Below are 56,680 nucleotides of genomic sequence, written 5' to 3'. Positions count from 1 at the left end.
CGGCACGTAGGTGTGGTAGTCGTGTTCAAAGCGCTCGAAGCGTGCGCCGGCGAGCACTTTAAGGCGCTCGGTCAGGGCCACCTGATCCTGCACGAAGGCCGCGTAGGTCTTGAGGTTTTCCTTGTCGTGGGTCGGCGTGCGCGTGAGGTTCGGGCGCGCCTGGCCGTAGACCGGGTTGAAGATGTCGATTGAATAAGCACCCACTGCGCCGCTGGAGCGCTGGATGATCGACTTGTAGTCGTAGTCTTCGAATTCGACGCCGGTGAGCAAGGTGTGGTCGAAACCACCGGTGGAGAAATGCCCGGTGAGGTTGAGCTGGGTGTCCTTGTCGGTCCACTCCAGTTTGCGATAGTTGAAGTTGCGGCCCAGGGTGCGACCGTCGGCGGCCAGGCCGTTGGCTTCAATGGCATTGCCTTGCAAGGTGCCGTCCAGCCATTGGAAACCACCGCCCAGGGTCCAGCTGTCATTGAGCAGGTGCTCGAAACGCAGCTGGGCCATGCTGTTGTCGTTGTGCAGTTTGCCGACGTCTTTTTCACCCCAGAAGGTGTCGCGCGAGGCAGTGCCTTTTTGATTGGGGTAGCGCGTCAGGCCACGGTCCAGCGGGTGGTTGTTGCGCATGAAGTCGCCTTCGAAGATCACCTTGGTGTCATCGCTGGCCTGCCAGGTGATCACCGGGGTCACGCCGTAGCGTTCGGTCTCGACGTGATCACGGAACGTGTCACCGCCCTCGCCCACCACGTTCAGGCGATAGGCCAGGCGACCTTGTTCGTCCAGCGGGCCGGAAGCGTCGAGGGTGGCGCGCTGCATGCCCTGGTCATCCAGTTGGCTGCCGAGGGTCACGGTCGGCTCGGCCAGCGGTTGCTTGGACACCACGTTGAAGGTGCCGCCGGGATCGCCACGGCCATACAGCATGGTCGCCGGGCCGCGCAGCACTTCGAGGCGTTCGATGGTGTTGGCGTCCGGCATGTTCGGGTAACCGCGGTTGATCGGGAAACCGTTGCGGTAGAACTCGCCGGTGGTGAAGCCACGTACGGTGAAGGTGGTGAGCCCCTGGCCGCCGAAGTTATTGGCGCGGCCGACGCCACCGGCGTAGTCCAGGGCGTCCTGCAAACGGGTGGCGCCGATGTCTTCGACCACATCCTTGGACACGACGCTGATGGACTGCGGGGTTTCATGAATCGAGGTGTCAGTGCGCGTCGCACTCGCCGAACGTGTGGCGTGGTAGCCCTTGACCGGCCCTTGAGCCGTCTCGTAGTCCGCCTCGCCGGTGACATTGGTGGCTTGCAGCTCAAGACTGGCCTTGTCGGCAGGGACAACCTCGGCCCAGGTAAACGGGGAAAACGCCTGAAGCACGCAGAGGGAAATCAGGGTACGACGCATGGATGTTGAACCTAGTGAATGAGCCAGATGGGGCGGCAAACCTGCCAAAAATTCGCGCGAATGGTATACCAATCCATTCGCGTTTGACATCTGTTCTCATTCGCTATTTTTCAGGTAACCCCTTGGTATCGACATGCAGGAAGTTTGATGCGAACCCAATGTGGGAGGGGGCTTGCTCCGATAGCGGTGGATCAGCTGAAAATAAGCTGGCTGTTCCACCGCTATCGGGAGCAAGCCCCCTCCCACATTTGGATTTCTATATGTCGTCAGGATCCGATCAGCGATACCGCTCCAACCAATGGGCGTAAGGCGCCGGCAAGGTCCAGGACGACTTCTCAACCCCCAGTTCCTTGGCCGCAAAGTACGCCCAATGCGGGTCAGCCAGGTGCGCACGACCGACCGAGACCAGGTCCAGGTGCCCAGCCTGCAACGCACCTTCCGCCAGTTGCGGCGTGCCAAAGCCCCAGGCCGAGGTCACCGGGATGCCCGCTTCGCGGCGCACGCGCTCGGCGATCGGGCCCATAAAGGCCGGGCCCCACGGGATATTCGTGTCGGGGATGGTGAAACCGACGCTGACGCTCAGCAGGTCCAGGCCGCCGGCCTTGAAGTTACGGGCCAGTTCGATGGATTCGGTCAGGGTCTGTTCGTCCCGGCCGTCGTATTCGATCACGCCAAAACGCGCGGTCAGCGGCAGGTTTTCCGGCCAGACCTCGCGCACGGCAGCCAGGGTTTCCAGGAGGAAACGGCTGCGGTTGTCGAAGCTGCCACCGTAGGCGTCGGTGCGCTGGTTGGAATGCTCGGAGAAGAAGCTCTGGCCCAGGTAGCCATGGGCGAAGTGCAGTTCGATCCACTCGAAACCGGCGTCACGGGCACGGCGGGCGGCGTCGACGAAGTCCTGCTTGACCCGAGCGATGTCGTCCAGGGTCATGGCGCGTGGCACTTGCGGCAGGTTGGCACCAAAGGCGATGGCCGACGGCGCGATGGTTTCCCAGCTGCGCGCATCGGAGGCAGGTATGTGGTCGTCCCCTTCCCACGGGCGGTTGGCGCTGGCTTTGCGACCGGCGTGGCCGATCTGGATGCCGGGCACCGAACCGGCGGCCTTGATGGCCTTGACCATGGGCACGAACGCTTCGGCGTGGGCGTCGCTCCAGAGACCGGCGCAGCCTGGGGTGATACGCCCCTCGGGCGCTACAGCGGTGGCCTCGACCACCAGCAAACCGGCGCCGCCCCGAGCCATACTGGCCAGGTGTACGAGGTGCCAGTCGTTGACGATGCCGTCATCGGCCATGTATTGGCACATTGGCGGGATGGCGATGCGATTGCGCAGGGTGACGTCTTTGAGTTTGAACGGTTCGAACAAAGCGGACATTGAGAACTCCGGGAGCGAGTGGATGATTCGATAGTTCGATGGTAATCGAACTATGGTATTCGATGATAGCCCCCTGTTATGATTCGTTTCATGCGAGCCTTTAAACACCCCACCCCGGAAGACCTGACCCTCGAGCGCCTGCTATACGCGCTGAGTGATCCGGTGCGCCTGGAGATTGTCCGCTGCCTGGCCGGCGTGCCCGAGGCCAGTTGCGGCGAACTGGACGGCGGGCGCCCCAAGTCCAGCATGTCCCACCACTTCCGGGTCCTGCGCGATGCCGGCCTGGTACACACCCGCAGCGTGGGCACTACCCACATGAATTCATTGCGCGGCGAGGTGCTTGAGGAACGGTTTCCGGGATTGTTGCAGAGCATCCTGACGCAACGATAAAAGCCGGATCAGTCCAGCAGCGCGATCAGCTGCGACTCGATCGTCATTTCCCGCACGTCCAGCACCGCCAACGTCACCGGCAACTTGAAGCGCCGCCGCCCTGCACTGCCGGGGTTTACGTACAGTGTTGCGCCCCGCCATTCGATCAGGGGCTTGTGCGAATGGCCGGTGATCACCAGCCGAGTAGACGTGTCGAGTAAGGCGGGTACGTCGGCGATATCATGCACCACCAACGTCCGCCATCCGTCCACCTCCAGCATCAGATGATCGGGCACCTGCTCCGCCCACGCCGCGTCCTGGTCATTGTTGCCACGCACCACGTGCAGGGGCGCGATCTGTGCCAATTGCTGAAGAATCTCAGGGCTGCCGATATCACCGGCATGGATGATCTGCTCGCATCCCTGCAAGGCAGCGACAGCCTCAGGGCGCAACAGGCCGTGGGTGTCGGAAATCACGCCAACTCTGGACATCGTGGTCCTATTTTTCGGATGAAGGCGCAGCGAGCGACTGCGCTCTGTAGGTTGTGTAAATCTTTTGAACCTCAGGATTATCAAGGCTTTCGTAGGTAATCCTTTCCTTATCAAGCCCATCCAGACCTTTTAGGCCACCTATCATTCCTGGCCATTCGTCACGATGTGCAATATCGACCACGAAGGGTTGCAGGTAATCATTCAGATGCCCTTTAAACGGCTCTTTGATTTCCGCACTGAGTGCCCGGAGGTAATCATCCTTGTTGGTTTTTGACCATTCAATGGCGAACTTGGCTCGATAACAAAGTTCCATGAAAACCAGCAGAATCGTGCGCCCATTGCCATCGAGAAAAGGATGCGCGAATGCCAACTGGCCCATGACGTCACCAGGGCGATCCCTGAAGCGCTTCTTGTTCGACGCCAGCTCAAATGCATAGTCGACGGAGAGTCTGATCGATGCCGGATGCTCAAACGGGGTATGGTGTGGATCGTCTTGAGAACCTTTGAAAACGGCAAGATGTGGAACAAGCTCAGTTCGATCCTTACCCGCCCAGTGATAAAAATCAGAGAACAGGAGCTCGTGTACTTTGAGTACGGACGAGTAATCGATACTTTTTTTTTGGGCCAAGTATCGAAGCGCGTCTTCCATGCTCAGTTCGAACGATAGATGCTCTGACTCTTTTACTTCGATGGGATCTTTAAGCTGTAGAGCATTTTGAAGGTACCCAGCGGTCTCAAAATCGCCGAAGGCGATCAAAATTCATGCGCTTAGCTTCTTCTTGGAGCGTCGCTTCTCTTGGAGGTAACTGCCCTGAAGCGCCAGGGTTTCCGATTTACTCAGAACGCCCTTCCTCTTGAGATTGACCAACAACTGCTCCACACCATCCAACTCGACCACATCGCCAGCCAGGCTAGTAATCGCAGCAGCCATCCGGCTTATGCCATCACGCTCAGCGGTAACATGATGAGCCCTGGCCAGGTGACGCACGTGGCTGGCAATACTGATATCCGCTGTTTTAGTCATTTGAAATCCCCCAATTAGCCTCCAGAGCATAGCATGGTGCCCTCCTTCCAACTCAACCGAAGCGCACGTAACTTAAACGTTTCTGGTTCAGGGCGAACCTTCCCCGCAAGCCGGCGTTCGAGCTAAGTCGCTCCGTGGCAGACTAGCGCGCCATCCAGATACACGCGGTCCTTGCCATTGCCCTTGGAGGCGTAGAGATTGCGGTCGGCACGCTTGAGGACCGCCGACATATCGGCCCCGGCCGTAAAGCGTGTCATGCCCGCACTGCAGGTGTAGTGATGGGGCGGCGCGACACTGCACCGAATCCCCTGCAGCAGGCGCAGCGCGTAGTCGGTGGCGACATCAGGGTCATCGCCCACCAGCAGCACGCCGAATTCTTCACCGCCAATCCTGCCGAAACTGTGGCTGCCGGGGGTGGCTTTCAGGCACGCGGCCATCGCACAGAGAATCCTGTCGCCGACGTCATGGCCGAACTGGTCATTCTTCAATTTGAAACTGTCGATATCCAACATCATGAAGTAGCCCGTATCACCGGCCGCAATCAGTTTGGCGAAGCTCTCCATAAAGGCGCGCCGGTTCAGGATGGAGGTCAAGTAATCCGTCTCGGCCAATTCCCGAAACTCACTCTCGACCAGTAACACGGAGCGCAGGTTTTTCAGGTAGTAGACATTCAAGACAGAACCGATCGCCACCGACGCGGCGCAAAAGATAAACACGTAGGTGTCGACGCCTGCGTAAAGGCTCAACTGAATGTGGGGCCACGTCAGTAACCAGACCAACGCGGCGCAGAACAGAAAATCCTGAACCACGATAAACAGGATTGCGCTGCTCATTACCAGGGTCACGGCCAGCGGCAAGGCAAACACCTGCAACGCAGGCCGGGTGTGAACCACATAGGCAAAACCTGCGGACAGCAGCGCCATGTAGGCCACGCCCAGCGCCCGCCACAGCACATACTGAGTCACCACCCGGTGGACCCCATACACCGCGCACAGACCCATCGTGACCAGCACGACCGGCCAGCCGAACATCCTCCCGCGATCAACCAGCAACACCGCCAGCCAGGCGAAAATCCCGATCAGTTCGGCCTGGGCAATGGCGGGCGACAGCAGCCTTTGCATCCGTGGCCTGAGCTTTACATTAGCCGGCATCCCGTCACTCCCTGTGCATGAGTGGCCGCTTTATTATCGACATGACTCAGTTGAAGACTGTGCAGGCAGGTCGCAAACGAATACGCCATGAACCGCCTTACCAACACGATAAAAGGTGGCAGGACTTCAAGCAGTGTCTTGGAATGAATCTTGAAATAGCCCCGGTCGGCCCCCTCTTGCACCAGACGAATAACGTGGGTCTTGGACACCGAGAGTTGCTCAGCGATGGAAAGGTAGGACGAAGACCTGAAACTTGCCCCTTGATTATCCAGCGCACACGCATCGTTATAGATCGCCAGCATCAACATATGTCCGGCATCGCGTTTTACCAGCCAATAACAATCAGGCATCAACAGGTCAATCGTCACGTTCTGGCGCAGAAGCACCGAAAAACCTTTGAAATAACGGGCCAGATAGGCGCGATCATCCAACCCGGCCATTGACCCGCACACCTCGGTTTCCGGGCACATCACGCCCAGCGGCTCGACCACGGACGTAAGCATCAGCCTGATCTCCTCGCAGGCTTGGGATGACGGACTGAATACCCGCAAACGACTGTCATCCGCATGCCTCGACACCGTCATGAACCCCAGGACCCTGAACAGCAGGAAGATCGACTCCAGGCTGTTTCTCGAACAGAACCCGCGCGCCACACAAAACTCTTTCACCTCGGACAGTAAGGGAACTGGCTTGGAGAAATACGTGCTCAATAACGTAAAGGACACCATCAAGCGACTGAACTTCAGTGCGGTCTTGTAGAAAAACGGTCTTTTTGAATAGGACTCCAGCAAAATCGAATAATGGGTACGAATACTCGCTTCAAACTCCACATGGCGCTCAAACGCCCGCGCCGACTGTTCCATCGCCAACTTCAACGAACCACTGCACATGAGAAAGAGCCCTGATCAAACAACTTGGATCCACTGATCTCAATTGCAGCACCGATAATGGCGTTTTGCCTTGGGCGCAATCTAGCGTGATTAGCTCTGAGGACACCGTCGCTACCAAAATTGTTCCAGAAAACTCAGGCGGCTTAACCGTTTCAGGCGCCGCAGCGAACCTTCCCCGCCAGCCGACGTCCGAGCTAAGGCACTGTTGCCTACTGCTCGCCGCGAGGTTGTCGTTTGAAAGCCGCCATCATCAAAAAGTACCGCCTGATCATCAAGACCATGGGCTATGTGGGCTGGTCGCTGTTCTGGCTGTTGTTGTGGGACGTCGCCGTCACCGTGGACTTCATGCTGTTCCTCACCGCCAAGATCAACTTGCCGCTGATGCCCCTCACCCTGCTGGGCTCGGCACTGATCGTGCTCATCAGCTTTCGCAACAGCAGCGCCTATAACCGCTGGTGGGAAGCGCGCACGCTGTGGGGTGCGATGGTCAACAATTCGCGCAGTTTTGCCCGTCAGGTTTTGACCTTGCTGGACGATCCTGACGGCGAAGTGAACCCGATCAAGTCCACCCTGCTGCGCCGCCACGTGGCCTACGTAAATTGCCTGGCCGCGCACCTCAGGGGCGAACCGTGCCCTGATGAAGTACGCGCCTTTATCCCCACCGAGGAATTCGCCCGCAACGGCGCCACCAACAACTTTGCCAATGACATCCTCACCGGCTCGGCGGCGTTGCTGGCCCGCGAATACAAGGCCGGGCACCTGGACAGCATTCGCCTGGCGCGGCTGGAGTCGACCCTGGTGGATCTGTCCAATGCCCAGGGCGGCATGGAACGGATCGCCAACACACCACTGCCCTACCCTTACGTGTATTTCCCACGCCTGTTTATCTCGCTGTTCTGCCTGATCGTGCCCGTGGGCCTGGTGGAATCCCTGGGCTGGTTCACCCCGCTGGCGTCCACCGTGGTGGGTTTTATGCTGCTGGCCATCGAACGCATCGGCACCGACCTGCAAAGCCCGTTCCGCTCCAGCGAACACCAGATCCAGATGGAAGCCATCTGCGAAACCATCGAGAAGAACCTGCAATCGATGCGCCGCGACGCCCTGGCCGACCACTCAATCGGCTGATCACGCCCCGCGCCCTAAAGTGCGTGCCCCTTCGGTCGATAAACCGGAGGTACGCATGGGCCTTACCCCCTTCATAACAACACATGCGGCATTCAGCACTAGCGTTTCCCCTTGCCAAAACTATAAATACCCGCAGGTGAAGTCATGAATATCAAGCAGAAGCTGACCTGGGCGTTCGCGGCTATCGCGTGCCTCCCGGTCATCCTGGTGGCCGTGTTGGTAGTGCTGAATCTGCGCGAGGGGGCCCTGGCCAATTTCCTCGACAGCAGCGGTCGCGAGATCCGTCAGATCGACAACGGCATGAAGCAGTTCTTCGATGGCATCAGCCAGAACGTCGACTTCGTGGCCAAGGACCCGCGCGTTGTCGCGGCCAAGGATCTCAAGAGCTACGCCGGCGCCGACGCCGCGCAAATCCCCCTGACCCAGACCAACAAAGACCTGCTGGCGATTTTCGACCAGTTCGCCAAGAGCCACCCGAGCACCGCCTACTTGTCTTTGGGCCTCGCCGACGGCGGTTATGCCAGCTGGCCTGATGACACCAAACTGAACAACTACGACCCACGCGTACGCCCCTGGTACAAAGCCGCCATCGCCGCGCCAGGCGCCACCGTGCGCACCGGCGCCTATTACTGGGCACCGGACGACGTGGTCCTGATCGGCACCGTGCACACCGTCGCCGACGCCACCGGCAACATACTCGGCGTGGTCGGCCTGGACGTGTCGCTCAAGCAGCTCACCGAGCTGGTGCGCAACATCAAGCTGGGCGACAGCGGCTACCTGATGCTGGTGGAAGCCAACGGCAACGTGCTGGTGGACCCCAGCGACGCCAAGCACAACTTCAAGCCGATGGCCGACCTGGGCCCCAACTACGCCGAACTGGCCAAGCGCGGCGACGGCGTGACCCAGATCGACATCGACGGCGTGGCCTACATGGCCAACGTGGTCAGTTCCAAGGATCTGGGCTGGCGCTTTATCGGCCTGATCAAACGCGATGAAGTCATGGCCGGCGCCACCAGCCTCACGTGGTTGATCGCCGCGATTGCCGCCGCCCTGGCCGTGGTGTTCGCGATTGTCGGCGCCAGTTTTGCGAGCATGATCGTGCGCCCGATTCGCGGGGTGGCCGACGGCCTGCAGGAGATTGCCGAAGGCGAAGGCGACCTGACGCGCCAACTCAAGGTGCAAGGCAAAGACGAAACCGCCAGCCTGGCGGGCTGGTTCAACCAGTTCCTGAGCATGATCGCCCAACTGGTGCAGCGCATCGGCAACGCCTCTTCCGACCTGCAAACCGCCGCCGCCGACACCAGCGAAGTCGCCAACAACATGAACCAGGCCGCCGGGCGCCAACGTGAAGCCGTGGAGCTGGTAAGCACCGCGTTCAACGAAATGGTAGCCACCGCCAACGAAGTCGCGCGCTCCTGCAGCGCCGCCGCCGCGAGTGCCGACGAGGGTTACCGCGACGTGCACAATGGCCAGCAGCACATCGGCGAAGCCACCGGCAGCGTGCTCAAGCTCAGCGAAGACCTGCAAAAGTCGACCCAGACCATGCAGTTGCTGGAGCAGGACAGCCAGAACATCAACACCATCCTCGACACCATCCGCTCGATCGCCGAACAGACCAACCTGCTGGCACTCAACGCCGCGATTGAAGCCGCGCGCGCCGGTGACCAGGGCCGCGGTTTTGCCGTGGTCGCCGACGAAGTCCGCGCCCTGGCGCGCCGCACTGCCGACTCCACCGGTGAAATCGACAGCCTGCTGGGCAACCTCGCCCGCCGCACCCAGGAAGTCACCCAGCAGATGCAGGGCAGCCTGCTGGTGTCCCACACCAGCGTGGAACGCATCCAGCAGGCCCGCGACAGCTTCGACAAGATCCAAGGCTCGGTGGACTCGATCCGCGACCAGAACACCCAGATCGCCACCGCGGCCGAAGAACAGCACCAAGTGGCCGAAGAGATCAACCGGCACATCGCGCAGATCCATGCCGATGCGCAACTGGTCGAAGGCTTTGCCCACTCGGCGCAGACCGGATCAGGGCGGTTGACGGATATTTCCGGTCAGCTCAAGGGGTTGGTGGGGCGGTTCAAGTTCTGACCGCTGTCACACCGGGGTCGCCGGCGGGGGCGTGTATTGGCTACTATAGCCACGCACTCCCCGCCTCTTACCCAACCACTGCGGAGCCTTAATGCCCAACCCGAAGGACACGGCCACCGACAGCAGCACCCCGATGATTCCCGAGCAGCGTCGCGAACAGATCCTGCGGCAGTTGCGCAAGCATCAGGTGATGAGCGTGCACCAGTTGATGGAGATGTTCGACTGCTCGCACATGACCGTGCGCCGCGATATCGCCCTGCTGGAGCAGGAAGGCCGGGCGTACTCCGTCACCGGTGGGGTCCGGATCGCCAGCCAGTTGCACAGCGAACCCAGCCATCAATCCAAAGCCGTGGTGGAGTTGCCGCAAAAGCAGGCGATGGCGCGACTGGCCGCACGGTTGCTGCACGCGGACATGACGGTGTACCTGGATGCCGGCACCAGCACCCTGGAGATCGTCCCGTATATCAAGGCGCTGTCGGGGATGACCGTGGTCACCAATGACTTCGGGATCGTGCAGGCCCTGATGGATGCGACGCAGGTCACGGTGATCCACACCGGCGGCCAACTGGACCATGACAACCATTCTTCCGTCGGCGGGCTGGCCGTGGCAACCCTGCGCCAGGTGGTGACGGACATCGCCTTTGTGTCCACCAGCTCCTGGGATTTGCACCGAGGTATCACCACCCCCTCGGCGCTGAAAGTCGAGGTCAAGCAAGTGGCGATGCAATCGGCGTCCCAGGTGGTGCTGGTGGCGAGCAGTTCCAAATACGGCACCTTCAGCATGTACCGCATCGCCGGGCTGGAACCGTTCGACGTGATCATCAGCGACGACGCCCTGGCCCCGGCAGCGGCAGATGGCATCCGCAAGCGCGGGATTGAATTGATGCTGCCGGGTGATCCGTTGCCGGCGTGATGCCCTCCCTTTGTAGGAGAGGTCGAGCTTTAGCTAGGCTTCGATGGCGGTGGCAGGGTTGGTAGAGGTGTTGGCTGACATACCGCTATCGGGGGCAAGTCGAATCGTCGCACCGCCCCTCCCACATTTGAACCGAACCGACACAGAGGCTCGTCGACTACCGAGCCGCTTTCCAGTCCCGCAACCATTGCAGGCCCGCCGAGGTGTCGCCCTTTGGCCGGTATTCGCAGCCGACCCAGCCGTCGTAGCCCAACTGGTCCATCAGTTCGAACAGGAACCCATAGTTCAGCTCGCCCAGGTCAGGCTCGTGACGGTCCGGTACCCCGGCAATCTGGATATGGCCAATGCCGTCGAAATCGCGACGCAGCTTGGTGGCCAAGTCGCCTTCGACGATCTGGCAGTGGTAGCAGTCGAACTGCACCTTGAGGTTGCGCGCGCCGACCTCCCGGCAGATGGCGTGGGCCTGGTCCTGGCGATTGAGGAAAAACCCCGGCATGTCGCGGGTGTTGATCGGTTCCAGCAACACGGTGACGCCAACCTCAGCCGCAGCGGCGCTGGCGTAGGCGAGGTTTTCCAGGTACACGGCCTGATGGCGCTGGCGCAGGCTTTCCGAGGGCAGCAAGCCGGCCATGACGTGCACGCGGTCGTTGCCGAGCACGGCGGCGTATTCCAGGGCCCGGTCGAAGCCACTGCGAAACTCGGCCTCACGCCCCGGCAGCGAGGCGATACCGCGCTCCCCCGCCGCCCAATCGCCCGGTGGTGCATTGAACAGGGCCTGGACCAGGCCGTTGTCACTCAGGCGTTGCTTGAGTGCCTCGGCGCTGTAGTCATAGGGGAACAGGTATTCCACCGCGTCAAAACCATCGGCCTTCGCGGCACTAAAGCGCTCGAGAAAGTCATGTTGCGGGTAAAGCATGCTCAGGTTGGCGGCAAAACGAGGCATAGAAACTCCTGGAAATCAGACAAAAGGCCAGATCAACAATGTAATCACGAAACCCAAGGTACCGAGCAAGGTGGTGATCACCGTCCACGTGCGCAGACCGTCGGCCACGTTGAGCCCGGCGAGCTTGGTGAAGATCCAGTAGCCGGCGTCGTTGATATGCGACATCGCCAGCCCGCCACCGCCCATGGCCAGGCACAGCAGCGCCAGGTGGTTGGGCGTGAGGTTGAGGGTCACGATCAGCGGGCTGATGATCCCTGCCGTGGTCACCAGGGCCACGGTGGTCGACCCCTGCACCGCGCGCAGCAACATGGTCAGTAAAAAGCCCAGGGCCAGCACCGGCAGGCCGGTGGTGCGCAGCATGTCGGAGACTACCGCGCCGATGCCGGTGTCCACCAGCACCTTGCCGAACACGCCACCGGCGCCGGCGATCAGGATCACCATGGCCACGCCCGGCAAGGCCGAGCCGATCACATCCGACACCTGGCTGCGGCTCCAACCCCGGCGCGAACCCAGCAACCAGGCGCACAGCAAGGTGTCGATCAGCAGCGCCACCAACGGCGCGCCCAACACGGTCATCACCCCACGCAACGCCGATTCGATCGGCAGCAGCGAGGTGGCCAGGGTGCCCAGCAAAATCAGCACAATCGGCAGCAGGATCAGGCTCACAATCAGGCCAAAACCGGGTGCAGGCGCCGCCGGCAGCTTGGCGGCAATGGCGCTGGTGGACTCTTCCAATCCCATATGGGACTCGGCCACGGCGCTCTGTCGTACCGCCTGGTGATTGCCGTTGGCCCAGGCCCGCAGGTCTTCATTGGTCACGTGAGGGCCATAGACTTCTGCACGGATATCGTCGGTCATCGGATAGAAGCGCCGGGTCATGCGTCCCGCCACGCGGTAGCCGATGTAGCACAACAATGCGGTGATCGGCAGGCCGAACATCAGTACCCGGCCCAGGTCAGCGCCCAGTTGGCTGGCGGCGGCTACGGCGCCCGGATGGGGCGGCAGGAAGGCATGCACGGTGAGCAGCGCCGCACACATCGGCAAGGCGAACACCAGCAGCGGCTTGCGCGCCCGGCGTGCCACGCCATAGGCCAACGGCATCAGGATGATCACCCCGACTTCAAAGAACACCGGCACGCCGATGATGAACCCGGCGATGGTCAGCGCCAGCGGCGTACGGCTGTTGCCGAAGCGCTCGATCAACGACTTGGCCAGGGCCTCGGCACCGCCGGACAGCTCGATGATCCGCCCGATCATCGCGCCCAGGGCAATGATGATCGCGATATGGCCAAGGGTCTTGCCCATGCCGCCCTCGATCGTCGCCACCAGGTCAGCCGGTTTCACCCCGGCCACCAGCGCCACCACGATACTCACCAGCATCAACGCGACAAACGGCTGGAATTTGTACCTGAGGACCAGAAACAGCAGCAGCGCGATACCCGCGCCAGCGGTCAACATCAAAATCAGTGGGCTCATTCGAGAATGTCCTGTTGTTATTGTTTTTTCAGGCAAGCCGGGTCCGTCGAGCGTCAAACCAGACGCTCGGGCAGCACTTGCCGTGTCGTCTTGCGGGTTACCAGTGCGCGCCGAACGTCTCGCGCAATTCATCCAGTGCAGCCTGATTCAACGGCGCCGGCCGGGGGTTGCTCATCAACCACAACCGTGCGGTTTCTTCCAACTCTTCCAGGGCGTAGCTGGCCTTGGCCACCGAACTCTCCCAGACCACCGGCCCCAGGCGTTCGAGCATCACCCCTCGCACGCTGTTGGCCAGTTGCGCGACCTGCTCGGCGACCTTGGGCGAACCCGGACGCTGATAGCCGATCAAGGGAATGTGACCGACCTTCATCACCTGGTAAGGCGTGAGCGGCGGCAAGATATCCTCCGCGCTCCACACACCTGCCAGGGTCAGCGCAACCAGGTGGGTGGAGTGGGTGTGCACCACACCGCCCACCGAGGGGTTGCGGTCATACACCTGGCGATGCAGGGCCAGGGTCTTGGACGGTTTGTCCCCGGACACCCACTCGCCCTTCAGGTTGACCTTGGCAATAGCGCCTGGCACGAGGCGCCCGAGGCAGACATCGGTGGGGGTGATCAGCCAGCCATCGTCGAGGCGCGCACTGATATTGCCGGCGCTGCCGACGGTGTAGCCACGCTGGTACAGGCTGTGGCCGACATCGCAGATTTCTTCGCGCAGGGCCTGTTCGTCGATGCCAGTCACTGGGCACCTCCGGCCAGGTGCGCGAGGGCTTTGGCGAAGAACTCACGGCCACCGAAGTTGCCGGATTTGAGCGCCAGCGCCAGCGGCTCGGCGGAACTGCTGACGGTGGCCGGCACGCCAGGGTCGATCTGCGCACCAATCTGCAATAGGTTGACGCCGAGGGCCTTGACCACCGCGCCGGAGGTTTCCCCGCCGGCGATCACGAAACGCCGCACGCCTTGCTCGCGCAAGCCCGCGGCGATCTCGCCCAAGGCGTTCTCCACCAGGGCCCCGGCGCGCTCGACGCCGAGCCGCTCTTGCACGGCCTTGACCTCGGCCGGGGTGCTGGTGGCGTAGATCAATACGGTGTGTGCGCTGTCGCGGGCAAACGCCAGCGCCTGCGCCACCACCGGCTCACCGGCAGCCAGGGCGATGGGATCAATGCGCAATGCCGGGCGACCCGCCTCGCACCAGGCCGCGACCTGGCCGAGGGTCGCTACCGAGGCACTGCCGGCGAGCACCACCTCGCCACCGCTGATAGTCGGCAGCGTCGCCGCATCGAAGTCGCGCAGCTTACCGGCACGGCGGAAATTGCCTGGCAAACCCAAGGCCAGGCCCGAGCCGCCCGTGAGCAAAGGCAAGTCGGCGCAGGCGCTGCCGAGGGTGTAGAGGTCTTGATCGGACAGCGCATCGGCGATGGCAATGCCCACGCCTTGCTCGCGCAGTTCGGCGATTTTTTTACGGGTCGCCTCGACGCCCGCGGCGATGCTGTCGTACCGCAGCAGCCCGACCGGCAGTTGCGTCTGGCTCTGCAGCACGCGCACCAGATTCGCGTCGCCCATGGGCGTCAGCGGGTGATGTTGCATGCCCGACTCATTGAGCAGCTGGTCCTGCACAAACAGGTGGCCACGGAAAATCGTCCGGCCGTTTTCCGGGAACGCCGGGCAGGCCAGGGTGAAATCACTGCCCAGCGCCTTGAGCAAGGCCTCGCTGACCTGGCCGATATTGCCGGCGGCAGTGGAGTCAAAGGTCGAGCAATACTTGAAGAAAATCTGTTCGCAGCCCTGCTCGCGCAGCCAGTCCAGCGCGGCCAGGGATTCCTCCACAGCCTCTGCGACCGGCATGGTACGCGACTTGAGGGCGATGACGATGGCGTCCGCATCCAGCCCGTCCGCGACTTCGCGGCTGGGGATGCCAATGCTCTGCACCGTGCGCATACCGCCGCGCACCAGCATGTTGGCCAGGTCGGTGGCGCCGGTGAAATCGTCGGCGATGCAGCCCAGCAACGGGCGCGTGGTGTGGTTAGTCATAAAGCGTTCCTTACACCGGCTCGGGCTTGGCAGTCGGCAGGTCGATGCCGGGGAAAATCTTGATCACCGCCGAGTCGTCCTCGCGGCCAAAACCGGCGCTGGAAGCCTGCATGAACATCTGGTGCGCAGTGGCCGACAACGGCAGCGGGAATTTGCTCGCACGCGCGGTATCCAGCACCAGGCCGAGGTCCTTGACGAAAATATCCACCGCCGACAGTGGCGTGTAGTCGGCCTTGAGAATGTGCGGCACGCGGTTTTCGAACATCCAGGAATTGCCGGCGCTGTGGGTGATCACCTCGTACAAGGCATCGGCGTCCACGCCTTCGCGCAGGCCCAGGGCCATGGCTTCGGCGGAGGCGGCGATGTGCACGCCGGCGAGCAACTGGTTGATGATCTTGACCTTGGAGCCCAAACCATGGACGTCGCCCAGGCGATACACCTTGCCGGCCATGCCCGCCAGCACTGCATCGGCCTTGGCATAAGCGGCCTGCGGGCCGGAGGTCATCATGGTCATCTCACCGGCGGCGGCCTTGGCCGCACCGCCGGAAATCGGCGCATCCAGGTACAGCAGGCCGTGTTCGCCCAAGCGCTGGCCGAGGTCCACGGCGTAGGTCGGGGCCACGGTGGCACAGCCGATCACCAGGCTGGCGGGACGCAGCGCCGCCACGGCACCGCCCTCACCAAACAGCACGGTCTCGGTCTGCTCGGCGTTGACCACCACGGTGATGAGCACATCACAGGCCTCGGCCATCTGCGCCGGCGACGCGCACGCCACCCCGCCTTCGCCGGCGAACTGCCGGGTAACCGCCTCGCGTACATCACAGGCATGCACATTGAAACCTGCGCGCAACAGCGAGCGGGCAATGCCCAGCCCCATCGCGCCCAGACCGATCACACCGACATTCTTATTATTCATGGGGTACTCCAGGGGAAAACGGCGGCTGACACCACACCGGCGAGCCGCGTTGGAATTGGGATCGATCATCCACCAATGAACGGATTATGTGAAGTATTTTTTCGATCTAACATTTTTTAACATCGCCACAAGAAGAATTTCACACCCCCTTTATCGCCTTACCCACGCAAACTCATTTGCGACGCTTGTGCTTTACGTATTATGGTATACCATCATACGCAATCCACTCCCCCACACCTGATGGAGCCGCTCATGAGTTTCGAAATTCGCAAGATCGTCAGCTACGTTGAAGAAACCTTTATCGAAGGCGGCAAGGCCTCGGATACCCCGGTGAAGATGGTCGGCCTCGCCGTGGTGCTGAAGAATCCATGGCTGGGTCGTGGCTTCGTCGAAGACCTCAAGCCGGAAATCCGGGCCAATTGCTCCGACCTCGGCGCGCTGATGGTCGAGCGCCTGGTGGGCATCATTGGCGGCGCCGAAAACATCGAGGCGTATGGCAAGGCTGCTGTGGTCGGGGCCGATGGCGAGATCGAACACGCCAGCGCGATCATCCATACCCTGCGCTTCGGCAATCACTACCGCGAAGCGGTCAAGGCCAAGAGCTACCTGAGCTTCACCAACAAGCGCGGCGGCCCGGGCACCTCGATCCAGATCCCGATGATGCACAAGGACGACGAAGGCCTGCGTTCGCACTACATCACCCTGGAAATGCACATCGAGGATTCGCCGCGTGCCGATGAAATCGTCGTGGTATTGGGCTGCGCCGATGGCGGCCGCCTGCACCCTCGTATCGGCAACCGCTATATCGACCTGGAAGAGCTGGCCGCTGAAAAAGCCCAGTAAGCAAGACCGGCCAAAACAAAAAGCATGCAGGAGCGCTCCATGATTCGGCTCACCGCTGAACGCACCCCGGCTGGCACCAGTTATCTGGCGACCGGCCAAGGCCAGCCTGTGGTTTTGATCCACGGCGTGGGCCTGAATAAAGAAATGTGGGGCGGGCAAGTCGTTGGCCTGGCCACGAATTACCGCGTGATCACCTATGACATGCTCGGCCATGGCGCCAGCCCGCGCCCGGCCGCCGGCACGCCGCTGCTGGGGTATGCCGATCAGTTGCTGGAGCTGCTCGACCACCTGCAATTGCCCCAGGCCACGGTGATCGGTTTTTCCATGGGCGGCCTGGTCGCCCGGGCGTTTGCCCTGCACTACCCCGAGCGCCTCACATCCCTGGTAGTGCTCAACAGTGTGTTCAACCGCAGCCCCGAACAGCGTGCCGGCGTGATCGCACGCACCGCCCAGGCCGCCGAACACGGCCCGGATGCGAATGCCGAAGCTGCGCTGTCGCGCTGGTTCAGCCGTGAATACCAGGCGGCCAACCCGGCGCAGATCGCCGCCCTGCGTGAAACCCTGGCGGGCAACGACCCCCAGGGCTACCTGACTACCTACGAACTGTTTGCGACCCAGGACATGTACCGCGCCGACGACCTCAAGGGCTTGCGCGTACCGACCCTGGTCGCCACCGGCGAACTCGACCCCGGTTCAACCCCGGAAATGGCCCGGCAACTGGCCGATCGTATTCCCGGCGCCACCGTTGCGGTGCTGGCCGAGCAACGGCATATGATGCCGGTAGAATCGCCACGCCTGGTCAACCAGCTGCTGCTGGGCTTCCTCGACACGGTGTACGCCCAAAACAATCCAATCAAGGGGATCGTTGCATGACACTCGCACGCTTCCAGATGTGCATCGGCGGTGAATGGGTCGATGCCCTGTCCGGCAAGACTTTCGACAGCCTCAACCCGGCCCTGGCCGAACCCTGGGCGCAACTGCCCGACGCCGATGAGGCCGATGTGGAGCGCGCCGTGCAGGCCGCCCAAAGCGCCTTCGACAGCCCGGCCTGGCGTGGCCTCACCGCCACCGCACGGGGCAAATTGCTGCGCCGCCTGGGTGACCTGATCGCCGACAACAAGGAGCAACTGGCCCAGCTCGAAAGCCGCGACAACGGCAAGTTGATCCGCGAAACCCGTGGCCAGGTCAGCTACCTGCCGGAGTTTTTCCACTACACCGCCGGCCTGGCCGACAAGCTCGAAGGCGGCACCCTGCCGCTGGACAAGCCGGACCTGTTCGCCTACACCGTGCACGAAGCCATGGGCGTGGTCGCCGCGATCATTCCGTGGAACAGCCCGCTGTACCTGACCGCGATCAAACTCGCGCCGGCCCTGGCGGCGGGCAATACCATCGTGATCAAACCGTCGGAACACGCCTCGGCGACCATCCTCGAACTCGCGCGCCTGGCCCTCGAAGCCGGGATCCCAGCGGGCGTGGTCAACGTGGTCACCGGCTACGGCCCCAGCACCGGCGCCGCCCTCACCCGGCACCCACTGGTACGCAAGATCGCCTTCACCGGCGGCGCGGCCACGGCCCGCCACGTGGTGCGCAGCAGCGCGGAGAACTTCGCCAGGCTGTCCCTGGAACTGGGCGGCAAATCGCCGAATATCATCTTTGCCGACGCCGACCTCGACAGCGCCATCAACGGTGCAATTGCCGGTATCTACGCGGCGTCCGGGCAGAGCTGCGTGTCCGGTTCGCGCCTGCTGGTGCAGGATGAGATCTACGACGAATTCGTCGAGCGCCTGGTGGCGCGTGCCGAGCGCATCCGCATCGGCAACCCCCAGGACGACGCCAGCGAAATGGGGCCCATGGCCACCGCGCAGCAACTGGCCGTGGTCGAGGGCTTGGTCGCCGATGCCATCGCTGAAGGCGCGCGCCTGCGCACCGGTGGCAAACGCCCGCAGAACCTCGGTGAAGGCTGGTTCTATGAGCCAACCTTGTTCGAGTGCGACAGCAACTCGATGAAGATCATGCAGGAAGAAGTGTTCGGCCCGGTGGCCTCGGTCATCCGTTTCAAGGACGAAGCCGAAGCGCTGGCCATCGCCAACGACTCGCAATTCGGCCTCGCCGCCGGCATCTGGACCCGCGACCTCGGCCGCGCCCACCGCCTGGCGCGGGACGTGCGCTCGGGGATCATCTGGGTCAACACCTACCGTGCCGTGTCGGCAATGGCGCCTATCGGCGGCTTCAAGAACAGCGGCTACGGCCGTGAAAGCGGCATTGATTCGGTGCTCGCCTACACCGAGCTGAAGACGGTGTGGATCAACCTCTCCCAGGCGCCCATGCCTGATCCTTTCGTGATGCGCTAAGAGACCCCGACCATGATCGAACCCGGCATTTACAAAGACGTCATGAGCTCATTCCCCTCCGGGGTCACGGTGGTCACCACCCTCGACCCGGACGGCGGTATCGTCGGCATTACCGCCAGTGCGTTCAGCGCGCTGTCGATCGACCCGGCGCTGGTGCTGTTCTGCCCTAACTATGGGTCGGACACCTACCCGATCCTGCGCGACAGCAAGCGCTTCGCGATCCACTTGCTGTCCGCCGACCAGACCGCCGAGGCCTATGCTTTCGCCAGCAAAGGCAAGGAAAAGGCCAAGGGCATCGAGTGGCACCTGAGCGAGTTGGGCAACCCGCTGCTGGCCAAGGCCACGGCGATCATTGAGTGCGAACTGTGGCGCGAATACGACGGCGGCGATCACGCGATCATCGTCGGCGCGGTAAAGAACCTGATCCTGCCCAAGGAGCCGGTCACGCCGATGATCTACCACAAGGGCAAGCTGGGCCCGCTGCCGGCCCTGGCCTGAGGCGCGCGGGGGCCGTGAGGGTTTGTCGCTTAAGGAACGCAGCATGATAAACTTGGGCACGATTTTCGGCCCTCAATCGGCCCCGGCCGGCCGAGGCCTCCAGTTAACCGCTAAATTCAGAGCAGACCCCATGAAACGCGCGCCCCTCGACGACAGCTTCAAGGTCAATCACAACCCGGTCACCCTGCGCGAAATCGTGCTGGAAAAACTGCGCAGCGCCATCATGAACTTCCAACTGCTGCCCGGTGACCGCCTGGTGGAGCGCGACCTGTGCGACCGCCTCGGCGTCAGCCGCACCTCGGTACGCGAAGCCTTGCGTCACCTGGAGTCCGAAGGCCTGGTGGAATTCGCCGATGCCAAGGGCCCGCAGGTGGCGATCATCACCCTGGCCGACGCCGTCGACATCTATGAACTGCGCTGCGTGCTCGAAGGCTTGATCGTGCAGCTGTTTACCCTGCGCGCCAAGGCCAAGGACATCAAGGCCCTGGAAAAAGCCCTGGAAGAAAACCGCAAGGCCCTCAAGGACGGTGAGCTGCAACAGGTCATCGACTCGGTCCAGGGCTTCTACGACGTGCTGCTCGAAGGTTCGGGCAACCATGTGGCGGCCACCCAGTTGCGCCAGTTGCAAGCGCGCATCAGCTACCTGCGCGCCACCTCGGTGTCCCAGGAAAACCGTCGCGGCACCAGTAACCAGGAAATGGAACGCATGGTCCAGGCGATCAAGAGCGGCGACCCGCTGGCGGCCCACCAGGCCTGCGTCGATCACGTGCGCGCCGCCGCCGCTGTGGCCCTGGACTACCTCAAGCGCAAACAGGAAGAAACCGGCAAGATTCCGGAAATCACCCTGCCCATCGCGCTGAAAGAACCGCGCATAGGTCACTGACCTTGGCCAGCCCCAGTTTTTGCCCGACATGCGGCGGCAGTGACCTCGGTCACCAGCTGCCACCGGGCGATACCCATGAGCGCCTGATGTGCCGGGGCTGCGGCTATATCCACTACATCAACCCCAAGATCATCGCCGGCTGCATCATCGAGCAGGACGGCAAATACCTGCTGTGCCAACGGGCGATCCCGCCCCGCCCGGGCACCTGGACCTTGCCTGCCGGCTTTATGGAAGGTGGCGAAACCACTGAGCAGGCGGCGTTGCGTGAAGTCTGGGAAGAAAGCGGCGTACGCGCCGAGATCCTCTCGCCCTACTCGATCTTCAGCGTGCCCAGGATCAGCGAGGTGTACATCATCTTCCGCGCCATCGCGCTGGAGATCACCGGCCAGTTCGGCCCGGAAACCCTCGACTACAAGTTCTTCGCGCCCGAGGAGATTCCCTGGGAGAGCATCTACTACCCGGCGATCCGGCAGATTCTCGAACGGTATATCGAGGAACGCCAGGCTGGGGTGTATGGCATCTATATCGGTAATGACGACAGCGGCAAGATCCACTTTATCCGCTGATCTCACGGCTAAACACGGATCAAAATGTGGGAGGGGGCTTGCTCCCGATAGCACTATGTCAGTCAATACATGAAGTGACTGAACTACCGCCATCGGGAGCAAGCCCCCTCCCACCTCTGAATCGGTTTATACCTGAAAAAATCAGGGCGCCAACCCTTCCACAATGATGATCTGCGCCACCCCCACCCCTTCACGGTGCGCCTTCGCCTCCTGATATTCGGCAGATTCGTAGCACGCCACCGCCTGCTCATAGCTCTCAAACTCAATCACCACATTACGCTGCCGTGCCGGCCCGCCTTCCATTGCCTCGCTGCGCCCGCCCCTGGCCAGGAACCGCCCGCCAAACTTCGCAAACGCCGCCGGCGCGCGCTGGGTGTACTGCGTGTATTGCTCGGCATCGGACACATCCACATGGGCAATCCAGTAGGCCTTCATCGTGACATCCTCTTGTTGAGTTTTTGTGGTATACCATAATACATACAACCAACAAATCGAGCACTCTCCATGTCCTTCAACAGCATCGCAGACATCATCGAAGACTACCGCCAAGGCAAGATGGTGCTCCTGGTGGACGACGAAGACCGGGAAAACGAAGGCGACCTGTTGCTGCCTGCGGCCTGCTGTACCGCCGAGACTATCAGTTTCATGGCTCGCGAAGCCCGTGGCCTGATCTGCCTGACCCTCACCGACGAACACTGCCAGCGCCTGGGCCTGGAACAGATGGTGCCGAGCAATGGCAGCGTGTTCAGCACCGCGTTTACCGTGTCCATCGAAGCCGCCAGCGGCGTGACTACCGGCATCTCCGCCGCCGACCGCGCACGCACCGTGGCAGCGGCCGTAGATGTCAATGCCGGGCCGGCCGACATCGTGCAGCCGGGGCATATCTTCCCGTTGCGCGCCAAGGATGGCGGCGTGTTGACGCGCGCCGGCCACACCGAAGCCGGCTGCGACTTGGCGCGCCTGGCCGGGCACACCCCGGCGTCGGTGATCGTCGAAGTGATGAACGACGACGGCACCATGGCCCGCCGCCCCGACCTGGAAATCTTCGCGCGCAAGCACGGCATCAAGATCGGCACCATCGCCGACCTGATCCACTATCGCCTCAGCACCGAACGCACCGTGGTGCGCATCGGTGAACGCGACCTGCCCACGGTGCACGGCACATTCCGCCTGATCACCTTTGAAGACCGCATCGACGGCGGCGTGCACATGGCCATGGTGATGGGCCAGTTGCGCCGCGATACCCCGGCGCTGGTGCGCGTGCATGTGATCGACCCGCTGCGCGACCTGGTCGGTGCCGACTACAGCGGCCCGTCCAACTGGACGCTGTGGGCGGCCTTGCAACGTGTCGCCGCTGAAGGCACTGGCGTAGTGGTGGTGCTAGCCAACCATGAGTCGTCCCAGGCGCTGCTGGAACGCGTGCCGCAACTGACCCAGGCGCCGCGCCAGTTCAACCGTTCGCAGTCGCGCATCTATTCTGAAGTGGGCACCGGGGCGCAGATCTTGCAGGACCTCGGCGTCGGCAAGCTGCGTCACCTCGGCCCGCCCCTCAAATACGCCGGGCTGACCGGCTACGACCTGGAGGTGGTCGAGAGCATTCCCTTCACCGAATGACGGATAACCGGTAAGGCAAAATGCTTGCACAAAGTTTGGAATACCATAATATGATATTCCATAGACCGAACGCTTCCGCCAAGTGCGCCCGCCAGGGAGAGCACCAATAACAGCCCTTGGCACGGTCGCCTTTTGGGGCCTCGATTAGAGGCCCCGGATGGACCTACTGCTCCCGATAGGCGGGCATTACCAAGCCCGCTCAATAACAAAACAAATGAGGGCGTGAAAATGGTGTTGAACAAACGTGCAACCGCAGTGCTGTTCGCGGGTTTATTGGCCACAGCCACTCACGCGGCCATGGCGGCCGAAAGCGTCAATTTCGTGAGCTGGGGCGGTAGCACCCAGGATGCGCAGAAGCAGGCCTGGGCCGACCCGTTCAGCAAGGCCAGCGGCATTACCGTGGTCCAGGATGGGCCCACCGACTACGGCAAACTCAAGGCTATGGTCGAAAGCGGCAACGTGCAGTGGGACGTGGTGGATGTCGAGGCCGACTTTGCCTTGCGCGCCGCCGCCGAAGGCCTGCTCGAACCCCTCGACTTCTCGGTGATCCAGCGCGACAAGATCGACCCGCGCTTCGTCTCCGACCATGGCGTGGGCTCGTTCTTCTTCTCCTTCGTGCTCGGCTACAACGAAGGCAAGCTCGGCGCCGGCAAGCCCCAGGACTGGACCGCGCTGTTCGACACCAAGACCTACCCCGGCAAGCGCGCCCTCTACAAATGGCCAAGCCCCGGCGTGCTCGAACTGGCGCTGCTGGCCGACGGCGTCCCGGCCGACAAGCTCTACCCCCTGGACCTGGACCGCGCCTTCAAGAAACTCGACACCATCAAGAAAGACATCGTCTGGTGGGGCGGCGGTGCGCAGTCGCAACAGTTGTTGGCCTCCGGCGAAGTCAGCATGGGCCAGTTCTGGAACGGTCGCATCCACGCCCTGCAGGAAGACGGCGCGCCCGTGGGCGTGAGCTGGAAGCAGAACCTGGTCATGGCCGACATCCTCGTCGTGCCTAAAGGATCGAAAAACAAAGCGGCGGCGATGAAGTTCCTGGCCAACGCCAGCAGCGCCAAGGGCCAGGCAGATTTCTCCAACCTGACCGCCTACGCACCGGTGAACATCGACAGCGTGCAGCGCCTGGATTCGGTGCTCGCGCCGAACCTGCCGACTGCCTACGTCAAGGACCAGATCACCCTCGATTTCGCCTACTGGGCCAAGAACGGTCCGGCCATTGCGACACGGTGGAATGAATGGCTAGTCAAATGAAAATGACGGCAACCACACCGACCGGGAGCGCCCTCGGCGCTGCCGGCGCGGTTTCGCCCAAGGCCGGGGCGCCGTCCCTGGCACAGCGCTGGCGGGGCTCGAGCAACCTGATCCCGGCCCTGCTGTTCCTCGGCCTGTTCTTCCTGGCGCCGCTGATCGGCCTGCTGCTGCGCGGTGTGCTGGAGCCGGTGCCGGGCCTGGGCAACTATGAACAGCTGTTCGCCAACTCGGCCTATGCACGGGTGCTGCTCAACACCTTTTCGGTGGCGGGCCTGGTGACCCTGTTCAGCCTGCTGCTGGGCTTTCCGCTGGCCTGGGCGATCACCCTGGTGCCGCGCGGCTGGGGACGCTGGATCCTGAATATTGTGCTGCTGTCGATGTGGACCAGCCTGCTCGCCCGCACTTACTCCTGGCTGGTCTTGCTGCAAGCCTCCGGGGTGATCAACAAGGCGCTGATGGCCATGGGCATCATCGATGTGCCCCTGGAGATGGTGCATAACCTCACCGGCGTGGTGATCGGCATGAGCTACATCATGATCCCGTTCATCGTGCTGCCATTGCAGGCGACCATGCAGGCCATCGACCCGATGATCCTGCAGGCCGGCTCGATCTGCGGCGCGAGCCCGTGGACCAACTTCTTCCGCGTGTTCCTGCCGCTGTGCCGGCCGGGGTTGTTCTCCGGCGGCCTGATGGTGTTCGTGATGTCCCTCGGTTACTACGTCACCCCGGCACTGCTCGGCGGTGCGCAGAACATGATGCTGCCCGAGTTCATCATCCAGCAGGTGCAATCGTTCCTCAATTGGGGCCTGGCCAGTGCCGGCGCCGCGTTGCTGATCTTCATCACTCTGGTGCTGTTCTACTTCTACCTGAAGCTTCAGCCGGAATCCCCGGTTGGCGCCAGCAACGCGAGGTAAGCCGTCATGCTCCTGACCCCCAATGCCATGAGCCGCAGGATGCGCTTGGGCCTCTACACCACCACCGGGTTGATCGGCCTGTTCCTGCTGCTGCCGATCGTGTTCATCGTGCTGCTGTCGTTCGGCTCGTCGCAATGGCTGGTGTTCCCGCCGCCGGGCTGGACGCTGAAATGGTACGGCCAGTTCTTCTCCAACGCCGACTGGATGAACGCAGCCATGGCCAGCCTCAAGGTGGCCGTGCTGACCACCGTATTCGCCGTCGCCCTCGGCCTGCCCACCGCCTTTGCCCTGGTGCGCGGGCGCTTCCCCGGCCGTGAATTGCTCTACGGCCTGTTCACCCTGCCGATGATCGTGCCGCTGGTGATCATCGCCGTGGCGGTGTACGCGCTGTTCCTGAAGCTTGGCTACACCGGCACGATGTTCGCCTTTGTGGTCAGCCATGTGATCGTGGCGCTGCCGTTCACCATCATCTCGATCATCAACTCGCTGAAACTGTTCGACCAGTCGATCGAAGACGCGGCGGTGATCTGCGGCGCCTCGCGGTTGCAGGCGGTGTTCAAGGTGACCTTTCCGGCGATTCGTCCGGGGATGGTCGCCGGTGCGCTGTTCGCCTTCCTGGTCTCGTGGGACGAAGTGGTGCTCAGCGTGATGATGGCCAGCCCGACCCTGCAAACCCTTCCCGTAAAAATGTGGACCACCCTGCGCCAGGACCTGACGCCTGTGATCGCCGTCGCGTCGACGCTGCTGATCGGCCTCTCGGTGCTGGTCATGGTGATTGCCGCCGCCGTTCGCCGGCGTACCGAAACCCGCGCTTGAGCGCCGAGGAGAAGAACATGAGTGCAGTGATCAACGATGTCGCGCAGAGCCATGGCCAACCCCTGGTCAGCCTGCGCAACCTGAACAAGCACTACGGCGAATTCGCTGCCGTGGACAATATCTCGCTGGACATCCAGGACGGCGAATTCCTCACCTTCCTCGGCTCCAGCGGCTCGGGCAAAAGCACCACGCTGTCGATGCTTGCCGGCTTCGAAACGCCAAGCAGCGGCGAGATCCTGGTCAGTGGCCAATCGCTGGTCAACGTACCGCCGCACAAGCGCGACATCGGCATGGTGTTCCAGCGCTACTCGCTGTTCCCGCATTTGTCGGTGCGCGACAATATCGCCTTCCCCCTGGCGATTCGCAAACTGGCCAGCGCCGAACGCGAAAAGCGCGTCGACGCCATGCTCAAGCTGGTGCAGCTTGAGCAATTTGCGCATCGCCGCCCTTCGCAATTGTCCGGCGGCCAACAGCAACGGGTCGCCATCGCCCGCGCGCTGGTGTACGAACCCCGCATCCTGCTGATGGACGAACCCCTCGGCGCCCTCGACAAGAAGTTGCGCGAAGACCTGCAGGACGAACTGCGCCAACTGCACCGGCGCCTGGGCATCACCATCGTCTACGTGACCCACGACCAGGAAGAAGCCATGCGCCTGTCCCAGCGCATCGCGATTTTCAGCCACGGCAAGATCGTCGGCCTGGGCAGCGGCTTCGACCTGTACCAGAACCCGCCGAACGCGTTCGTGGCGTCGTTCCTCGGCAACTCCAACTTCCTCAAGCTCAAGGCCCAGGGCAACGCGGCGGCGGCGTTCGAAGGCCGATCCGTGTCGATTCGCCTGACCAGCGGGCTGCACACCGAGCAGGATGTGCTGCTGATGGTACGCCCGGAAAAAGCCCTGGCGCTGAGTGTCGAACAGGCCGCTGAGCAACCGCTGGCGGCGGGCTGGAATGAAGTGTCGGCGATTGTGGGTGAGGTGCTGTTCCTCGGCGAAAGCCAGACCTGCACAGTGAAAACCCTCGGCGGCACATCGATGACGGTCAAGGCGCTGTCCGCCGCGGGCATGCCCCTCAAGGCCGGCGACCCGGTGCGTGTGCGCTGGGCGACGGCGGATGCGTGTGTGTATACGCAGTGGGCGGAGAGCGATCTGAACAAGGCCGCAGGCGCGCATTGAATCCCATGTGGGAGGGGGCTTGCCCGATAGCGTTGTGTCAGTTAAAGATGCATTCACTGACACTCCCTCATCGGGGCATGGGTATCTACACAACTTCCAGTGAATACGAAATCTATGGCAATTAGGCTTCTGTGGTGAGCGGGCTTGCCCCGCGCTGGGTTGCGAAGCAGCCCCAAAACCTTCACCTCGATTGATTCTGGCACTCTTCGGTGACCTTATTGGGGCCGCTTCGCAGCCCAGCGCGGGGCAAGCCCGCTCACCACAGAGTTATGTGTCAGCCTTTAAGAGTTGTGTAGATACCTATGCTCATCGGGGGCAAGTCGAATCGTCGCACCGCCCCTCCCACATTTGAGGTGCGTTTATCCGTCAACTCTTGCGCTCGAAAATCGCCCCCTCGATCCCCAACACCTCACGGGTATCCGCATAAATCCCCACGCCCTTCTCCCACACATGCTTGATCGAGCGGTCGGCGCAGCGAATCCGGTAATTGAGCTCGAACGGCTCCTGCCGTGACAACGCATATTGCACCTCGCGCCATACGTAGTCAGCGTCCTGCGCCAGGATCAGGCTGTTGTAGGTGAACTCATGGTTGTCCACCAGGCGTTCGGCAGGGTAGCCGGTGAGTTGCAGGCAGCCGGCGCTGACGAATTCCATGGTCCAGTCGCGGTTGTTGCGGCCGCGATAGATCAGGCCCGGCATGCTGTCGAGCAAGCTCATGCTGCTGCGCTGGCTGGCCTGCCAGGCGATTTCGCGGCGCTTGTGGGCAGTAACGTCCCCGGCCACCAAATAGAAGCCTTGGGGGCCGCGCTTGAGGCTGATCTCGAACCAGCGCAGTTCGCCACTGGGGTGCACAAAGCGCAGGCGCTGGTTGAATGAGGTGTCGGGGCGGCGGCGCAGTTCATTCAAGGCCTGGCGCCATAGCGGGCGGTCTTCCTGGTGCACGTAGTCCATCAGGTTGCGCTCCGCGCCCGGCGGGCCCATCAACTCGGCCCAGGCCAGGTTGAAGTGGGCGATCTGGCCGTTGTCGCGCAGTTGCAATAAGGCGGCGGGAAAGCAATCCATCAGGTCAATCGGCGGGGGCGCAAACGCTTCGGGGCTGTCCCTCATCTAGTGGCGCTCCTCGTGTTTCATCAAGGCGCCGCTGTGCACCCAGGCCGCCAGCTCCAGGCGCGAATGCAGGCCGAGCTTCTGCAACAGGCTGCGCACGTAGATTTTCACCGTGCCGTCGCTGATCCCCAGCTCCCGGCCGATCTGTTTGTTGCTCATGCCGGCGGCGATCAGCGCCAGGGTCTGGCCTTCGCGCTCGGTAAGGTTTTCGCTGCCCGCAGCCTCACACGCTTGCGTGGGCTCCGCCTGGTCGGCGAGCAAGGCAATCAGGCTCGAATCCAGCACGATCGCGCCCTTGTGGCAGTTGCGCATATACGCCAGCAACGCATCCGGCTCGGTTTCCTTGAGCACATAACCGCTGGCGCCCAGGCGCAAGGCCGTGAGCAACTCGGCGCGGTCCATGGAGGCGGTGAGCACCACCACCTGGCAATCCAGGCGCAACTGGCGCAGCTCATCCAGCACCTGTAATCCGCTGAGGCCAGGCATGTGCAAATCCAGCAGCACCTGTTGCGGCGTCAGGCTCACGGCCAGGTTGATGCCCTCGCGGCCGCTGGCCGCCTGCCCCACCACTTCGAAGTCGCCGCTGGCATCGAACAACTGCGCCAGGCCCTTGCGAAACAACGGGTGATCATCGATCAGTAATAAGGTCGTGCAGTCCATCGAGACTCCCCTGTGGCAGATCGTGGTGGCGGCGCAGGCCAAGGTGCACGCGCACCCCGTGCGGGCGGATCGCTTCTATGCTCAGCCGTGCGCCGATGCTGGCGGCGCGCTCGCGGATAATCGCCAGGCCGAAATGGTTGTGCTCGTCGCAGGCCGGGATCAAGCCGATGCCATCGTCTTCCACCGACACCGAGGCGTCGCCGTCCTGGGTCTGGCGCAGTTCGATGCGCACGTGGCGCGCGTGGGAATGCCGCACCGCATTGGCCAGGGCCTCGCGAATGATCTGCAGGATCTGCAATTCGGTTTCCGGGCTCAGGGCGTCGTCGGCCAGGCGGTTGTCGAGTTCGAAGACAATGATGCAGCGCCGCGAGAACTCCGCGACCGAATCGGCCAGGGCCTGGCGCAGCGAGCGCCCGTCCATGGTCAGACGCGCACTGGTGATCAGCTCGCGCACCTGGCGTTGCAGTTGGCTCAGGCCGGTGCACAAGTCCTGCAGTGCCGGCTCGCCCAGCTGCGACTGCAAGCCATGGGCCTGGAACGACAGGTAGCCCAACTGCTGCGCCACCGAATCGTGCAGCTCACGGGCCAGGGCGCCGTGGCGGGAGGTCGCCTGTTTGCGCTGCTGCTCACGGTTGTGGCTGCGCAGGCGTACGCTCACGCCTACCGCCTGCGCCGCCTCTTCCAGTAACTGGCGCCAACTGGCACCGGCGCGCCGGGGGGTGTCGAGCAGCAATGCGCCCTTTTCACCCTCGGGCAAGGCGCACACCAGACGGTGCACGCCCCGTTGCCGGCAAGGTCCGCAGGCTTGGGGAGCGTCCGTCACGCTGGCGTCGCGCCAGGGGCAACGCGCGACCGCCTGGCAGCCGTCGACCCACCCTCGCCGCGTCGGGCCCAGGTCTTCGCCGCCGAGGATCAGGTTAAGCCGGGCAGGCGGCAGCAGTGCGTCGAAACGGTCCAGGAAACCCGACAAGGCACCGTCAGCGTGCAGGGGCAACCCGGCCAACAACCTGCGCACGCTGCGCGCCTGTTCGGCGCGTACAGGCCCCAACCAGAGCGGCCAGCCTTTTGGTCGTGTCAGCACTCTTTGATAACTCCCCGTCCGGTTGCTCTGTGTGGTCGAAAGGCCCAGCAACTTCCATGCCCCGAATGGCCGGCGCGCAAGGCTTATCTCCAAAGGCATAGCCCTTTTTCCAGATTGAGAAGATTTTCCCCATAGGAAAGTATCTCTCCCAACAGGAAACAAACACACACCGTGGAGAGCCCGCATGACGCCTACCCGCAGCCGCCCCATCGTGGTGATGCAATCAGCCGCCGCCAGCGCAGCGTTCATCAGCGAACTGCACATGCCCGTGCTGTTGAACGGCGAACACCCCGAGTTTGCGCGACGCCTGCAACAGGCGCTGGCCAGCGCCACCGTGGGCTGCCGGCTCTACCTGCTGGGCGACGAAGCCTTTATCTGGCGTGTGCACGGCGAGGCCCGCGTCGCTGGCCTGGAACACGACGAGATCGACATGACCTGCATCCCCGGCCTGCGCCAGGTGTATTGCGCACACTGCGGCCTGACCCAGGCGGCCGGGCCGGAGCCGCTGTTGAACTGCATCGGCTGCCACGTCGGGCTGGAGGTCCGCACGCATTTTTCCCGGCGCCTGGGGGCGTATCTCGGCGTGTGCATCAACCCCGACCAACCCTACGCGGGGTTCCAGCCATGAGCGCGGCCCTCAACGTCCAGGTCAGCGCCGCACGCATGCTCACGCCGGTGGTGCGCGAATTCACCCTGACGCCCGCCACGGGCAGCCTGCCCGGCTTCTCGCCCGGCAGCCACGTGCAGGTGCACCTGCCGCTGGGCGAGGGCACGGTGCGCAACGCCTATTCACTCACCAGCGACCCGGCGCACACCCAGCACTACCGCATCGCCGTGCGCCTGCAAGATGCCTCGCGCGGTGGCTCGCAGTACCTGCACAGGCAGGTGCAGGTCGGCGACACCCTGCAGATTTCACCACCGGCCAATCTGTTCGCGCCCCATGGCACCGCGCACCTGCATATCCTCATCGCCGCCGGGATCGGGATCACGCCGTTCATGGCCTATATCGCCGCGATGGAACAACAGCAGGCCAACTTCGAGCTGCATTACCTGTTCCGCCGGGGCCTCAGCGACGCCTATCTCGACGAGCTGCAACAGCGTCTCGGCCCGCGCCTGCACACCTACGACCGGCGCCCGGACCTTAACCCAATCCTCGGCAACCGGCCGCTGGGCAGCCACGTCTACACCTGTGGCCCGCAGCCCTTGCTCGAGGCGGTTGAGCAACACGCCACACGCCTCGGTTGGCCGAGCAGGCGTGTGCATTCGGAAGCCTTCAAGGGCGCACAACCCGGCCAGCCATTCGACCTGCAGCTGCTGCGCAGCGGCCGACGCCTGCGGGTCGAGGCCGAGCAAAGCCTGCTCGAAGCCCTGGAACACGCCGGACTACAGGTGCCCAACCTGTGCCGTGGCGGAGTCTGCGGCCAGTGCATCACGCGCCACCAGGGCGGCGCCATCGAACACCGCGACAGCTTCCTCAGCCCGGCCGAGCAGGCCGACTTTCTGATGCCCTGCGTCTCGCGCGGCAGCGGCCCCTGCGTTTCGCTGGACCTATAGGAGTGAGTGCCATGCCCCTGCAAACGAGCCCCGTGCTGAGCTATCGCGACGATTTCAGCTTTCGCAACAGCCCGGCAGCGATCCGGCGTTTCCCCTTTCCCTTTATCGAGGACAGCTACCTGTACTCGGTAAACATCGAACCGGCCATCTCCCGCGACCCCGGCTCGATCTATGAGCACGCCTTCGACATCGACGAGCACTACCGCTCGGAAATGGCCGAGCGCGCCCTGGTGCTGGACAAGGACCCACGCCGCTACCTGGTGATGCCCCACATGCAAGTGGCGGCCTGGGATGCGCTGCAGATGATCATGGAACACCTGGCCGCCGACTACCCGCAGTCGTTCAGCCTGACGCAAAACGGCGAGCGCTGGCAGTGGCGCAACCACCTGTTGGACATCGACCAGGCCTTCATCTTCGGCGATGCCAGCAGCCTGCCCTGTGCGCCGCTGGAGTACATCGGCCGCCAGGTGCAGGGGGATTTCGCCCTGCTCGACCAGCGCGACGGCGACCTGTACATGGACGCCGGCCTGGTCACCAGCCCGGCCGACTGGTCGCTGGCGTTCGACGCCGGCATGAGTTTCAAGCAATGGCACGCACCGGTGCCCATGGCCCATCAGATGGGCGTGTTCGAACGGGCGCTGAAGTACCTGCTCAACCTGCAGGTCGGCCAGCCGGTACGGCGCTTGAACTGGACCCTGACCATCAACCCGCGCCTGGATTCGTCGCCGGAAACCTTCCATGAATGGGGCGCCGATCGCGGCCGGATCACCGCGCAGAACGTCGGCCAGCAGGTGCACCTGCGGGTCGAGCTGCAAGTGATGGCGCGCCTGCCGCGCAGCCACGCGGTGATGTTCAGCATCCGCACCTACCTGATCAGCCTGGACGAACTGGTCACGCAACCCGGCTGGGGCTGTCGCCTGCACCGTGTGCTGCGCGACCTGCCCGACCCCATCGCCGACTACAAGGGCATGACCCGCTACCGCCACACGCTGGTCGAGTGGCTGAGCCAGTTCGACCCACAGGCCTGATGCCCCTTCTTCTACGACAAGGAACCTCACATGACCCACTCATGGCGTATTTCTGCATTGGCCGACCGGCACCGCGCCCTCGGCTCCCACCTCGAAGACTGGAACGGCATGGGCACTGCCTGGACCTACAGCAGTGACCTCGCCGACCACCACCAGGCGATCCGCACCCGCGCCGGCCTGATGGACGTGTCCGGCCTGAAAAAAGTCCATTACGTGGGGCCCCACGCCGAGAGCCTGTTGCAGTGGGCTACCACCCGCGACATCGCCAAGCTCTACCCGGGCAAATCGGTGTATGCCTCGATGCTCGACGAGGACGGCAAGTTCGTCGATGACTGCATCGTCTACCGCACCGGCCCCAACGCGTTCATGGTGGTGCATGGCGCCGGCACCGGGCATGAAATGCTCGTGCGCTCGGCCCAGGGCCGGCAAGTGGCGGTGCTGTTCGATGACGACCTGCACGACCTGTCGCTGCAAGGTCCGCTGGCGGTGGATTTCCTCGCCGAACACGTGCCGGGCATCCGCCAACTGGCGTACTTCCACCACCTGCAAACCCGCCTGTTCGACCGCCCGGTGATGATCTCGCGCACCGGCTACACCGGCGAACGTGGCTATGAGATTTTCTGCAAGGCCGCCGATGCGCCGTTCCTGTGGGACAGCATCCTCGAACAAGGCGCGAGCCTGGGGATCATCCCCTGCGCCTTCACCGCCCTGGACTGGCTGCGGGTGGAAAGCTCGCTGATGTTTTTCCCCTACGACAACTCGCAGATGTACCCCTTCGCCGACCAGAAGGCCGGCGACACCCTCTGGGAAATGGGCCTGGATTTCACTGTTTCACCTGGCAAGAACGCCTTCCGTGGCGCCGAAGAACACCTGCGCCTGCGCGGCCAGGAGCGCTTCAAAATCACCGGCGTGCTGCTTGAGGGCGTCCGCGCCGCCGAGGCCGGCGACACTGTGTGGCAAGGCAACCAACAAGTCGGCGTGATCACCTGCGGCATGTATTCACGCCTGAGCAAACGCTCGATGGCCATCGCGCGCATGAGCGTCGCCTGTTCCGAACCCGGTATTGCCTTGCAGGTTCGCGGCAGCCTTGAGGCCAGCGCCAGCACCCACGCCCTGCCCTTCGACGACCCGCAGAAAACCAAGCGCACGGCCAAGGGCTGAGCCTTCCTTCACTGAACTCAGGAGCTTTCGATGGACGCCTCCCGCGAACATTACATTCTCAAGATCACCTGCCCGGCGGCGTCCGGGATCGTCGCCGCGATCAGCGCGTGCCTGGCCCAACAGCAGTGCTACATCAGCGAGCTGGCGCAGTTCGACGATGAGTTCACCGGGCAGTTTTTCATGCGCGCGGTGTTCCGTTTCAACACCGGCGTGAGCGGCGACATCGGCGCCCTGCGCAAAGGCCTCGGCGACCTGGCCGGTGGCTTCGACATGCACTGGCAGTTGTTCAGCTCGCGCCAACCGACCCGCGTGCTGCTGATGGTCAGCAAGTTCGACCACTGCCTCACCGACCTGCTCTACCGCCACCGCAAGGGCGAGATGGACATGCACATCACCGCCGTGGTCTCCAACCACCTGGACCTGCGGGCGATGGCCGAACGCGAAGGCATCCGCTTCATCTACCTGCCGATCACCCAGGACACCAAGGCCGGCCAGGAAGCCGAGCTGATGCGCATCGTCGAAGACACCCAGACCGACCTGGTGGTGCTCGCGCGCTACATGCAGATCCTGTCCGACGGCCTGTGCCAGCAACTGTCGGGCCGGGCGATCAATATCCACCACTCGTTCCTCCCAGGATTCAAGGGCGCCAAGCCGTATCACCAAGCCTATGACCGTGGCGTCAAGCTGATCGGCGCCACCGCCCACTACGTCACCAGCGACCTGGATGAAGGCCCGATCATCGAGCAGGAAATCCAGCGCGTCGACCATACCCACCTGCCCGACTCGCTGGTCGCCATCGGCCGCGACACCGAAACCGTGGCCCTTTCCAAAGCCCTGAAATACCACCTGGAACACCGGGTGTTCATCAACCAGGACAAGACAGTGATCTTTCGCTGAAACCTTCAGGAGGCACGCTCATGACCCTACGTGTTGCAATCATCGGTGCCGGCCCATGCGGCCTGGCGCAACTTCGCGCGTTCCAGTCGGCCCGCGACAAAGGCGCCGCCATCCCTGAGCTGGTGTGCTTTGAAAAACAGCAGGACTGGGGTGGCATGTGGAACTACACCTGGCGCACCGGCCTCGACGAGAACGGCGAGCCGGTGCACGGCAGCATGTACCGCTACCTGTGGTCCAACGGCCCCAAGGAATGCCTGGAGTTCGCCGACTACACCTTCGAAGAGCATTTCGGCCGGCCCATCGGTTCCTACCCGCCGCGTGAAGTGCTGTGGGACTACATCAAGGGCCGCGTGGAAAAGGCCGGCGTGCGCGACTACATCCGCTTCAACAATGTGGTGCGCCAAGTCACCTTCGACGAACAGAGCCAGCGCTTCACCCTCTACGCCCACGACTACACCAGCGACACCTTGACCTGTGAAGCATTCGACTACGTGATCAACGCCTGCGGCCACTTCTCCACGCCCAAGGTGCCGTACTTCGAAGGCTTCGAACAGTTCGCCGGGCGCATCCTGCATGCCCACGATTTTCGCGAGGCGCTGGAGTTCAAGGACAAGGACCTGCTGATCGTCGGCAGCAGCTATTCGGCCGAGGACATCGGCTCGCAATGCTACAAATACGGCGCGCGCAGCATCACCAGTTGCTACCGCAGCGCGCCCATGGGCTATGCCTGGCCGGATAACTGGGAAGAAAAACCGCTGCTCCAGCGCCTGGAAAACAACCGCGCGTACTTTGTCGATGGCAGCAGCAAGCACATCGACGCGGTGATCCTGTGCACCGGCTACAAGCACCACTTCCCGTTCCTGCCCGATGCACTGAGCCTCAAGACCGACAACCGCCTGTGGCCGATGAATCTCTACAAGGGCGTGTTCTGGGAACCCAATCCCCGCCTGATCTACCTCGGCATGCAGGACCAGTGGTACTCCTTCAACATGTTCGACGCCCAGGCCTGGTATGCCCGCGATGTGATCCTCGGGCGCATTCAACTGCCCGGCCACGCCGACATGGTCGCCGACAGCCAAGCGTGGCACGCACGGGAACAGGCCCTGGAAACCAACCAGCAGATGTTCGAGTACCAGGGCGCCTATATCCAGCAACTGGTGGACGCCACCGACTACCCGAATTTCGACATCGCCGCCGTCAACGAAACCTTCCTGCACTGGAAGCACGACAAGGCGGAAAACATCATGGGCTATCGCGACAAGTCCTATCGCTCGCTGATGACCGGCACCCAGTCGCCGCCGCACCACACGCCGTGGTTGCAGGCCCTGGATGACTCGATGGCGGCGTACCTGGGCGAGCCCACGATCCCCATCAAGTCGGTCGGCTGATGATGAATGCACCGCGTGTTTCCCATCCCCGCGAACCCGGGCTGTTTGCCCGCGCGCCGAACCTGGAACGCTACCGCGTGGCCGCCGGCGGCGTGACTCTGGTCGACTTGCAGCCCGGCGACGGCCTGCAAGTGATCGACGTCGAAGGCCGGCAAACCTGCGCACTGCTGGCCCTCGACGCCGGCGGCCGCAGCGCCCTGGCGAGCTGGGGCCTGAGCGGGTCAACGGCGTGCAGCGTGCCTGGGCGTATCGGCCAGGCGCTCCAGCGGCGCGGCATCGATGCACAGGCCTTGCCGCTGGCGGCCTGGCTATGGGACGCCGACAGCCCGCCCGGCCACAGCTGGCAGTTTGTCGCCGAGGACGCGCTGCTGGTGATCGTCGTCGCCCCCGCCGAGGCCACCGCCGTCGACCGGCAATACCGGCCCAGCGAGCTGCGTCTGATAGTGACGCGGGCCAATCCATCGCCGCTGCTGCTGCCGGCCCTGCCCGAGCCGTTGGGCGATGTACTCGACGAATTCACCCTGCGGGCGGGCACGGCCCACGACTACACCGTCGCCAAAGGGCAGTACATCCAGGTGCTGGACGTCGCGGGCCGCCAGTGTTCGGACTTCGTCGCCCTCGACCGGCGCGCCCTGGATCGCGGCGTCGAGCTGGACCTGGACCAGACCGTCACGCGCACCCTGAACGGCAGCGCCTACCCGGCACCGGGGCTGTTTTCGAAGTTTTTCGACCGCCATATGCAACCGATGCTGGAGGTGGTGCAAGACACGGTCGGGCGCCACGATTCATTCGCCCTGGCCTGCGCGGCGCGCTACTACGAAACCCATGGCTATTTCGGGCACGACAACTGCAGCGACAACCTCAGCCGCGTCCTCGCCCCCCATGGCGTGCAGGCGCGCAACGGCTGGCCGGCGATCAATTTCTTCTTCAACACCGGTATCGATGCGCACCAGCAGATGACCCTGGATGAACCCTGGTCACGGCCCGGCGATTATGTGCTGCTGCGGGCCATGACCGACCTGCTGTGTGGCAGTACCTCGTGCCCGGATGACATTGACCCGGCCAATGGCTGGAACCCGACCGATATCCATGTCCGCATCTACAGCGAGAAGGAGCGTTTTTCCATCGCCATGAGCACTCGAACCACGGCGGATGCCGACCCGATCCTCACCCGTGAGTCCGCGTTTCACTCACGTACCCGCGCCCTCACCGGCAGCTTCACCGACTACCGCAATTGGTGGCTGCCGCTGCGCTACGACGGTTACGGCGTCACCGAGGAATACCTCGGTTGCCGCGAACGGGTGGCGGTGATGGACCTGACCGCCCTGCGCAAATTCGAAATCATCGGCCCCGACGCCGAAGCCCTGTTGCAGTACTGCCTGACCCGCGACATACGGCGCCTGGCGGTGGGCCAGGTGGTGTATTCGGCGATGTGCCACGCCCACGGCGGCATGCTCGACGACGGTACCCTGCTGCGCCTGGGCCCGGACAACTTCCGCTGGATCTGCGGCGAAGACTACGCCGGCGTGTGGTTGCGCGAGCAGGCACAGAAACTGGGCATGAAGGTGTGGGTCAAGTCCGCCAGCGAGCAGATTCACAACCTGGCGGTGCAGGGGCCGCTGAGTCGCGAGCTGCTCAAGCAGATGGTCTGGACCCCGCCCACGCAACCGAGTGTGGAAACCCTCGGCTGGTTTCGCTTCCTGGTCGGTCGATTGGACGGTTTCGACGGCTGCCCGTTGATGATTTCGCGCACCGGCTACACCGGCGAACTGGGCTTTGAGGTGTGGTGCCAGCCCGAAGACGCCGAACGGGTCTGGGACCGCATCTGGCAACTCGGCCAACCCTTGGGGCTGGTGCCCCTGGGCCTGGAAGCCCTGGACCTGCTGCGCATCGAAGCCGGGCTGATTTTCGCCGGCTACGAGTTCAGCGACCAGACCGATCCGTTCGAGGCCGGTATCGGTTTCAGCGTGCCGCTCAAGAGCAAGACCGATGACTTTATCGGTCGCGACGCCCTGCTGCGGCGCAGCGCACACCCCAGCCACAAGCTGGTCGGCCTGCACCTGAGCGGCAACGAGACCGCCCACCATGGCGACCCGGTGTACCAGGGCCGAGCCCAGGTCGGGGTGATCACCAGTGCCTGCCGCTCACCGCTGCTGGCCAGCAATATCGCGTTGTGCCGGGTCGACGTGAGCTGCGCCGAGCCCGGCACTGAACTTGAGATTGGCAAAGTCGATGGCCTGCAGAAGCGCATCAGCGCCACGGTCAGCGCAGCGATTTTCTACGACCCGGACAAAAGCCGGGTGCGCAGCTGATCGTCCCGAAACGTGTGTGCCAACCCATTTTGACTGCCCCAACCTAACCGCTATTCAGACATGGGAATACGAAGATGGAAGCGACGACGTTCGAGGCTGTACCGCAGGCTGCCGGCTCGGTGGGCAGCCTGCACCGCAAGATCGACTGGCGCGGGGCCTTCTGGGTCGCCAGTGGCGTGCCCGCGCTGGTGTTGTTCTCCATCGGTGCGATCGCCGCCACGGTGGGCAAACCGGCATGGATCGTGTGGATCGTGTCGATCCTGTTCGGGTTTATACAGGCCTTCACCTACGCCGAGATCGCCGGGCTGTTCCCGCACAAATCCGGCGGCGCCTCGGTGTACGGCGCGGTGGCGTGGGTGCGCTACAGCAAGCTGATCGCACCGGTGTCAGTGTGGTGCAACTGGCTGGCCTGGTCGCCGGTGCTGTCCATCGGTTCGGGGCTGGCGGCGGGGTATATCCTCACGGCGCTGTTTCCCGCCGATGCGTTGATCAACACCTGGCAACTGACCCTGCTGGACCTGGGCTGGGTCAAGAGCGGCCTGTCGTTGCGCATCAACGCGACGTTCGCCATTGGTTTGTTGATTTTGCTCACGGTGTTTGCCGTGCAGCACGGCGGCATCCTGCGGTCGGCGCGCCTGACCCTGGTGCTCGGCGTCACCTCGTTGATTCCGCTGCTGCTGGTGGGCGTGGTGCCGTTGTTCACCGGGGATGCGACCCAGGCCAACTTCCTGCCGCTGTACCCCCTGGCCCATGATGCGGCCGGGCAAGTCATCGATGGGCCGTGGGATATGTCCGGCTGGTCACTGATGGCCGGTGGGCTGTTCATGGCGGCGTGGTCCACCTACGGCTTTGAAACGGCGGTGTGCTACACCCGCGAATTCAAGGACCCCAAGCGCGACACCTTCAAGGCGATCTTCTACGCCGGCCTGCTGTGCATCCTGGTGTTCACCCTGGTGCCGCTGGCGTTCCAAGGCAGCCTCGGGCTGGGCCAACTGGTAACGCCGGCGGTGCTCGACGCCAGTGGCGCAATCGTGACGCCCGCGGTGTACAGCGGCCTGCTCTCGCCCGCGATCTACAGCGGCATGGGCGTTGGCCAGGTGATGGCCGACAGCATCGGCGGCGGCAAGGTGGTGGCCAATGTCGTGCTGATCATGCTGGTGCTGGCGACGTTGCTGGCGATCATGACCTCGATGTCCGGTTCGTCGCGCACCCTGTACCAGGCCTCGGTGGATGGCTGGCTGCCCAAGTACTTGGGGCGCACCAACGAACATGGTGCGCCAACCGCGGCGATGTGGACCGACCTGTCGTTCAACCTGCTGCTGTTGCTGATGTCGGACTACGTATTCGTGCTTGCGGCGTCCAACGTCAGCTACATCATCTTCAACTTCCTCAACCTCAATGCCGGCTGGATCCACCGCCTGGACCGCCCCGACTGGGTGCGCCCGTACAAAGCCCCCACCGTGCTGCTGGCGGCCGGCGGCGTGCTGAGTTTCGTCAACCTGGCCTGCATGGGCCTGGGCGCGGACATTTGGGGCGCAGGCACGCTGGTCACCGGCTTGCTGTTGGCGCTGCTGATCCTGCCGGTGTTCTGCTACCGCCACTATGTACAGGACAAGGGCCGCTTCCCTGCCGCCATGCTCACCGACCTGTATATCCAGGCCGATGACGGCCAGCGCCGCGCCGGCTGGCTGCCCTATGCCACGCTGGTCGCCGGTGTGCTGGTGGTGTATGCCTGCCATCAACTGGTAGCCTGAGCCTTCCGGCCTGCCTATGGCTGAGGGAGTCTTATCCCTCAGCGCCTTATTTCCCCAGACAACGGTGACGCTTTTGACCAGCTCTCTCCCCACGCTTGCCCGCGATATCGACGGCAAGGCCATCTCTGCCCAGGTGCTCGACGAGGTTCGCGAAGAGGTCCTGCTGCTCGCCTCGCAGCAAATCTACCCGGCCCTGGCGGTATTGCTGGTGGGCGATGACCCGGCCAGCCACGTCTACGTGCGCAATAAGCTGCTGCGGGCCAAGGAAGTCGGGATTCGCTCCCTGGAATACCGGCTGCCGGAGGATGCCAGCCAGACGCAGGTGCTCGACCTGCTTGCCCAGTTGAACGCCGACACGACGGTCAACGGCATCCTGGTGCAGTTACCGCTGCCGGCGCATATCGACGAAGCGGCAGTGATCCACGCGATCGACCCGATCAAGGATGTGGATGGCTTCCACCGCGAAAACGTCGGTGGCCTGGTGCAAGGCATCGAGGTGCTCACGCCCTGCACGCCCAGCGGCTGCATGCGCCTGCTGCACGAAACCTGTGGCGACTTGAGCGGCTTGCACGCGGTGGTGATCGGTCGTTCGAACATTGTCGGCAAACCCATGGCAACCCTGCTGCTGCAGGCCAACTGCTCGGTCAGCGTGGTGCACTCGCGCAGCGTCGATGCACCGGCGCTGTGCCGTTTGGCCGACATCGTCGTCGCCGCCGTAGGCCGGCCGCAGTTGATCGATGCCAGTTGGCTCAAGCCCGGCGCATTGGTCATTGATGTGGGGATCAACCGCATCACCACCGAGACCGGCACACGGTTGGTGGGGGATGTGGATTACGCCAGCGCACGCACCGTGGCCAGCGCAATCACACCGGTGCCCGGCGGTGTGGGGCCAATGACGATTGCCTACCTGCTGAAGAACACCCTGGTGGCGAGCCAGCTGCAACGCAGCAAGGCAAATGCGGGAGGGAACTTGCCCCCGATGGCCGTGGCTCAGCTACAACCAAGCTGACTGGCAGACCGCTGTAGGCGCCTAGGTATCCACAACGCTAACCACGATGCGAAGCGAGCCGCTCTTGATCTTGCTTTAGATCTTGATCTTGATCTCAGGCGCCCCGTTAACCACGCTGGCCGAGCGCAGGCTTGAATCCGTGGGTAACCCGGCAGGACGCCGGGTTAGCCGTCCTGGGCCAGGGATGGCCCATGACGGCGGCCCACGGATTCAAGCCTGCGTTCGGGCATACCGAGCCTAGGCGAGGTACCGAGTGGTGGGGCAAGACCTTTTGGTTACTTTTGGGGCGTTTGCCAAAAGTGACCCGCCGTAAGGGCGGAACCCATAGCGGCCGTGACCGCAGCAACGGATATGTACTCGAACTGATCCAACATCCTGGTCGGCTGTCAGGCCGCCATCGGGAGCAAGCCCCCTCCCACATTTAGGTAGCGGGGCATCAGTTAGATAGTCGTCGGCTCCTGAGCCATCACGGAAGCAAGCTCCCCTCCTACATTTTGAGCTGCGTTTACTCAGGGAAAATGATCAGTGGTTGTAGGCCCGCTCATTATGCTCGGCCAGGTCCAACCCCATCTCCTCCACCGACTCATGGGCACGCAAGCCAACCAGGGCATTGACCCCCTTGAGGATGATCCAACTGATCACAAAACAGTACACCGTAGTCAGCAGCACCCCCTTGAGCTGGGCAACCACCTGCCCGCCCATGGTCACACCTTCCACCAAGCCCCCATGGACGGTACACAGAACACGCCAGTCAACACCGCGCCAATCATCCCGCCAATGCCGTGCAGGCCGAACACGTCGAGGCTGTCGTCGTAGCCGAAACGGCGCTTCAACACCGTCACGCTCAAGTAGCAGAACACCCCGCACAACAAGCCGATGGCCAACGCACCGCCGACGCCCACGTAGGCACACGCCGGGGTGATCCCCACCAGGCCGGCCAACGCGCCGCTGGCCAGGCCGAGGGCACTGGGCTTGCCGACCTTGAACCACTCGGTGAACATCCAGCCGAGAATCCCCGCGCAGGCGCCCAACTGAGTGTTGAGCATGACGATGCCCGAGGTGCCGCTGAGGCCGCCACCGGAGCCGATATTGAAGCCGAACCAGCCGACCCAGAGCATCGCCGCGCCGGCCATGGTCAGGCTGAGGTTATGCGCCGGCATCGGCGTGTTCTGGTAGCCCTTGCGCTTGCCGAGGATCAGGCACGCAGCGAGCGCAGCCACACCGGCATTGATGTGCACGGCGGTGCCGCCGGCAAAGTCGAGCACGCCCCAGTTATGCATCAAGGCCCCCGAACCGCCCCAGACCATATGCGCCACCGGGGCATAGACCAGGGTGAACCAGATGGCCATGAACAGCAGCGCCGCCGAGAACTTCATGCGTTCGGCAAAGGCGCCGGCGATCAGGGCCGGGGTGATGATGGCGAAGGTCATCTGGAAGGTCACGAACACCCCTTCCGGAATATCCCCCACCAGGCTCTCCGGGGTCATGCCCGCCAGGAAGGCGCGGCTCAGGCCGCCGACAAAACTGTTGAAGGTCACCTGCCCTTCGACCATGCCGGTGGTGTCGACCACCATGCTGTAGCCGTAGATCACCCACAGCACGCCCACCAAGCCGGCAATGCCGAAGCACTGGGTGAACAGCGAAAGCATGTTTTTCGCACGGACCAGGCCACCGTAGAACAACGCGAGCCCCGGCAAGCACATGAACAGCACCAGCACGGCGGCGGTGACCATCCAGGCGGTGCTGCCGGTGTTCAAGGTGGGGGCGTCGGCGGCCTGGGCGAGGGGCACAAGTGCACCGGTCGCCAATAAGCCAATAAGGGATTTGCCGAGAAGACGATTGATCATGTTCAAAGCTCCTGCAACAGAAGTGTGTAGGAGCGAGCTTGCTCGCGAAAAACGTCCAGGCAACGCGTTCATCCAGGGTGCCAGCGTTATCGTTGACGATCTTCGCGAGCAAGCTCGCTCCTACAGGGGGGGTAAACTCAGTAACCGGAACCCGGCACCCAACTGGTCCCCGCCAGCGGCACCCGCGCCATGGCGGCCGATTCCACTGTCAGCGCCACCAGGTCCTCGGGGTCGAGGTTGTGCAGGTGCGACTTGCCGCACGCACGGGCCATGGTCTGCGCCTCCAGCACCATCACCCGCAGGTAGTTGGCCAACCGCCGCCCGCCTTCCACCGGGTCGAGGCGCTTGGACAGCTCCGGGTCCTGGGTGGTGATGCCGGCCGGGTCGCGGCCGTTTTGCCAGTCGTCATAGAAGCCGGCGGCCGAGCCGATCTTTTTCAGTTCCGCGTCCAGCCGTGGGTGGTTGTCACCCAGGGCAATCAGCGCCGCCGTGCCGATGGCGACCGCATCCGCGCCCATCGCCATGGCCTTGGCCACATCGGCACCGTTGCGGATCCCGCCCGACACGATCAACTGGACCTTGCGGTGCATGCCCATCTCTTGCAAAGCCTGTACCGCTTGCGGGATGGCCGATAAAATCGGGATGCCCACATGCTCGATAAACACTTCCTGGGTCGCGGCGGTGCCGCCTTGCATGCCGTCGAGCACGATCACATCGGCACCGGCCTTGACCGCCAGCTTCACGTCGTAATACGGCCGGCTCGCGCCGATTTTCACGTAGATCGGTTTTTCCCAATCGGTGATTTCGCGCAGCTCGGCAATCTTGATCGCCAGGTCGTCGGGGCCGGTCCAGTCCGGGTGGCGGCAGGCGCTGCGCTGGTCCACGCCGATCGGCAAGGTGCGCATGCCGGCCACACGCTCGGTGACTTTCATGCCGAGCAACATGCCGCCACCGCCGGGCTTGGCGCCCTGGCCGAGGACGATCTCGATGGCGTCGGCCTTGCGCAAATCATCCGGGTTCATGCCGTAGCGTGATGGCAGGTACTGATACACCAGGTGCTGGGACTGGCCGCGCTCTTCCGGGGTCATGCCGCCGTCACCGGTGGTGGTGCTGGTGCCGGCGATGGTCGCGCCACGGCCCAGGGCTTCCTTGGCGTTGGCCGACAATGCACCGAAACTCATACCGGCGATGGTCACCGGGATCTTCAGGTGGATCGGCTTCTTGGCGAAGCGGTTGCCGAGGATCACATCGGTGCCGCACTTCTCGCGATAGCCTTCCAGCGGGTAGCGCGACACGCTGGCGCCGAGCAGCAGCAAGTCATCGAAGTGCGGCAGCTTGCGCTTGGTGCCGCCACCGCGAATGTCGTAGATGCCGGTTTCGGCGGCACGCTGGATTTCCTGGATGGTCAGGCGGTCGAAGGTGGCCGACTCGCGCAGGACCGGAGGGGTTTGTTCAGTCATGGTGGAGCTCCTGATCAGTACGCGGAGGCGTTATCGACTTTGAAGTTGTAGAGTTGACGGGCCGAGCCGTAGCGCTTGAAATCCGCCGCCTGGTGGGCGAAACCGGCGCGGTCGAGCAGTTCCTGCAACTCTTGCAGGTGCTCGCTGCGCATCTCTTTTTCGACGCAGTCCGAGCCCAGGGACTCCACCGTGCCTTTCACGTAGATATGGGTTTCGTAGAGCGAATCTCCCAGCGCATCGCCGGCGTCGCCGCACACCACCAGGCGCCCGGCCTGGCCCATGAAGCAGCTCATATGGCCAATGCTGCCGCCGACGACGATGTCGATGCCCTTCATGGAGATCCCGCAACGCGCGCCCGCGTCGCCCTCGATCACCAGCAGACCGCCATGGGCCGTGGCCCCGGCCGCCTGGGACGCGCTGCCTTTGACGCGCACCGAGCCGGACATCATGTTCTCGGCGCAGCCCACGCCGACATTGCCGTGCACGGTGATCGAGGCCTGCTGGTTCATGCCCGCGCAGTAGTAGCCGGCGTGGCCCTCGATATCAATGGACACGGCCTGGTTCACCCCCACCGCGAGGTTGTGCTTGCCGTTGGAATGGGTCACGCGCCACTCGTTGTCGATGGCCTGGGCGTGCAGCGCCTGGTTGAGGTCACGCACGGTGGCGGTGGAAAGATCGATGGTTTTCATGTGTGCGCTCCTTAAGCTGACGGGCGTTCCCAGATGTACAACGTGGCCGGTGCCGGCTCCCAGATCCGCGCGTTCTCGATGCCCGGCAGGCTCGACAGCGCCTGGTATTCGGAGGCCATGGCGACGTAGTCGTCGGTCTCGGCCAAGATCGCCGGCTTGCACGCAATCGGGTCGCGGATCACCGCAAAGCCGTTGCGCGTGCCGATGGCGAAGGTGAAGAAGCCGTCGAGGTCTTCCAGGGAATGGTCCAGCGCCTCTTTGAGCGAGTCGCCCTGTTGCAGGCGCCAGGTCAGGTAGCCGGCGGCGACTTCGGTGTCGTTGTCGGTTTCGAAGTGGATACCTTCGCGCTTGAGTTCCTGGCGCAGGCGGAAGTGGTTGGACAGCGAGCCGTTGTGCACCAGGCACAGGTCGGCGCCGGTGGAAAACGGGTGACTGCCCTCCATGGTCACCGCGCTTTCCGTGGCCATGCGGGTGTGGCCGATGATGTGGCTGCCCTGCATGTTTGCCAGGCCGAAACGCTGGGAAATTTCCTGGGGCAGGCCCATGCCCTTGAGGATCTCGATGCTCTGCCCGGCGCTCATGATGCGCACGCTCGGCGCCAGTTCGGCCAGGGCCAGGCGCACCGGGGTTTCGTCGGCGTGGATCTTCAATACGGCGGCGCTGGCATTCTGGAACCAGTCCAGGGAACAGCCGAGGCGCCCTTCCAGCTCGCCCATCAAGCCTTTCCAATCGAAGGCTTCGGTGGTGGCTTGCAGGGTCAGCTTGACCCAGCCATCGGCGACTTCATCGCCGTAGATGGCGAAACCGGCGCTGTCCGGGCCACGGTCGGTCATGGCTTGCAGCATGGGTTCAAACAGCTGGCCGAGCTGGGGTTCCAGCTGCGGATTCTTCAGGTACAGGCCTACGATTCCACACATAACAAGTCTCCGTCACACGGTGTCAGAAAAATTCGGTATAGCGCTGGATTTCCCAGTCGCTCACATGGCGGCTGTACTCCACCCACTCCATGCGCTTGAGCTTGATGAACTCGCCCACGATCTGCGGGCCGAGCATTTCGGCGAACAGCGCGTCGGCTTCCAGCGCGTCGCAGGCTTCCTTGAGGGATTGCGGCAGGGTCTTGATGCCGCGCTCGGCGATCTGCTCGAGGCTCAGGCTGTAGAGGTTTTCGTTGCAGACGTGGTCGATTTCCAGCTGGCGATCGATACCGTCCAGGCCTGCGGCGATGATCGCGGCGCTGACCAGGTAGGGGTTGCAGCCGGCATCCGGCAGGCGGAACTCCAGGCGGCCATACGGCACGCGGACCATGGCCGAGCGGTTGTTGGCGCCAAACGCAATAAAGGCCGGGGCCCAGGTGGCACCGGACAACGAGTTGCCGACCACCAGGCGCTTGTAGGAGTTGACCGTGGGCGCGGCGAACGCACACAGCGCCGGGCCATGGGCGAGCAATCCGGCGGCGAAGTGATAGGCGAGTTTCGACAGGCCCATGCCGCTCGGGTCGCTGGCGTCATGGAACAGGTTTTTGTTATCAAAGCTGCTGATCGACAGGTGAAAGTGCATGCCGTTGCCGGCGCGTTTCGGGTCGGGCTTGGGCATGAAGGAGCAGATCATGCCCAGGTCATTGGCGATCTCGCCGGCGGCCATGCGGAAGAAGGTGAAACGGTCGGCGGAGGTCAAGGCGTCGCTGTAGGTGTAATTGATCTCGAACTGGCCGTTGGCGTCCTCGTGGTCGATTTGATAGACCTCGAAATCCACCGCCTGCAAGGCTTCGGTCAGGCGCTCGAGGAACACCCGCGAACGCGACAGGCCCTTGTAGTCGTAGCAAGGCTTGTCGAGGTTGTCGCTGGGGTCCACCAGTTGCAGCTTGCCCTGCTCGTCGCGGCGCATCAGGTTGAACTCGGGCTCCAGGCCGGTGTTCAGCGTCCAGCCCTTGTCCTGCAGGCGCTGCACTTGTTGCTGCAGCACGTAGCGGCTGTCGTAGGGATGAGGCTTGCCGTCGACATGCCCGACGCACACCACGCGCCCATAACCTGGCTGCCAGGGGACCGGGGTCAAGGTCGACAGATCGCCGCGCGCCATGAAGTCCGGGCCATGGGGTTCCATGCCCATGCCGCTGATGGCAAACCCGGCAAACCCCGCGCCCTCCTCGGCCACCGCCTTGAGCCCGCAGATGGGCACCGACTTGGTCTTGGCCGCACCGTGTATATCCACAAACTGCGCAAGCACGTATTTGATCCCGTGCTTATCGATGATGCGCTGGGTTTCTGCTGGCAACATTGCGTGTCACTCCTCGCGAAAGGCAAAACCGTGTGGGTGGGCCTAGGCTGTCTTTTTATTCCTAAAAAGAAAGTTAGTTTCCCTACAGGAATGCAATACCCTTGCCATAATCGCGATCGACACATCGAAGTGGGTGGAGCTGCGCTTTTGTGCTGTATATATGGGAAAATTCTTTTCCCCGCAGGAATACGCACAGCGGGGTGGCCTTCAAGCGCCAGACCTTGCACTTTCCCAGTGCGAAAATAATATTACTGAACGGAAACCGTGCAGGAGCCGATGATCATGTCCACCGAAACCGCCCCGCGCCTCAAGCTCGAGCAATACCTGGGGCTGCAGATCAAACGCCAGCGCCAGGCCCAGGACCTGAAGCTGTCCGACGTGGCGAAGATTGCCGATATCAGCCAGGGCATGTTGAGCAAGATCGAGAACGCCCAGGTCTCCACCAGCCTCGATACCTTGAGCCGCCTGTGCGATGTGCTCGGGCTGCCGCTGTCGAAATTATTCAGCGAATACGACCAGCAGGATGGCAGCGCCTTGCTGGTCAAGGCCGACCAGGGCATGGAAGTGGTGCGCCGGGGGACCGAGAAAGGGCATACCTATCACCTGCTCAACCACACGCGCGGACCGAAGAAGAGCTTCGAGGCGTACATGGTCAGCATGGATGACGCCAGTGAGGAGTTTCCGACCTTTGCCCATCCAGGGACGGAGTTTCTGCATTTGCTGGAGGGGGAGTTGATTTACCGGCATGGCAACCAGCTGTATCGGATGGAGGCCGGGGACAGCTTGACGTTTGAGGGCGAGATTCCCCATGGGCCGGAGGAGTTGGTGCGGGTGCCGATTCGGTTGTTGTCGATCATGAATTATGGGGGGGATAAGGAGTGATCGTGGGCATATCCGTTGTTCAGGTCACGGCCGGCTAAGATCAAACATCGGAGCAAGGTCTACCGGATGTATGCAGATCAACCTGTGGGAGGGGCGGTGCGACGGTTCGACTTGCCCCCGATTGCAGTGGGTCAGCCACAGATGCATCAACTGACACGCCCTCATCGGGGCATGGGTATCTACACAACTTTCAGGCTGAAAAATCTCTTTGGGGTGAGGGAGCTTGGTTCCGTGGCGGCCTTTGGGCCGACCGCTTTTTGGGGTTTGGGTGAGTACATATCCGTTGCTGCGGTAACGGCGGCTATTGGTTCCGCCCTTACGGCGGGTCACTTTGGAAAAGCCCCAAAGTAACCAAAGGGCTCTTGCCCCACCACTCGGTACCTCGCCTAGGCTCGGTATGCCCGAACGCAGGCTTGAATCCGTGGGCCGCCGTCATGGGCCATCCCTGGCCCAGGACGGCTAACCCGGCGTCCTGCCGGGTTACCCACGGATTCAAGCCTGCGTTCGGCCAGCGTGGTTAACGGGGCGCCTGAGATCAAGATCAAAAGCCAGAGCCAGAGCCAGAGCCAGAGCAGATCAAAAGATTGCTGACTTCGTCAGCGATTAAGGAAGTAGAAGCCACACCGCGTACGCTTCAATAATCAGGTCGGCTTTAAGGCCGCCTCGCTTTTGTTTTTGATTTGGCATCGCCCCGTCAAACACGCTGGCCGAACGCAGGCTTTGGAGCGTGGGTAACCCGGCAGGACGCCGGGTTAGCCGCGCTGGGCCATGGATGGCCCATCGCGGCGGCCCACGCTCCAAAGCCGGAGTGAGGGCATGCCGAGCCTAGGCGAGGCACCGAGTGTTGGGGCGAAGGCCTTTTGCTTACTTTTGGGCCTTTCCAAAAGTGAGCCGCCGTAAGGGCGGAACCCTAAGCCGCCGTTACCGCAGCAACGGATATGTACCCGGTCCAATCCAAAAAAATAGTCGGCCCAGAGGCCGCCATCGGGGGCAAGCCCCCCTCCCCCATTTCTAACCGCGTCCACCCGCGAGTGTGGGGCGAAGTCCTATAGTGACTGGTGGCGCCCAGCCCAAAAATTTCCCCTCAGTTAAAAAACTTTCCCAAAAACCCTGGACGCCCTGCCCCCATTCCCCTATAAAGCCACTTCAGGAATATTTTATTCCCCACAAGAAAACGCGCTCAAGGAATGAGCCTGCTGTCCTCAGACATTTTTTCGCTATGCGATGAGCTGCCGCCATCATCCCGAGGACGTGTCATGCAACACGAAAAAAACCATTTCATCATCAAGGTGACGTGCCCCGCCGTGTCCGGCATCGTCGCTGCCGTCACCACTTACCTGGCGGACAAGGCGTGCTACATCGGGGAAATGGCGCAGTTCGATGATGACTTCAGCGGCCGCTTTTTCATGCGTGCCGTGTTCCGTTTCAACGATGGCCACACAGGCGACCTGCAAGAGATCAGAGACGGTTTCGCCGATGTCGCCCAGGCCTTCGACATGCAGTGGGAGCTGCACGACACCCGCGAGCCGATGCGCGTGATGCTGATGGTGAGCAAGTTCGACCACTGCCTCACCGACCTGCTCTACCGCTACCACAAGGGCGAGATGGACATGACCATCACCGCCATCGTCTCCAACCACCTCGACCTGCGGCCGATGGCCGAGCGCGAGGGCATTCGCTTTATCTACCTGCCGGTGTCCAGGGACAACAAGGCCGCGCAGGAAACCGAGCTGATGAAGATCGTCGACGACACCCGCACCGAGCTGGTGGTGTTGGCGCGCTACATGCAGATCCTCTCCGACGACCTGTGCCGGCAACTGTCGGGGCGGGCGATCAATATCCACCATTCGTTCCTGCCCGGGTTCAAGGGTGCCAAGCCCTATCACCAGGCGTATCAACGCGGTGTGAAGTTGATCGGTGCCACCGCGCACTATGTGACCAGCGACCTGGATGAGGGCCCGATCATCGAGCAGGAAGTGCAGCGCGTCGACCACGTGTACAAGCCCGACGACCTGGTCGCCATCGGCCGCGACACCGAAACCGTGGCCCTGTCCAAGGCGGTCAAGTACCACCTGGAGCACCGGGTCTTCCTCAATCAGGACAGAACGGTGGTGTTCCGGTGAGCGCGCATAAACTGATCGACGGCAAAGCCGCCGCGGCGCGCGTGCTGCTGCAAGTGCGCGAGGACGTGGCGCGGCTGCATGGGCAGGCTATTCAACCGGCGCTGGCGGTGATCCTGGTGGGCAGCGACCCGGCCAGCCAGGTCTATGTGCGCAACAAGATCCTGCGCGCCGAAGAGGTGGGCATCCGCTCCGTGGAGCATCGCCTGCCCGGCGATACCAGCACCGAACACTTGTTGATCCTGATCGGCCAATTGAATGCCGACCCTGCGATCCACGGCGTCCTCCTGCAATTACCGTTGCCGGCGCAGATGGACGAACTGCGCGCCCTGGAGGCCATCGCGCCGGACAAGGACGTCGATGGGTTTCACAGCCAGAACGTCGGCGGCCTCAGCCAGGGCCGCGCAGTGCTCACGCCATGCACCCCGAGCGGTTGCCTGTATCTGTTGGAGCAAACCTGCGGCGACCTGCGTGGCAAACACGCGGTGGTAATCGGCCGTTCGAACATCGTCGGTAAGCCCATGGCCGCGCTGCTGCTCAAGGCGGATTGCTCGGTGACCGTGCTGCATTCGCGCAGCCACGACGCCCAGGCCCTGTGTCGCCAGGCCGATATCGTGATCGCCGCCGTGGGCCGCGCCCGCTTGATTGACGCGAGCTGGTTGAAGCCCGGCGCGGTGGTGATCGATGTCGGCATCAACCGCATCGACGACGACGGCCGCAGCCGCCTGGTGGGTGATGTCGACTTCGACAGCGCCCTGCCCCATGTCGCCGCCATCACCCCGGTGCCCGGCGGTGTCGGGCCGATGACCATTGCCTTCCTGATGAAAAACACCGTGGCCGCCGCCCTGGCGCAACACCACGCCCTACGCAGCCAATCGGAGGCCGTATGCCATTCAATCTATTGAAATACGGGCTGAGTTCGGAGTACCCGGTGGAGGTGGACCTGCCACCGCCCAAGGCACTCAAGTCGAGTTACGACGTGGTGATCATCGGCGCCGGTGGCCATGGCCTGGCGACGGCCTACTACCTGGCCAAGTACCACGGCATCACCAATATAGCGGTGCTGGAAAAGGCCTACCTGGGCGGCGGCAATACCGCGCGCAATACGGCGGTGATCCGCTCCAACTACCTCACCAGCGAAGGCGTTCGTTTCTATGCCGAGTCGGTGAAGATGTTCCAGTCGCTGTCCAACGAATTCGATTTCAACATCATGTACTCCGAGCGCGGCCAACTGACCCTGGCCCACACCGACGCCACCGTGCGTTCGTTCCGCCAGCGCGCCGAGGTCAACAAGCACTTCGGCGGGCGTACCGAGATGATCGACCGCCAGCAGATCCGCGAGCTGGTGCCCAGCCTCAACCTCGACCCCGGCCACTTGCCGGTGATCGCCGGGCTCTGGCATATCGACGGCGCGACCGCGCGTCACGATGCCGTGGCCTGGGGCTACGCCAAGCAGGCGGCCAAGCGCGGCGTGGAAATCCATCAGCTCACCGAAGTCCAGGACCTGATCATCGAAAACGGCGCCATCACCGCGGTGAAAACCAATCGCGGCACCATCCGGTGCGGCTGCGCGGTGCAGGCGATTGCCGGGCACAGCTCGCTGCTGATGGCCAAGGCCGGTATCCGTTCGCCGATCCAGACCTTCCCGTTGCAGGCCATGGTCACCCAGCCGTTCAAGCCGTTCCTCGACCCGTTGGTGAGTTCCTCGGCCCTGCACTGCTACGTGCAGCAAACCAGCCGTGGCGAAGTGGTGTTCGGTGGCGGTTCCGACCCGTACCCGCTGTTCAACACGCGCTCGACCCTGGACCTCAAGGAAAGCCTGTTGGCCCATGCCATCGAGATGTTTCCGTTCCTGGCCAACGCCAAGTTGATGCGCCAGTGGGCCGGGATCACCGACATGACCCCCGACTACAGCCCGATCATGGGCCTGTCGCCGCTGAAGAATTACTACCTCGACGCCGGCTGGGGCACCTGGGGCTTCAAGGCCACGCCGATCTGCGGCAAGACCATGGCCGAGCTGGTCGCCAGCGGCGGCAAGGTGCCGGACTTGATCAAGCCCTTCGGCCTCGAACGTTTCTCGACCTTCCAGCAAGTCAACGAAATGGGCGCCACAGCGGCCAGCCACTGACGGAGAGCAGACGATGAAAATCATGATTTGCCCGCTCAACGGGCCGCGCAATATCAGCGAGTTCACCTACGGCGGTGAATTCAAACCGATGCCCGACCCGCTGACCTGCAGCGATGCCGAATGGGCCGACTACGTGTTCAACACCGACAACCTCGCCGGTGTGGTGCGCGAATGGTGGATGCACACGCCGTCCAGTTACTGGTTCCTCGCCGAACGCCACACGGTCACCGACGAGATCCTGCGCACCTTCGATCCGCGCGAAGTGTTCACTACCCGCGTCGACTTCACCACCGCCAAGGAGATCGCCGGATGAACCGCCTCCCCGCCCCCATGGGCCTGCTGATCCAGCGTGACCAGCCACTCGATTTCAGTTTCGACGGCCTGCCCTACCAAGGTTTGCAGGGCGACAGCATCGCCAGCGCGCTGCTCGCCAACGGGCGCTTCCTGATGTCGCGTTCGTTCAAGTACCACCGCCCACGCGGCCCATTGACCATGGCCGGCCATGACGCCAACAGCCTGGTGCAACTGCCCCGCGAACCCAACGTATTGGCCGATGCCCACGCGCTGTCCGCCGGCCTGGCGGTGACGGCGCAGAACGTCAACGGCTCGCTGGATAACGACAAGGACGCCTACCTGGGCAAGTTCTCCAGGTTCATGCCAGTGGGTTTCTACTACCGTTCGTTCTACAAGCCCAAGGGCATGTGGAAAGTCTGGGAGCCGATCATCCGCAAAAAGGCCGGCCTGGGCGTGCTCGACCTGACGTTCCAACCCGAGTACTACGACAAGGCCTACCTGTTCACCGACCTCGCCGTGATCGGCGCCGGCCCCGCTGGCTTGCAGGCCGCGCTGACCGCCGCGAATGCCGGCGCCAAGGTGCTGCTGATCGAGCAGCAGCCGATCCTCGGCGGGTCGCTGACCTACGCGCGCTTCGATATTGCCGGCACCCGTGCCGACACCCTGCGCCGCGAGTTGCTCGGCGCGGTGCAGCAACACGCGAATATCCAGGTGCTCACCGACGCCACCTGCAATGCCTGGTTCACCGACAACTACCTGCCGGTGATCCAGGGCAAGCGCCTGTACAAAGTGCGCGCGCAACAGTGCCTGGTGTGCAGCGGTTCGTTCGACCAACCGGTGGTCTTCCGCAACAACGACCTGCCGGGGGTGATGCTCACCAGCGCCGCGCAACGCCTGATGAAGCTCTACGCGGTCAAGCCCGGCAAGCGCGCAGTGGTACTCACCGGCAACGATGACGGCTACCTCGCCGCCCTCGACCTGCATGACCAGGGCGTGGACGTGGCCGCCGTGATCGACCTGCGTCACGCCCCGGCGGACAAAGCCCTGCCGGGTGCCCTGGCCCAGCGCAAGATCCCGTGCCTGAGCAACAGCACCGTGTTCGAGGCCCTGCATGAAAAAGGCCTGCGCCATGTGAAAGGCGTCGATGTGCGCCAGATCACCGGCCAGGGCCAGGTCAGCGCCAGCGGGCAAGTGATCGACTGCGACCTGCTGTGCATGTCGGCCGGTTATATGCCGGTCTATCAGCTGCTGTGCCAGGCCGGTGGCAAGCTGGCCTATGACGACTCGCGAGCGGAGTTCAGCCTCAGTGGCCTGCCGCGCAACCTGGGCGTGGCCGGTTCCGTACACGGTCGGCATCAACTGGACAATGTGCTGGCGGATGGGTCCAACGCCGCCGCCGACAGCCTGTGCGCCCTCGGTTTGAACAGCCCGAGCCCGCCTGCAGCGCTGCGCAGCGAAGCCCAGGTCAACTTCCACTGGCCGATCTTCCCGCACCCCAAGGGCAAGGATTTCGTCGACTTCGACGAAGACCTGCAAGTGGCGGATATCGTCAACGCCACCCGCATCGGCTACCGCGATGTGCAGTTGGTCAAGCGTTACTCCACGGTCGGCATGGGTCCGTCCCAGGGACGTCACTCGGCGCTGCCGACCGCACGGCTGGTGGCCTGGGCGACCCAGCGCACGATCAGCGAAACCGGGGTCACCACCGCACGGCCGCCGTTCGTGGCGGAGAAACTCGCCCATGTCGCCGGACGCGCCTTCGACCCCTACCGCCAAACGCCGATGCACGCGCGCCATGTGCAAGCCGGGGCGAAGATGATGCCCGCCGGTATCTGGCAGCGCCCGGCCTATTACGGCAAGCCCCAGGACCGCGAAGCGTGCATGCAGGCCGAAGCGCTGCATGTGCGTAACAAGGTCGGTCTGATCGATGTGTCCACACTCGGTGGCCTGGACGTGCGCGGCCCGGACGCCGCCGAATTGCTCAACCGCATGTACACCTTCGCGTTCCTCAAGCAGCCGGTGGGCCGCTCGCGTTATGCGCTGATGACCAACGAACACGGCGTGGTGATCGACGACGGCGTGTGCGCGCGGCTGGCCGACAAGCATTTCTACGTCACCGCCACCACCAGCGGCGTCGACCGCATCTACCAGCAGATGCTCAAGTGGAACGCACAGTGGCGCCTGGACGTGGACGTGACCAACGTCACGGCAGCGATCTGTGCGGTGAACGTGGCCGGGCCGGATTCGCGCAAGGTGCTGGAGCAGGTGTGCAACGACCTCGACCTCAGTGCCGAAGGCTTCCCCTACCTGGGCGTGCGCCAGGGCACGGTGGCCGGGATCAAGGCGCGCTTGCTGCGGGTCGGGTTTGTCGGCGAGCTGGGCTATGAAATCCACGTACCGGCACGCCACGGCCTGGCGTTGTGGGACGCGTTGATGACGGCCGGCAAGGCCTTTGACATTCGCCCCTTCGGCGTCGAAACCCAACGCCTGCTGCGCCTGGAAAAAGGCCACGTGATCATCAGCCAGGACACCGACGGCATGACTCACCCGGCAGAAATCGACATGGGCTGGGCGGTCAGCCGCAACAAGCCGTTCTTCGTCGGCCGCCGCTCGGTGGACATCCTCGAAGCCCAGCCGCTGAAACGCAAACTGGTGGGCTTCAGCCTGCCCAAGGGCAGCGTGCAACCGCTGGAAGGCCACCTGGTACTCAACGGCGCGGACATCAGCGGCAACGTCACCTCCTGCGAATACTCCACCAGCCTGGGCCGCATCATCGGCCTGGCCTACGCCGGGATCGACCAGAGCACACCGGGGCAGCGCATTCCGATTCGCGTCGAGGGCGGCATCGTCGTCCAGGCCGAGGTGGTGCAACTGCCGTTCTTCGACCCCACCAACCAACGCCAGGAGGGTTAAGCCATGACCAGTCTGAAAGCCCACGAAGTGTTCACGCCGCCCTGCCAGTTGCAGGACCAGACCGACCTGCCCCGGGTCGGCTTTCGCGGCGCACAAAGCACCGAGTACCTTACCGCGCGCGGCTTCACGTTGCCGGGCGCGCCCAACCAAGCCAGCGCGCAAGCGGACGGCAGTTGGGTGGCGCGCCTGTCGCAGAACGAATACCTGGTGCTGGGCAGCCCGCAGGATCAGGGGCAACGGATTGCCGATGAAGAAGCGCGTTGGGAACTGGACCACCGTGCCAATTACCTGCTGCCGCGCCAGGACAGCCATGCCTGTGTGCGACTCAGCGGGGGCCTGATTGCGCAGGTGATGGCCAAGCTGTGCGGGGTCGATCTCAATTTCCCGGCCTTCAAGCCGGGAGCGGTGGCGCAGACGTCGGTGGCGCGGGTCAATGCGATTGTCATCCACACAGGGAGTGTGGAGCTGCCGGCGTTTCATATCCTCTGGGATCGCGCCTCGAAGGAATACTTCGAGGGCGCGTTGCGGGATGCGTTGGAGGAGTTCGGCGGAGTGGCTCAGTCGGTGTAGCCCAACCGCGCCGCCCTGACCTTCCGGGTGTGTTGACGTGTCGCCAGGCAGTAATACAACGGGCACGTCACCACCAGTCCCACCAGCCACGACAGGTCCGCGCCTTCCACCAGGTTGGCCCACGGCCCCACATACAGCGACGTATTGGCAAACGGCAGTTGCACGATGATGCCGATGAAGTACGCCACGATCGCATGCAGGTTGAAACGCCCATACACCCCGCCATCGGCCCGGAAGATCGAGGCAATGTCATAGACCCCGCGCTTGATGATGTAGAAGTCGATCAGGTTGATCGACGCCCACGGCACCAGCACCAGCAACAGCGCGAGGATCAGGCCGATAAATTGCGAGATGAAGTCCGCCGAGGCACCCAACGCCACCACGCAGCAACCGGCCAGGACCACGCCCGACAGCAGCACGCGCACCTTGATGCTCGGGGTCCACTGGCTGGCGAAGGTCTGCACCGAGGTGATGA

At 63.1% G+C, this 56,680-nt stretch carries 51 protein-coding genes and 3 pseudogenes (2 of these 54 cut by a window edge); 32 read left to right on the top strand and 22 right to left on the bottom strand.

The window, feature by feature from the left end; genetic code table 11:
• On the bottom strand, positions 1-1,380 hold the 5' portion of the coding sequence (locus BLW22_RS10495; protein WP_065926380.1) for a TonB-dependent siderophore receptor. Its footprint begins 747 nt before the window's first position; 1,380 of the gene's 2,127 nt are visible here — the first part of the coding sequence; its start codon is at positions 1,378-1,380; the stop codon falls past the left edge of the window.
• Between the two features lie 277 nt (positions 1,381-1,657).
• A complete protein-coding gene (locus BLW22_RS10490) occupies positions 1,658-2,749 on the bottom strand; it encodes an NADH:flavin oxidoreductase/NADH oxidase (protein ID WP_074846065.1) in 1,092 nt (363 codons plus the stop codon).
• Positions 2,750-2,827: 78 nt separating this feature from the next.
• Here BLW22_RS10490 and BLW22_RS10485 point away from each other — a divergent pair, with 78 nt between their 5' ends.
• A complete protein-coding gene (locus BLW22_RS10485; protein ID WP_027603612.1) occupies positions 2,828-3,139 on the top strand; it encodes an ArsR/SmtB family transcription factor in 312 nt (103 codons plus the stop codon).
• An 8-nt stretch (positions 3,140-3,147) separates the two neighbouring features.
• Here the strand turns inward: BLW22_RS10485 and BLW22_RS10480 are convergent, their stop codons facing one another.
• The 5 genes from BLW22_RS10480 to BLW22_RS10460 all read right to left on the bottom strand — a co-directional run bounded on the left by BLW22_RS10480 (position 3,148) and on the right by BLW22_RS10460 (position 6,647).
• Complete coding sequence (locus tag BLW22_RS10480) at positions 3,148-3,609, bottom strand: metallophosphoesterase family protein (RefSeq protein ID WP_074846062.1); 462 nt, start codon at positions 3,607-3,609, stop codon at positions 3,148-3,150.
• A gap of 7 nt (positions 3,610-3,616) precedes the next feature.
• Positions 3,617-4,366, bottom strand: coding sequence for a Fic/DOC family protein (locus tag BLW22_RS10475; RefSeq protein WP_235865580.1), 750 nt, complete (start codon positions 4,364-4,366; stop codon positions 3,617-3,619).
• A gap of 3 nt (positions 4,367-4,369) precedes the next feature.
• The gene (locus BLW22_RS10470) at positions 4,370-4,633 is read right to left on the bottom strand and encodes a hypothetical protein (protein WP_074848130.1); all 264 of its coding nucleotides are present in this window, start codon (positions 4,631-4,633) and stop codon (positions 4,370-4,372) included.
• A gap of 122 nt (positions 4,634-4,755) precedes the next feature.
• The gene (locus BLW22_RS10465) at positions 4,756-5,784 is read right to left on the bottom strand and encodes a GGDEF domain-containing protein (protein WP_074846059.1); all 1,029 of its coding nucleotides are present in this window, start codon (positions 5,782-5,784) and stop codon (positions 4,756-4,758) included.
• A complete protein-coding gene (locus BLW22_RS10460) occupies positions 5,769-6,647 on the bottom strand; it encodes a hypothetical protein (RefSeq protein WP_065926384.1) in 879 nt (292 codons plus the stop codon). Before BLW22_RS10460 ends, BLW22_RS10465 begins: the two co-directional genes overlap by 16 nt.
• Before the next feature lie 261 nt (positions 6,648-6,908).
• Between BLW22_RS10460 and BLW22_RS10455 the strand changes: the two genes are divergently transcribed.
• From BLW22_RS10455 to BLW22_RS10445, 4 genes and pseudogenes are all read left to right on the top strand, one after another.
• Positions 6,909-7,799: a bestrophin family protein gene (locus tag BLW22_RS10455; protein WP_065926385.1), complete on the top strand. Its 891-nt coding sequence runs from the start codon at positions 6,909-6,911 to the stop codon at positions 7,797-7,799.
• 144 nt (positions 7,800-7,943) lie between these two features.
• Positions 7,944-9,023 (top strand): annotated as a pseudogene (locus BLW22_RS35950) (HAMP domain-containing protein); the annotation flags it as partial.
• 348 nt (positions 9,024-9,371) lie between these two features.
• Positions 9,372-9,887, top strand: a pseudogene (locus BLW22_RS35945) (methyl-accepting chemotaxis protein); the annotation flags it as partial.
• Between the two features lie 91 nt (positions 9,888-9,978).
• The gene (locus tag BLW22_RS10445) at positions 9,979-10,800 is read left to right on the top strand and encodes a DeoR/GlpR family DNA-binding transcription regulator (RefSeq protein ID WP_065926387.1); all 822 of its coding nucleotides are present in this window, start codon (positions 9,979-9,981) and stop codon (positions 10,798-10,800) included.
• 157 nt (positions 10,801-10,957) lie between these two features.
• Here BLW22_RS10445 and otnI read toward each other — a convergent pair whose 3' ends face one another.
• The 5 genes from otnI to ltnD all read right to left on the bottom strand — a co-directional run bounded on the left by otnI (position 10,958) and on the right by ltnD (position 16,235).
• A complete protein-coding gene (gene otnI / locus BLW22_RS10440) occupies positions 10,958-11,743 on the bottom strand; it encodes a 2-oxo-tetronate isomerase (RefSeq protein WP_065926388.1) in 786 nt (261 codons plus the stop codon).
• Between the two features lie 15 nt (positions 11,744-11,758).
• On the bottom strand, positions 11,759-13,219 hold the full coding sequence (locus tag BLW22_RS10435) for a GntT/GntP/DsdX family permease (protein WP_074846057.1): 1,461 nt from the start codon (positions 13,217-13,219) through the stop codon (positions 11,759-11,761).
• Between the two features lie 97 nt (positions 13,220-13,316).
• Positions 13,317-13,961, bottom strand: coding sequence for a 3-oxo-tetronate 4-phosphate decarboxylase (gene otnC, locus BLW22_RS10430; RefSeq protein ID WP_074846055.1), 645 nt, complete (start codon positions 13,959-13,961; stop codon positions 13,317-13,319).
• The gene (gene otnK, locus BLW22_RS10425) at positions 13,958-15,250 is read right to left on the bottom strand and encodes a 3-oxo-tetronate kinase (RefSeq protein ID WP_074846054.1); all 1,293 of its coding nucleotides are present in this window, start codon (positions 15,248-15,250) and stop codon (positions 13,958-13,960) included. Before otnK ends, otnC begins: the two co-directional genes overlap by 4 nt.
• A gap of 10 nt (positions 15,251-15,260) precedes the next feature.
• Entirely contained in the window at positions 15,261-16,235 is a 975-nt protein-coding gene (ltnD, locus tag BLW22_RS10420; protein ID WP_256097762.1) for an L-threonate dehydrogenase, read from the bottom strand.
• 183 nt (positions 16,236-16,418) lie between these two features.
• Here ltnD and BLW22_RS10415 point away from each other — a divergent pair, with 183 nt between their 5' ends.
• The 6 genes from BLW22_RS10415 to BLW22_RS10390 all read left to right on the top strand — a co-directional run bounded on the left by BLW22_RS10415 (position 16,419) and on the right by BLW22_RS10390 (position 21,307).
• Positions 16,419-17,009, top strand: coding sequence for an amino acid synthesis family protein (locus tag BLW22_RS10415; RefSeq protein WP_027603604.1), 591 nt, complete (start codon positions 16,419-16,421; stop codon positions 17,007-17,009).
• A gap of 39 nt (positions 17,010-17,048) precedes the next feature.
• Positions 17,049-17,882: an alpha/beta fold hydrolase gene (locus BLW22_RS10410; protein WP_027603603.1), complete on the top strand. Its 834-nt coding sequence runs from the start codon at positions 17,049-17,051 to the stop codon at positions 17,880-17,882.
• The gene (locus tag BLW22_RS10405; RefSeq protein WP_065946547.1) at positions 17,879-19,360 is read left to right on the top strand and encodes an aldehyde dehydrogenase; all 1,482 of its coding nucleotides are present in this window, start codon (positions 17,879-17,881) and stop codon (positions 19,358-19,360) included. The genes BLW22_RS10410 and BLW22_RS10405 overlap by 4 nt, the downstream gene beginning before the upstream one ends.
• Before the next feature lie 12 nt (positions 19,361-19,372).
• Positions 19,373-19,858, top strand: coding sequence for a flavin reductase family protein (locus BLW22_RS10400; RefSeq protein WP_027603601.1), 486 nt, complete (start codon positions 19,373-19,375; stop codon positions 19,856-19,858).
• 130 nt (positions 19,859-19,988) lie between these two features.
• Complete coding sequence (locus BLW22_RS10395; RefSeq protein ID WP_027603600.1) at positions 19,989-20,741, top strand: GntR family transcriptional regulator; 753 nt, start codon at positions 19,989-19,991, stop codon at positions 20,739-20,741.
• Positions 20,742-20,743: 2 nt separating this feature from the next.
• Positions 20,744-21,307, top strand: a complete 564-nt coding sequence (locus BLW22_RS10390) for an NUDIX hydrolase (RefSeq protein WP_065926395.1) — start codon at positions 20,744-20,746, stop codon at positions 21,305-21,307.
• 141 nt (positions 21,308-21,448) lie between these two features.
• Here the strand turns inward: BLW22_RS10390 and BLW22_RS10385 are convergent, their stop codons facing one another.
• Positions 21,449-21,742: a DUF1330 domain-containing protein gene (locus tag BLW22_RS10385; protein ID WP_074846050.1), complete on the bottom strand. Its 294-nt coding sequence runs from the start codon at positions 21,740-21,742 to the stop codon at positions 21,449-21,451.
• Between the two features lie 69 nt (positions 21,743-21,811).
• Here BLW22_RS10385 and ribBA point away from each other — a divergent pair, with 69 nt between their 5' ends.
• The 5 genes from ribBA (at position 21,812) to BLW22_RS10360 (ending at position 27,077) form a co-directional block, all read left to right on the top strand.
• Complete coding sequence (gene ribBA, locus BLW22_RS10380; protein WP_074846048.1) at positions 21,812-22,921, top strand: bifunctional 3,4-dihydroxy-2-butanone-4-phosphate synthase/GTP cyclohydrolase II; 1,110 nt, start codon at positions 21,812-21,814, stop codon at positions 22,919-22,921.
• Between the two features lie 228 nt (positions 22,922-23,149).
• The gene (locus BLW22_RS10375) at positions 23,150-24,175 is read left to right on the top strand and encodes an ABC transporter substrate-binding protein (RefSeq protein WP_027603596.1); all 1,026 of its coding nucleotides are present in this window, start codon (positions 23,150-23,152) and stop codon (positions 24,173-24,175) included.
• Positions 24,172-25,089: an ABC transporter permease gene (locus BLW22_RS10370; protein WP_065926398.1), complete on the top strand. Its 918-nt coding sequence runs from the start codon at positions 24,172-24,174 to the stop codon at positions 25,087-25,089. Before BLW22_RS10375 ends, BLW22_RS10370 begins: the two co-directional genes overlap by 4 nt.
• A 6-nt stretch (positions 25,090-25,095) precedes the next feature.
• Positions 25,096-25,905 carry an ABC transporter permease gene (locus BLW22_RS10365; protein ID WP_010567348.1) on the top strand — a complete coding sequence of 270 codons (810 nt, stop codon included), beginning with the start codon at positions 25,096-25,098 and terminating at the stop codon, positions 25,903-25,905.
• 17 nt (positions 25,906-25,922) lie between these two features.
• A complete protein-coding gene (locus tag BLW22_RS10360; protein WP_065926399.1) occupies positions 25,923-27,077 on the top strand; it encodes an ABC transporter ATP-binding protein in 1,155 nt (384 codons plus the stop codon).
• Positions 27,078-27,443: 366 nt separating this feature from the next.
• On the opposite strand, the gene BLW22_RS10355 is transcribed toward BLW22_RS10360, so the two are convergent.
• Genes BLW22_RS10355 through BLW22_RS10345 form a run of 3 tightly spaced genes read right to left on the bottom strand, consistent with a single transcriptional unit; the run spans position 27,444 to position 29,859 of the window.
• The gene (locus BLW22_RS10355) at positions 27,444-28,184 is read right to left on the bottom strand and encodes a PAS domain-containing protein (RefSeq protein WP_065946542.1); all 741 of its coding nucleotides are present in this window, start codon (positions 28,182-28,184) and stop codon (positions 27,444-27,446) included.
• Positions 28,185-28,844, bottom strand: a complete 660-nt coding sequence (locus tag BLW22_RS10350) for a response regulator (RefSeq protein WP_065926401.1) — start codon at positions 28,842-28,844, stop codon at positions 28,185-28,187.
• Positions 28,813-29,859 (bottom strand): ATP-binding protein, encoded by a 1,047-nt coding sequence (locus BLW22_RS10345; protein ID WP_065926408.1) that lies wholly within the window; start codon positions 29,857-29,859, stop codon positions 28,813-28,815. Before BLW22_RS10345 ends, BLW22_RS10350 begins: the two co-directional genes overlap by 32 nt.
• A gap of 250 nt (positions 29,860-30,109) precedes the next feature.
• Here BLW22_RS10345 and BLW22_RS10340 point away from each other — a divergent pair, with 250 nt between their 5' ends.
• The 9 genes from BLW22_RS10340 to BLW22_RS10300 all read left to right on the top strand — a co-directional run bounded on the left by BLW22_RS10340 (position 30,110) and on the right by BLW22_RS10300 (position 41,028).
• Positions 30,110-30,553: a dimethylamine monooxygenase subunit DmmA family protein gene (locus BLW22_RS10340; protein WP_065926402.1), complete on the top strand. Its 444-nt coding sequence runs from the start codon at positions 30,110-30,112 to the stop codon at positions 30,551-30,553.
• Entirely contained in the window at positions 30,550-31,479 is a 930-nt protein-coding gene (locus BLW22_RS10335; RefSeq protein ID WP_065946539.1) for a PDR/VanB family oxidoreductase, read from the top strand. Before BLW22_RS10340 ends, BLW22_RS10335 begins: the two co-directional genes overlap by 4 nt.
• Positions 31,480-31,490: 11 nt before the next feature.
• On the top strand, positions 31,491-32,507 hold the full coding sequence (locus BLW22_RS10330; RefSeq protein WP_065926404.1) for a heme-dependent oxidative N-demethylase family protein: 1,017 nt from the start codon (positions 31,491-31,493) through the stop codon (positions 32,505-32,507).
• Positions 32,508-32,537: 30 nt separating this feature from the next.
• Positions 32,538-33,668: an aminomethyl transferase family protein gene (locus tag BLW22_RS10325; RefSeq protein WP_027603588.1), complete on the top strand. Its 1,131-nt coding sequence runs from the start codon at positions 32,538-32,540 to the stop codon at positions 33,666-33,668.
• Positions 33,669-33,698: 30 nt separating this feature from the next.
• Positions 33,699-34,565, top strand: a complete 867-nt coding sequence (gene purU / locus BLW22_RS10320; RefSeq protein WP_065939724.1) for a formyltetrahydrofolate deformylase — start codon at positions 33,699-33,701, stop codon at positions 34,563-34,565.
• A gap of 20 nt (positions 34,566-34,585) precedes the next feature.
• A complete protein-coding gene (locus BLW22_RS10315; RefSeq protein ID WP_074846045.1) occupies positions 34,586-35,953 on the top strand; it encodes an NAD(P)-binding domain-containing protein in 1,368 nt (455 codons plus the stop codon).
• A gap of 2 nt (positions 35,954-35,955) precedes the next feature.
• Positions 35,956-38,265 carry a trimethylamine N-oxide demethylase gene (locus BLW22_RS10310; protein ID WP_074846041.1) on the top strand — a complete coding sequence of 770 codons (2,310 nt, stop codon included), beginning with the start codon at positions 35,956-35,958 and terminating at the stop codon, positions 38,263-38,265.
• A 74-nt stretch (positions 38,266-38,339) separates the two neighbouring features.
• The gene (locus BLW22_RS10305) at positions 38,340-40,019 is read left to right on the top strand and encodes an APC family permease (protein WP_065925857.1); all 1,680 of its coding nucleotides are present in this window, start codon (positions 38,340-38,342) and stop codon (positions 40,017-40,019) included.
• 16 nt (positions 40,020-40,035) lie between these two features.
• Positions 40,036-41,028 (top strand): bifunctional 5,10-methylenetetrahydrofolate dehydrogenase/5,10-methenyltetrahydrofolate cyclohydrolase, encoded by a 993-nt coding sequence (locus BLW22_RS10300; RefSeq protein ID WP_074846038.1) that lies wholly within the window; start codon positions 40,036-40,038, stop codon positions 41,026-41,028.
• Between the two features lie 522 nt (positions 41,029-41,550).
• On the opposite strand, the pseudogene BLW22_RS10295 reads toward BLW22_RS10300, so the two are convergent.
• From BLW22_RS10295 to glnT, 5 genes and pseudogenes are all read right to left on the bottom strand, one after another.
• Positions 41,551-42,875 (bottom strand): annotated as a pseudogene (locus BLW22_RS10295) (ammonium transporter).
• A 137-nt stretch (positions 42,876-43,012) separates the two neighbouring features.
• Positions 43,013-44,335, bottom strand: coding sequence for an FMN-binding glutamate synthase family protein (locus tag BLW22_RS10290; protein WP_027603581.1), 1,323 nt, complete (start codon positions 44,333-44,335; stop codon positions 43,013-43,015).
• 14 nt (positions 44,336-44,349) lie between these two features.
• Positions 44,350-45,024, bottom strand: a complete 675-nt coding sequence (locus tag BLW22_RS10285; protein WP_027603580.1) for a GltB/FmdC/FwdC-like GXGXG domain-containing protein — start codon at positions 45,022-45,024, stop codon at positions 44,350-44,352.
• A gap of 11 nt (positions 45,025-45,035) precedes the next feature.
• Entirely contained in the window at positions 45,036-45,941 is a 906-nt protein-coding gene (locus BLW22_RS10280; RefSeq protein ID WP_065925860.1) for a class II glutamine amidotransferase, read from the bottom strand.
• A gap of 22 nt (positions 45,942-45,963) precedes the next feature.
• Complete coding sequence (gene glnT, locus BLW22_RS10275; protein WP_074846035.1) at positions 45,964-47,298, bottom strand: type III glutamate--ammonia ligase; 1,335 nt, start codon at positions 47,296-47,298, stop codon at positions 45,964-45,966.
• 282 nt (positions 47,299-47,580) lie between these two features.
• On the opposite strand from glnT, the gene BLW22_RS10270 reads away from it, so the two are divergent.
• From BLW22_RS10270 to BLW22_RS10230, 7 genes are all read left to right on the top strand, one after another.
• A complete protein-coding gene (locus tag BLW22_RS10270) occupies positions 47,581-48,180 on the top strand; it encodes a helix-turn-helix domain-containing protein (protein ID WP_041161149.1) in 600 nt (199 codons plus the stop codon).
• Between the two features lie 1,256 nt (positions 48,181-49,436).
• Entirely contained in the window at positions 49,437-50,303 is an 867-nt protein-coding gene (gene purU / locus BLW22_RS10255; RefSeq protein WP_065925509.1) for a formyltetrahydrofolate deformylase, read from the top strand.
• Entirely contained in the window at positions 50,300-51,205 is a 906-nt protein-coding gene (folD, locus tag BLW22_RS10250; RefSeq protein WP_065925510.1) for a bifunctional methylenetetrahydrofolate dehydrogenase/methenyltetrahydrofolate cyclohydrolase FolD, read from the top strand. The genes purU (BLW22_RS10255) and folD overlap by 4 nt, the downstream gene beginning before the upstream one ends.
• Positions 51,187-52,428 carry an FAD-dependent oxidoreductase gene (locus BLW22_RS10245; RefSeq protein WP_074846033.1) on the top strand — a complete coding sequence of 414 codons (1,242 nt, stop codon included), beginning with the start codon at positions 51,187-51,189 and terminating at the stop codon, positions 52,426-52,428. Before folD ends, BLW22_RS10245 begins: the two co-directional genes overlap by 19 nt.
• Positions 52,429-52,441: 13 nt before the next feature.
• Entirely contained in the window at positions 52,442-52,741 is a 300-nt protein-coding gene (locus BLW22_RS10240; protein WP_065925512.1) for a sarcosine oxidase subunit delta, read from the top strand.
• Positions 52,738-55,635 carry a 2Fe-2S iron-sulfur cluster-binding protein gene (locus BLW22_RS10235; protein ID WP_065925513.1) on the top strand — a complete coding sequence of 966 codons (2,898 nt, stop codon included), beginning with the start codon at positions 52,738-52,740 and terminating at the stop codon, positions 55,633-55,635. The genes BLW22_RS10240 and BLW22_RS10235 overlap by 4 nt, the downstream gene beginning before the upstream one ends.
• A 3-nt stretch (positions 55,636-55,638) precedes the next feature.
• Positions 55,639-56,205, top strand: coding sequence for a sarcosine oxidase subunit gamma (locus tag BLW22_RS10230; protein ID WP_074846031.1), 567 nt, complete (start codon positions 55,639-55,641; stop codon positions 56,203-56,205).
• Here BLW22_RS10230 and BLW22_RS10225 read toward each other — a convergent pair.
• Positions 56,193-56,680: the 3' portion of a purine-cytosine permease family protein gene (locus tag BLW22_RS10225; protein ID WP_074846029.1), read on the bottom strand. Its footprint extends 919 nt past the window's final position; the window shows 488 of its 1,407 coding nt (coding positions 920-1,407); the start codon falls outside the window, past its right edge; it ends in the stop codon at positions 56,193-56,195. The genes BLW22_RS10230 and BLW22_RS10225 overlap by 13 nt on opposite strands.

Source organism: Pseudomonas marginalis (genome assembly GCF_900105325.1).
Classification (GTDB): domain Bacteria; phylum Pseudomonadota; class Gammaproteobacteria; order Pseudomonadales; family Pseudomonadaceae; genus Aquipseudomonas; species Aquipseudomonas marginalis.
The sequence above is the reverse complement of the archived record's forward strand: the minus strand, read 5'-3'. Positions and strand labels throughout refer to the sequence as shown.

What these genes read in the sequence shown, in the direction of transcription:
- BLW22_RS10490 (WP_074846065.1), bottom strand. Translation starts at nt 2,749, where the DNA reads ATGTCCGCTTTGTTCGAACCGTTCAAACTCAAAGACGTCACCCTGCGC.
- BLW22_RS10485 (WP_027603612.1), top strand. Translation starts at nt 2,828, where the DNA reads ATGATTCGTTTCATGCGAGCCTTTAAACACCCCACCCCGGAAGACCTG.
- BLW22_RS10480 (WP_074846062.1), bottom strand. Translation starts at nt 3,609, where the DNA reads ATGTCCAGAGTTGGCGTGATTTCCGACACCCACGGCCTGTTGCGCCCT.
- BLW22_RS10470 (WP_074848130.1), bottom strand. Translation starts at nt 4,633, where the DNA reads ATGACTAAAACAGCGGATATCAGTATTGCCAGCCACGTGCGTCACCTG.
- BLW22_RS10465 (WP_074846059.1), bottom strand. Translation starts at nt 5,784, where the DNA reads ATGCCGGCTAATGTAAAGCTCAGGCCACGGATGCAAAGGCTGCTGTCG.
- BLW22_RS10460 (WP_065926384.1), bottom strand. Translation starts at nt 6,647, where the DNA reads ATGGAACAGTCGGCGCGGGCGTTTGAGCGCCATGTGGAGTTTGAAGCG.
- BLW22_RS10445 (WP_065926387.1), top strand. Translation starts at nt 9,979, where the DNA reads ATGCCCAACCCGAAGGACACGGCCACCGACAGCAGCACCCCGATGATT.
- otnI (WP_065926388.1), bottom strand. Translation starts at nt 11,743, where the DNA reads ATGCCTCGTTTTGCCGCCAACCTGAGCATGCTTTACCCGCAACATGAC.
- BLW22_RS10435 (WP_074846057.1), bottom strand. Translation starts at nt 13,219, where the DNA reads ATGAGCCCACTGATTTTGATGTTGACCGCTGGCGCGGGTATCGCGCTG.
- otnK (WP_074846054.1), bottom strand. Translation starts at nt 15,250, where the DNA reads ATGACTAACCACACCACGCGCCCGTTGCTGGGCTGCATCGCCGACGAT.
- ltnD (WP_256097762.1), bottom strand. Translation starts at nt 16,235, where the DNA reads ATGATCGATCCCAATTCCAACGCGGCTCGCCGGTGTGGTGTCAGCCGC.
- BLW22_RS10415 (WP_027603604.1), top strand. Translation starts at nt 16,419, where the DNA reads ATGAGTTTCGAAATTCGCAAGATCGTCAGCTACGTTGAAGAAACCTTT.
- BLW22_RS10410 (WP_027603603.1), top strand. Translation starts at nt 17,049, where the DNA reads ATGATTCGGCTCACCGCTGAACGCACCCCGGCTGGCACCAGTTATCTG.
- BLW22_RS10405 (WP_065946547.1), top strand. Translation starts at nt 17,879, where the DNA reads ATGACACTCGCACGCTTCCAGATGTGCATCGGCGGTGAATGGGTCGAT.
- BLW22_RS10400 (WP_027603601.1), top strand. Translation starts at nt 19,373, where the DNA reads ATGATCGAACCCGGCATTTACAAAGACGTCATGAGCTCATTCCCCTCC.
- BLW22_RS10395 (WP_027603600.1), top strand. Translation starts at nt 19,989, where the DNA reads ATGAAACGCGCGCCCCTCGACGACAGCTTCAAGGTCAATCACAACCCG.
- BLW22_RS10385 (WP_074846050.1), bottom strand. Translation starts at nt 21,742, where the DNA reads ATGAAGGCCTACTGGATTGCCCATGTGGATGTGTCCGATGCCGAGCAA.
- ribBA (WP_074846048.1), top strand. Translation starts at nt 21,812, where the DNA reads ATGTCCTTCAACAGCATCGCAGACATCATCGAAGACTACCGCCAAGGC.
- BLW22_RS10375 (WP_027603596.1), top strand. Translation starts at nt 23,150, where the DNA reads ATGGTGTTGAACAAACGTGCAACCGCAGTGCTGTTCGCGGGTTTATTG.
- BLW22_RS10370 (WP_065926398.1), top strand. Translation starts at nt 24,172, where the DNA reads ATGAAAATGACGGCAACCACACCGACCGGGAGCGCCCTCGGCGCTGCC.
- BLW22_RS10365 (WP_010567348.1), top strand. Translation starts at nt 25,096, where the DNA reads ATGCTCCTGACCCCCAATGCCATGAGCCGCAGGATGCGCTTGGGCCTC.
- BLW22_RS10360 (WP_065926399.1), top strand. Translation starts at nt 25,923, where the DNA reads ATGAGTGCAGTGATCAACGATGTCGCGCAGAGCCATGGCCAACCCCTG.
- BLW22_RS10355 (WP_065946542.1), bottom strand. Translation starts at nt 28,184, where the DNA reads ATGAGGGACAGCCCCGAAGCGTTTGCGCCCCCGCCGATTGACCTGATG.
- BLW22_RS10350 (WP_065926401.1), bottom strand. Translation starts at nt 28,844, where the DNA reads ATGGACTGCACGACCTTATTACTGATCGATGATCACCCGTTGTTTCGC.
- BLW22_RS10340 (WP_065926402.1), top strand. Translation starts at nt 30,110, where the DNA reads ATGACGCCTACCCGCAGCCGCCCCATCGTGGTGATGCAATCAGCCGCC.
- BLW22_RS10335 (WP_065946539.1), top strand. Translation starts at nt 30,550, where the DNA reads ATGAGCGCGGCCCTCAACGTCCAGGTCAGCGCCGCACGCATGCTCACG.
- BLW22_RS10330 (WP_065926404.1), top strand. Translation starts at nt 31,491, where the DNA reads ATGCCCCTGCAAACGAGCCCCGTGCTGAGCTATCGCGACGATTTCAGC.
- BLW22_RS10325 (WP_027603588.1), top strand. Translation starts at nt 32,538, where the DNA reads ATGACCCACTCATGGCGTATTTCTGCATTGGCCGACCGGCACCGCGCC.
- purU (WP_065939724.1), top strand. Translation starts at nt 33,699, where the DNA reads ATGGACGCCTCCCGCGAACATTACATTCTCAAGATCACCTGCCCGGCG.
- BLW22_RS10315 (WP_074846045.1), top strand. Translation starts at nt 34,586, where the DNA reads ATGACCCTACGTGTTGCAATCATCGGTGCCGGCCCATGCGGCCTGGCG.
- BLW22_RS10310 (WP_074846041.1), top strand. Translation starts at nt 35,956, where the DNA reads ATGAATGCACCGCGTGTTTCCCATCCCCGCGAACCCGGGCTGTTTGCC.
- BLW22_RS10305 (WP_065925857.1), top strand. Translation starts at nt 38,340, where the DNA reads ATGGAAGCGACGACGTTCGAGGCTGTACCGCAGGCTGCCGGCTCGGTG.
- BLW22_RS10300 (WP_074846038.1), top strand. Translation starts at nt 40,036, where the DNA reads ATGGCTGAGGGAGTCTTATCCCTCAGCGCCTTATTTCCCCAGACAACG.
- BLW22_RS10290 (WP_027603581.1), bottom strand. Translation starts at nt 44,335, where the DNA reads ATGACTGAACAAACCCCTCCGGTCCTGCGCGAGTCGGCCACCTTCGAC.
- BLW22_RS10285 (WP_027603580.1), bottom strand. Translation starts at nt 45,024, where the DNA reads ATGAAAACCATCGATCTTTCCACCGCCACCGTGCGTGACCTCAACCAG.
- BLW22_RS10280 (WP_065925860.1), bottom strand. Translation starts at nt 45,941, where the DNA reads ATGTGTGGAATCGTAGGCCTGTACCTGAAGAATCCGCAGCTGGAACCC.
- glnT (WP_074846035.1), bottom strand. Translation starts at nt 47,298, where the DNA reads ATGTTGCCAGCAGAAACCCAGCGCATCATCGATAAGCACGGGATCAAA.
- BLW22_RS10270 (WP_041161149.1), top strand. Translation starts at nt 47,581, where the DNA reads ATGTCCACCGAAACCGCCCCGCGCCTCAAGCTCGAGCAATACCTGGGG.
- purU (WP_065925509.1), top strand. Translation starts at nt 49,437, where the DNA reads ATGCAACACGAAAAAAACCATTTCATCATCAAGGTGACGTGCCCCGCC.
- BLW22_RS10245 (WP_074846033.1), top strand. Translation starts at nt 51,187, where the DNA reads ATGCCATTCAATCTATTGAAATACGGGCTGAGTTCGGAGTACCCGGTG.
- BLW22_RS10240 (WP_065925512.1), top strand. Translation starts at nt 52,442, where the DNA reads ATGAAAATCATGATTTGCCCGCTCAACGGGCCGCGCAATATCAGCGAG.
- BLW22_RS10235 (WP_065925513.1), top strand. Translation starts at nt 52,738, where the DNA reads ATGAACCGCCTCCCCGCCCCCATGGGCCTGCTGATCCAGCGTGACCAG.
- BLW22_RS10230 (WP_074846031.1), top strand. Translation starts at nt 55,639, where the DNA reads ATGACCAGTCTGAAAGCCCACGAAGTGTTCACGCCGCCCTGCCAGTTG.